39 protein-coding genes and 3 tRNA genes are annotated in these 48,674 nt (G+C 46.6%); 19 read left to right on the top strand and 23 right to left on the bottom strand.

The window, feature by feature from the left end; translation table 11 throughout:
• Positions 1 to 236 precede the first annotated feature (236 nt).
• Positions 237 to 461 (top strand): hypothetical protein, encoded by a 225-nt coding sequence (locus DWX84_RS19375; RefSeq protein ID WP_005865070.1) that lies wholly within the window; start codon positions 237 to 239, stop codon positions 459 to 461.
• A gap of 240 nt (positions 462 to 701) precedes the next feature.
• Here DWX84_RS19375 and DWX84_RS19370 read toward each other — a convergent pair whose 3' ends face one another.
• The 7 genes from DWX84_RS19370 to mltG form a co-directional block, all read right to left on the bottom strand.
• The gene (locus tag DWX84_RS19370; protein ID WP_048928660.1) at positions 702 to 2,432 is read right to left on the bottom strand and encodes a bifunctional UDP-sugar hydrolase/5'-nucleotidase; all 1,731 of its coding nucleotides are present in this window, start codon (positions 2,430 to 2,432) and stop codon (positions 702 to 704) included.
• 18 nt (positions 2,433 to 2,450) lie between these two features.
• Positions 2,451 to 4,877 carry an alpha-L-rhamnosidase N-terminal domain-containing protein gene (locus tag DWX84_RS19365; RefSeq protein WP_121961358.1) on the bottom strand — a complete coding sequence of 809 codons (2,427 nt, stop codon included), beginning with the start codon at positions 4,875 to 4,877 and terminating at the stop codon, positions 2,451 to 2,453.
• Between the two features lie 121 nt (positions 4,878 to 4,998).
• The gene (locus DWX84_RS19360) at positions 4,999 to 5,787 is read right to left on the bottom strand and encodes a 4Fe-4S binding protein (RefSeq protein WP_005865064.1); all 789 of its coding nucleotides are present in this window, start codon (positions 5,785 to 5,787) and stop codon (positions 4,999 to 5,001) included.
• Positions 5,788 to 5,792: 5 nt separating this feature from the next.
• A complete protein-coding gene (locus DWX84_RS19355; protein WP_008778142.1) occupies positions 5,793 to 6,302 on the bottom strand; it encodes a TlpA disulfide reductase family protein in 510 nt (169 codons plus the stop codon).
• Positions 6,303 to 6,557: 255 nt separating this feature from the next.
• Complete coding sequence (locus tag DWX84_RS19350) at positions 6,558 to 7,139, bottom strand: indolepyruvate oxidoreductase subunit beta (RefSeq protein WP_005865060.1); 582 nt, start codon at positions 7,137 to 7,139, stop codon at positions 6,558 to 6,560.
• A complete protein-coding gene (locus DWX84_RS19345; RefSeq protein ID WP_008780255.1) occupies positions 7,136 to 8,737 on the bottom strand; it encodes a thiamine pyrophosphate-dependent enzyme in 1,602 nt (533 codons plus the stop codon). Before DWX84_RS19345 ends, DWX84_RS19350 begins: the two co-directional genes overlap by 4 nt.
• A 104-nt stretch (positions 8,738 to 8,841) precedes the next feature.
• Positions 8,842 to 9,891 (bottom strand): endolytic transglycosylase MltG, encoded by a 1,050-nt coding sequence (gene mltG, locus DWX84_RS19340; protein ID WP_036618006.1) that lies wholly within the window; start codon positions 9,889 to 9,891, stop codon positions 8,842 to 8,844.
• A 139-nt stretch (positions 9,892 to 10,030) separates the two neighbouring features.
• Here mltG and DWX84_RS19335 point away from each other — a divergent pair.
• Both DWX84_RS19335 and DWX84_RS19330 read left to right on the top strand, forming a co-directional pair.
• Positions 10,031 to 10,117 (top strand) — tRNA-Ser (locus DWX84_RS19335).
• A 139-nt stretch (positions 10,118 to 10,256) separates the two neighbouring features.
• Entirely contained in the window at positions 10,257 to 10,871 is a 615-nt protein-coding gene (locus DWX84_RS19330; protein WP_008773311.1) for a recombinase family protein, read from the top strand.
• Positions 10,872 to 10,959: 88 nt separating this feature from the next.
• On the opposite strand, the gene DWX84_RS19325 is transcribed toward DWX84_RS19330, so the two are convergent.
• From DWX84_RS19325 to hypF, 4 genes are all read right to left on the bottom strand, one after another.
• Entirely contained in the window at positions 10,960 to 13,020 is a 2,061-nt protein-coding gene (locus tag DWX84_RS19325; RefSeq protein ID WP_005855031.1) for an acetate--CoA ligase family protein, read from the bottom strand.
• 79 nt (positions 13,021 to 13,099) lie between these two features.
• Positions 13,100 to 13,852, bottom strand: coding sequence for a hydrogenase nickel incorporation protein HypB (hypB, locus tag DWX84_RS19320; RefSeq protein ID WP_048928658.1), 753 nt, complete (start codon positions 13,850 to 13,852; stop codon positions 13,100 to 13,102).
• A gap of 29 nt (positions 13,853 to 13,881) precedes the next feature.
• On the bottom strand, positions 13,882 to 14,229 hold the full coding sequence (gene hypA, locus DWX84_RS19315) for a hydrogenase maturation nickel metallochaperone HypA (RefSeq protein ID WP_048928657.1): 348 nt from the start codon (positions 14,227 to 14,229) through the stop codon (positions 13,882 to 13,884).
• Between the two features lie 12 nt (positions 14,230 to 14,241).
• Positions 14,242 to 16,524, bottom strand: coding sequence for a carbamoyltransferase HypF (hypF, locus tag DWX84_RS19310; RefSeq protein ID WP_122297677.1), 2,283 nt, complete (start codon positions 16,522 to 16,524; stop codon positions 14,242 to 14,244).
• A gap of 159 nt (positions 16,525 to 16,683) precedes the next feature.
• Between hypF and DWX84_RS19305 the strand changes: the two genes are divergently transcribed.
• The 7 genes from DWX84_RS19305 to DWX84_RS19275 are packed head-to-tail and all read left to right on the top strand — an operon-like array spanning position 16,684 to position 23,122.
• Positions 16,684 to 16,917, top strand: a complete 234-nt coding sequence (locus DWX84_RS19305; RefSeq protein ID WP_005865048.1) for a HypC/HybG/HupF family hydrogenase formation chaperone — start codon at positions 16,684 to 16,686, stop codon at positions 16,915 to 16,917.
• On the top strand, positions 16,905 to 17,984 hold the full coding sequence (gene hypD, locus DWX84_RS19300) for a hydrogenase formation protein HypD (protein ID WP_048928655.1): 1,080 nt from the start codon (positions 16,905 to 16,907) through the stop codon (positions 17,982 to 17,984). The genes DWX84_RS19305 and hypD overlap by 13 nt, the downstream gene beginning before the upstream one ends.
• A 6-nt stretch (positions 17,985 to 17,990) precedes the next feature.
• Positions 17,991 to 19,040, top strand: a complete 1,050-nt coding sequence (gene hypE, locus DWX84_RS19295; protein ID WP_048928654.1) for a hydrogenase expression/formation protein HypE — start codon at positions 17,991 to 17,993, stop codon at positions 19,038 to 19,040.
• A gap of 19 nt (positions 19,041 to 19,059) precedes the next feature.
• Positions 19,060 to 20,157 carry a hydrogenase small subunit gene (locus DWX84_RS19290; protein ID WP_005865043.1) on the top strand — a complete coding sequence of 366 codons (1,098 nt, stop codon included), beginning with the start codon at positions 19,060 to 19,062 and terminating at the stop codon, positions 20,155 to 20,157.
• Between the two features lie 15 nt (positions 20,158 to 20,172).
• Positions 20,173 to 21,894, top strand: a complete 1,722-nt coding sequence (locus DWX84_RS19285) for a nickel-dependent hydrogenase large subunit (protein ID WP_048928653.1) — start codon at positions 20,173 to 20,175, stop codon at positions 21,892 to 21,894.
• A 14-nt stretch (positions 21,895 to 21,908) separates the two neighbouring features.
• Positions 21,909 to 22,646, top strand: a complete 738-nt coding sequence (cybH, locus tag DWX84_RS19280) for a Ni/Fe-hydrogenase, b-type cytochrome subunit (RefSeq protein ID WP_008773316.1) — start codon at positions 21,909 to 21,911, stop codon at positions 22,644 to 22,646.
• Positions 22,643 to 23,122 (top strand): HyaD/HybD family hydrogenase maturation endopeptidase, encoded by a 480-nt coding sequence (locus DWX84_RS19275; RefSeq protein WP_005855012.1) that lies wholly within the window; start codon positions 22,643 to 22,645, stop codon positions 23,120 to 23,122. The genes cybH and DWX84_RS19275 overlap by 4 nt, the downstream gene beginning before the upstream one ends.
• Here the strand turns inward: DWX84_RS19275 and DWX84_RS19270 are convergent.
• From DWX84_RS19270 to DWX84_RS19245, 6 genes are all read right to left on the bottom strand, one after another.
• Positions 23,088 to 23,825, bottom strand: coding sequence for an MIP/aquaporin family protein (locus DWX84_RS19270; protein WP_005855011.1), 738 nt, complete (start codon positions 23,823 to 23,825; stop codon positions 23,088 to 23,090). The genes DWX84_RS19275 and DWX84_RS19270 overlap by 35 nt on opposite strands.
• A 56-nt stretch (positions 23,826 to 23,881) precedes the next feature.
• A complete protein-coding gene (gene glpK / locus DWX84_RS19265; protein WP_048928652.1) occupies positions 23,882 to 25,381 on the bottom strand; it encodes a glycerol kinase GlpK in 1,500 nt (499 codons plus the stop codon).
• Positions 25,382 to 25,413: 32 nt separating this feature from the next.
• The gene (locus tag DWX84_RS19260; RefSeq protein WP_048928651.1) at positions 25,414 to 26,979 is read right to left on the bottom strand and encodes a glycerol-3-phosphate dehydrogenase/oxidase; all 1,566 of its coding nucleotides are present in this window, start codon (positions 26,977 to 26,979) and stop codon (positions 25,414 to 25,416) included.
• Between the two features lie 230 nt (positions 26,980 to 27,209).
• Entirely contained in the window at positions 27,210 to 29,555 is a 2,346-nt protein-coding gene (locus DWX84_RS19255) for a transglycosylase domain-containing protein (protein ID WP_005865028.1), read from the bottom strand.
• Positions 29,556 to 29,641: 86 nt separating this feature from the next.
• Positions 29,642 to 30,697, bottom strand: a complete 1,056-nt coding sequence (locus DWX84_RS19250; protein ID WP_048928650.1) for a YeiH family protein — start codon at positions 30,695 to 30,697, stop codon at positions 29,642 to 29,644.
• A gap of 109 nt (positions 30,698 to 30,806) precedes the next feature.
• Positions 30,807 to 31,694, bottom strand: coding sequence for a LysR family transcriptional regulator (locus DWX84_RS19245; RefSeq protein ID WP_005865024.1), 888 nt, complete (start codon positions 31,692 to 31,694; stop codon positions 30,807 to 30,809).
• An 81-nt stretch (positions 31,695 to 31,775) separates the two neighbouring features.
• Between DWX84_RS19245 and DWX84_RS19240 the strand changes: the two genes are divergently transcribed.
• From DWX84_RS19240 to DWX84_RS19210, 7 genes are all read left to right on the top strand, one after another.
• Positions 31,776 to 32,705, top strand: coding sequence for a DUF5106 domain-containing protein (locus tag DWX84_RS19240; protein WP_034530440.1), 930 nt, complete (start codon positions 31,776 to 31,778; stop codon positions 32,703 to 32,705).
• Positions 32,706 to 32,713: 8 nt separating this feature from the next.
• On the top strand, positions 32,714 to 33,511 hold the full coding sequence (locus tag DWX84_RS19235) for a M48 family metallopeptidase (RefSeq protein ID WP_008773322.1): 798 nt from the start codon (positions 32,714 to 32,716) through the stop codon (positions 33,509 to 33,511).
• 237 nt (positions 33,512 to 33,748) lie between these two features.
• Positions 33,749 to 35,749 carry an ATP-binding protein gene (locus DWX84_RS21995; RefSeq protein WP_229103523.1) on the top strand — a complete coding sequence of 667 codons (2,001 nt, stop codon included), beginning with the start codon at positions 33,749 to 33,751 and terminating at the stop codon, positions 35,747 to 35,749.
• A 72-nt stretch (positions 35,750 to 35,821) separates the two neighbouring features.
• On the top strand, positions 35,822 to 36,463 hold the full coding sequence (locus DWX84_RS19225; protein WP_005854990.1) for a bifunctional nuclease family protein: 642 nt from the start codon (positions 35,822 to 35,824) through the stop codon (positions 36,461 to 36,463).
• The gene (locus DWX84_RS19220) at positions 36,460 to 37,776 is read left to right on the top strand and encodes a NupC/NupG family nucleoside CNT transporter (protein ID WP_005865014.1); all 1,317 of its coding nucleotides are present in this window, start codon (positions 36,460 to 36,462) and stop codon (positions 37,774 to 37,776) included. The genes DWX84_RS19225 and DWX84_RS19220 overlap by 4 nt, the downstream gene beginning before the upstream one ends.
• Positions 37,777 to 37,807: 31 nt before the next feature.
• Positions 37,808 to 38,506, top strand: a complete 699-nt coding sequence (locus DWX84_RS19215; protein WP_005865012.1) for a 16S rRNA (uracil(1498)-N(3))-methyltransferase — start codon at positions 37,808 to 37,810, stop codon at positions 38,504 to 38,506.
• A gap of 109 nt (positions 38,507 to 38,615) precedes the next feature.
• Complete coding sequence (locus DWX84_RS19210) at positions 38,616 to 39,353, top strand: DUF1080 domain-containing protein (RefSeq protein WP_005854980.1); 738 nt, start codon at positions 38,616 to 38,618, stop codon at positions 39,351 to 39,353.
• 88 nt (positions 39,354 to 39,441) lie between these two features.
• Here DWX84_RS19210 and guaA (DWX84_RS19205) read toward each other — a convergent pair whose 3' ends face one another.
• The 4 genes from guaA (DWX84_RS19205) to DWX84_RS19185 form a co-directional block, all read right to left on the bottom strand.
• Entirely contained in the window at positions 39,442 to 40,749 is a 1,308-nt protein-coding gene (guaA, locus tag DWX84_RS19205; RefSeq protein WP_005854978.1) for a glutamine-hydrolyzing GMP synthase, read from the bottom strand.
• 51 nt (positions 40,750 to 40,800) lie between these two features.
• Positions 40,801 to 42,321, bottom strand: a complete 1,521-nt coding sequence (gene guaA, locus DWX84_RS19200) for a glutamine-hydrolyzing GMP synthase (RefSeq protein WP_008773325.1) — start codon at positions 42,319 to 42,321, stop codon at positions 40,801 to 40,803.
• Positions 42,322 to 42,712: 391 nt separating this feature from the next.
• A tRNA-Cys gene (locus DWX84_RS19190) sits at positions 42,713 to 42,784 on the bottom strand.
• Positions 42,785 to 42,843: 59 nt separating this feature from the next.
• Positions 42,844 to 42,915: transfer RNA gene (locus DWX84_RS19185), tRNA-Cys, on the bottom strand.
• A 165-nt stretch (positions 42,916 to 43,080) separates the two neighbouring features.
• Here DWX84_RS19185 and rfbC point away from each other — a divergent pair.
• Together rfbC and rfbB are read left to right on the top strand one after the other, a co-directional pair.
• Positions 43,081 to 43,638 (top strand): dTDP-4-dehydrorhamnose 3,5-epimerase, encoded by a 558-nt coding sequence (gene rfbC / locus DWX84_RS19180; RefSeq protein ID WP_121961393.1) that lies wholly within the window; start codon positions 43,081 to 43,083, stop codon positions 43,636 to 43,638.
• A gap of 13 nt (positions 43,639 to 43,651) precedes the next feature.
• Entirely contained in the window at positions 43,652 to 44,791 is a 1,140-nt protein-coding gene (gene rfbB / locus DWX84_RS19175; protein WP_048928649.1) for a dTDP-glucose 4,6-dehydratase, read from the top strand.
• Here the strand turns inward: rfbB and DWX84_RS19170 are convergent.
• Both DWX84_RS19170 and DWX84_RS21990 read right to left on the bottom strand, forming a co-directional pair.
• On the bottom strand, positions 44,783 to 48,082 hold the full coding sequence (locus tag DWX84_RS19170) for an AsmA-like C-terminal region-containing protein (protein WP_121961392.1): 3,300 nt from the start codon (positions 48,080 to 48,082) through the stop codon (positions 44,783 to 44,785). The two genes, rfbB and DWX84_RS19170, sit on opposite strands and share 9 nt — an antisense overlap.
• Before the next feature lie 144 nt (positions 48,083 to 48,226).
• Positions 48,227 to 48,674 (bottom strand): polysaccharide biosynthesis protein (locus DWX84_RS21990; RefSeq protein ID WP_233573967.1); only part of this gene is annotated, 448 nt, incomplete at its 5' end.

Here is a 48,674-nt window from a genome sequence, read left to right as displayed (position 1 = left end):
GGTGCAAAAGTAGTGCTATAAAACATAACCTCCAAACTTTTCCGGTATTATTTTTCAAGTTTTTTTCACGAGGGGGATCGCGTACATTAATAATACGTCGATATCCATTCTCGGCTCACGTGGCCCACCACGTGCACTTAAAACAAGTGCTCCACGAGTACATTTGCACGTATGAAAACGACAAAAACGATCTTGGCCCCGATAGGAAATCACACAGAAAAAACGGCTTTTAGCTCATGAAATCATGCGAAATGCACTTGGTTTTAGTGCTTTCGGATCACGTAAACGTGGGTAAGGACCCATTATATCGCCCCCCAAAGACCCAAAAAGCCGAAGAGGGAAGAACCACACAAACAACTGTATATCCACATGTTAAGGCATCAGGAAAATTCCCCGGCAAAAATCCTAGGGCGCAAAAGGCGCATCTTTACGCTTTCAAAGAAACATTTTTAGAAAAATAATATTTACATCACTCTACAGACAAGAGGGGTATAAACGTTATTTACAGAAAAAGTTTTAGAAACATACGTAAAGATGCGCCCCTTGCGCCCTAACCTATCAGCAACATCCCTAATACGGGATACAAAAAAGTCAATGGGACACGGCCGTAAAGTCATTGAGAAACCATCTCTATTCCATTGACTTTACCACCGTTTCCCATTGAGATACTATCGCAAACCAGACACTTCAAGGACGGAAACTCATTCCCCGAAAAGAAACTTACAATCCCGTTCGGCCGCCGGTCTCGTCCAATCCTGCGGGATCATTTGCCATTGGTTTAAAGGTTGTGGGCTAAGTACGCCCTTTTCCTTTATATATTGAATCATATAATAACGGAGGTCTTTATCGGTCGAATGAATGATACGACTCTTTAACTCGTCTTGGGGAATACCGGCCCCTTTCGTCAATAACTCACCTCCTCCATTACCTCGGTAAGAGTTGAGAGCTACTTTATACGTTTTATTCTCGTCGAAGGGCCTGTTATCCGCCATTTTCAAGATCGTAATCTTCTCACCCTCTGGTTTCGTTACATCCACGGTGTAAATGATACCAGCTGCGGAGTCAAAGTTAAAACTGAAGTTGACGAATGAGACATAATTCTCCTGTCCTTTCTTTCTCTCTTTCAATAATAAGACATGATCGTCCGGAGATTTCATCCGGTTGGTCCACATAGCGTATGATTCCTCCAAGAAACCTTTGATCTCGGCTCCCGTCAAATTCATCGTATAAAGCATATTCTCATATTTGTAAAGACTGAACATATCGCTGATCGTGATATCCCCTTTATCTATTTTTGCGTCAAAGGATAACGGGGCGGCAAAAGAGACGTCCGCACCAGTCAACTCCAATTGTAAAGAGTGAATAAAATCAATAAAAGCGGATGGCCCAAAGTAAGCGGGACGGGTCGCGATACTCTCCGTAAAAGTTCCCACCTTCTCGGAGACAAAATCATTCACCGCTTTGTATTGCGGAGCGAATTTCTCCATAAACTCCTCGCTAGGCTCCAACTTATCCACATCCGTCAAAACACCCGATACTTGTTTATCCAAAACCTTTCCATGCTCCATCTTTAACACGACATCAACGGAACCGACTACACGCCCATTACTTGCCGGATTTATCAGTAACACGGAATCTCCCTCGATATTCGCCACCTTACCACAATACCGGCGATGATCATGCCCCATCATAACCACATCGAAGCCCGGAATGCGCTGGGCAACCTCCATCGACGCATCCTCACGGTACTGGCCGGACATGGTACGAGCCTCATTTCCCGCATGAAAGATACCTACCACAACATCCGGTTTCTCCTTCTCCTGAATGATCTTCATCCATTTACGGGCCGTCTCTTCCATATCGGCGAAATAAAGACCTTGCCACAGAGTCTCCGGCAACCATACAGGAATGGCCGGAGTAATCATCCCCAGTACAACGATCTTCACACCATCACGCTCAAATACCTCATAGGGCTTTAAATAGTTCTCCCGGTCGGAGGTACGGATAATATTGGCACCCAAGATAGGGAAATCACATTGTTTGATCCAACGATCGAAAACGGCATGGCCAGCCTCTACATCATGGTTACCCATATTTCCCGCATTGTACCCCATATAATTCATCATGGCGGAAGCTATATGCGTAGAGACCGTATCCATGAAATTGTAATAATACGCCGAAGGTTGTCCTTGCAAGATATCGCCATTATCCAATAGCAAAAGGTTATCGCCATACGCCCGGCGTTCTTCTTGCACGAACGAATATACCCGTGCCAGACTTCCTCCCCACTCCCGCTGCTCGATAAAATTATACGGGAAGAAGTTTCCATGGATATCACTGGTTTCCACTAATTTCAACTTTACTTCCTTCGTTGTCGCCGACAGACCGAGAGCGACCAGCAGCAATAAGGCAATTGAATAAACTCGTCTCATATCAGGATTTTAGATAGATTAATGACGCGAAGATAACGAAATAACCTGTTCGCCCGGTTTCAACGGGATTTCTTTTCCATCCCAGATAAATATACCCGTAGTACCTTCCGGCAAGACCAAACGGGCGGTTCCCTCACCTCTCTCATCCAATTTATAAGCGGCGGTCACGCTTCCAAGCGGATGTGAGATCGTACCGGAAACCTCCTTCAGTTTTCCCAAAGACGGAGCGATCCGTATCTTCCTAAATCCGGGAGCATCGCTATCTATCCCCAACAAGATCCGGTAAAACTCGATATTCGGACTGGCTCCCCAAGCATGGCAATCAGAACGGGATGGCTCCGGCATCTCTGCCCATGTGGTCAATCCCAACGCCATCTGATCCCGCCATATTTGTAAGTTATCCAAGAACTGATCCCCTAAACCGGAAACTTTCAACGCTTGATTCAAGTAATAACGGAAATAGATCGTACACTGGATCAAGCTCGTATCCGCCAAGGTTTGGTTCATCACCTTTACGGCCTCCTCCCCTTTCGTAACCCCAGTCAAGATCGCCAAGGCGTTCACATGCTGGGAATAGCTGCGATGATCCTGCGTATCGGCGAATAGATTACGGGCAGCGTCCCAATATTTCGGGCGGATCGTCTTACGCATCTCGGTAGCGATCTTCCGGTAATGATCCGCCATGGCAGGGAGGCCGATCGCTTGTTCCATCTCCGCCGCAAACTCCAAGGTCATTATATACATCAAATCTTGGAGCGCCGAGTTTCCCTCTTTCTCCCGTATCGGCTCGCCATAATCAAAACCGGCCGCCCAATCCACGAAGAACCAATGAGGAACGTACGACAAACTATAATCCGGCTTCAACCATTGCTCGTACCACGACAAAACCTGACGGTAAGCGGGAAGCAAGGTCTTCATGTATGCCTCATCCCCACGGTACATCCAATAATCGTGCCCCATACAAATCCACCAGAGAGAGAACGAGGATATAAACTGATGTACGCTAGACGGATATCGGCTCATCGTAATCCCTTCCGCCACCATGGACTGCCGTCCTTGCTCTATGGCATTCTTCACCATATAAGGGTCTGATGTATTATACATGGAAATCATTGCCTGTATGCGTGTATCCCCGAAATATTGCAGTTGCTCGTAATACGGGCAGTCCATATACGTCTCATTGGCGCACAGACGGGCGGTACGCCATCCTATCTCGAGCATACGGCCCAGCTCCTCATGTCCCGGAGCGGAGAAAGTGGTCTCGTTACGGAAAGGATAGGCAGAGAAAGTCCCATACATATCCTCGATCACCAAAGGCTCGGAAGCCGTCTTCACTTTCAACTCCACATATCTCCATGTACGCCACCACAGGGAGGTGAAGAGACGATTATCTCCCCCATCAGCCAGTATCTTATCCCCGTACCCGATAAACTGCTTATCCGTCAACTCGTCCCGATGTCCCTTGCCATTCAACGCATACGATTTAGTGGTCGATTCCTCTTCTTGCTTATAGAGGGCTTCCGAATAACCGATATGGATCTCGGCCTCCTTTCCTTTGCTGAAGGCTAAGGAGAAATAACCCGTCGTCAGGTAATCATTATCCAGAAGCAAGCGGACCTCCGTATTCGCCGGGATCGTCAAAGCTTTTGGCCAGTAAGGAAATCCTTGCGGGCATTCGATCCCTTCCGACCGGCGGAGCTTGGCCAGACGCTCGATCCGGCTGTCCATCGGAGGTATCGGGCTAGGAACCAGCAACCGTCCCGGGTAATCTCTCGATCCTTTCGTGGCACCCTCCATGCCCCGTACGGCCTTCTCCCATTTCCTGTCGTCGTAATCCGGTTGTTCCCAGCCCCAAGGATAAGCGGAGGCTTCCAGTTCCTCGCCCGGGCCAGCCACGTAATACCCCAATACCTGCCATTCGGTCCAAGGAGCATACGCCTTATTACGCAGGCAGACCCAAGTGGTATCCGTATTTACCACCGCCTCATGCCCCGTATTGCCTTGCAGGATAAAACCCGTCTGATCGTAACTGATCTGGGCGACAGGTTTCCGCTCGGCATAATTCCAGACAACGGAGGCCAGCGTATTCTTCCCTTTCTTCAGATAAGGAGCCAGATCCACCGTCTCGAAACTCCAGTTATAGATATCCCCACGGGCCGGGCCCAAGGATACCAATTTCCCGTTTACATATAATTTATACCGGTTATCGGCGGAAACATGGACGATAAACCGGGAAGGAACCACCTCCAGATCGAACGATTTACGAAAATGATAGACCCCATATACATTCGGGGCCTCACCCGGGTAGGAGATCCAACGGGCTTTCCATCGTCCCTCGAAAAGAGAAGGATCGATCTTCTCCTGATTATACCCTTTCAGGCTAATCTGGGAGGAAAGGGAGAAGGCTTGAAACACAAAAAGCAAAAGGAATAAATAGGTTTTCATACAAACACGGTATTATTTGAGATTAACGATCCGAACAAAGGTACAAAAAAAGAGAAAGCGCCAAAAGAACTTTTGCCTTTTGACGCTTTCCCTCACAATATACCGGATGCCCGGTCCTCCATTAGAAGAATATCTCCGGCTCCCTGCGCGCGCTAAAGTTCTTATGGAGCATCGCCGTGTAAGGAGTATCGAAAGTACGTGCGCCCTCGGGACACTCTTTCACGCAGGCGCAACATTTGATACATAGGTTCGGGTCGCTATACATACCCTCGTCTGCCAAGGATATCGCATGCGTAGGACACACATCCACGCAATACTCACATTGCGTACATAAATCGTTATCCGTAACAGGAGCTTGAGGAGTGGAAGGGCCTTTCACCCGATACGGGAAATTACCTTTCACCTCCAAGGCGGACAAGCATTCCACGCAGGAAACCTTCTCCAGCTCCTCGATAATCTTTTTCCCGAATTCCGTAGCCTGATTAAGATCCGACTCGTCCGGACGCCCCTCGGCAATGGGCATCCCCTTGCGGCTGAAAGAATGCTCGCCGATAAACGCTCCGGCAGCCACAGGTACGAACCCCTGCTCCGACACTAAATCACAGAGCTCTTTCAAGGCATCCTCATAATCCCGGTTCCCATACAGTACCACGGGGACTACCGGCGCATGGTGGGCAGAACGGAACATGCGAAAACGTTCCATGGCAGTCTCCGCCACACGGCCACCGTATACAGGAGCGGCTATAATCGTCAGCTCATCATCAATATACTCTTCCATATCCAGACTCTCACAAGTGACATCAGACTCGGACATCGAAGTGGCACCCATTCCTTCCGCTATCGCGTAAACGATCTTGGCGGACGTGTGTGTCGGAGAAAAATAAATTAAATGTATGTTACTATATTTCATGATTCTTATTTTAACGCACCCTCTATTTTAGTCATTAACTCAGCAAATTCCTCATCGGTATAGCCTTTGCTCGTATAAATGATCTTCCCGTCTTTTCCGACCAAATAGCCACGAGGGATCAAGTTCTTGGCGAAAGCGCCGAAAATAGCCCGGTCCTTATCGGGATACAAAGGAAAATCGAAGCCTTTTTTCTCGTTATATTTCTGTAGATCGGCATCGGAATGCTCACGCCCGATCACCAAGAGAACGAAGTCCTTGTTGTTCTTGTATTTCGGCCAGAGGGTTTGTTGGACAGCGGCCAATTCTTTTTGGCAGGGAGGACACCAAGTGGCGAAGAAATTCACGAGGATCACTTTTCCCTTTAACGAAGCGGACTGCAACTTACTCCCGTTGTCGGAAACAATCGTAAATGACGGCATGGTATCACCGACCTTCACGATATCGGAATTATCCTCCTGAGCTTTGCCTACGAAAGCCAATAACGCTAGTAAACTAGCCAATAAATACTTCTTCATAACCTTAATCATTTCTCGTTTAGGATTCAGCGACAAAGATACATTAAAATTCTCATCAAACCGCATAATTCTAAGGCTTACGAAAGTTCTACGATGCCGTACCTACCCCTCGACAGTGCCTACGGAGTTTTTTTGATGCCGTACCTACCCCTCGACAGCTCTTCTAAAAGTTCTAGGGGGTTAGATGTTAAAAAAAACGTACGTGAAACCCGGAGATGTCACGTACGCTGATACCATGCAAACCCGGAGAAAGATTTACCGCAAACTTTGCGCTAAGTCATAACCGGCTTTCAATGCCTTTAGGTTCATATTAACTATATCCTCGCCCTTACGACCGAATATCTGACGGATTCCCGCCTCGATCTTATCATACTCGATCCCGATAAATGGGGTAGCTGCACCCAACATCACGATATTGGCGGCACGGACAGAACCCGCTTCCTTGGCGATCTCCTCCACGTCCAATACGACCTTGTGAGGGAGCTTGTCCAACTCGGCGTTCACTTTCTCGATCTCCGGATAGTTCGGGATGTTCACGAATGGACGGGAGTTCGTCACCAGCCAACCCTCTTTCTTCAGGTAAGGCAGATAACGCAAGCTCTCCATCGGTTCCAAGGAGATGATCAAATCGGCGTGGCCCTTCGGGATCAAGTCCGAGGCGATCGGCTCGTCGGAAAGACGCAGGTTAGACTGCACGTCTCCACCCCGTTGACTCATACCGTGTACTTCCGCTTGCTTCATATACAGACCTTCTTTTAAGGCGGCTTCTCCAATAACGGCGGCGATAGAAAGGATACCCTGTCCTCCTACACCTGATAGTATAATATCTGTTTTCATTTCTTGCTTGCTTTTTTCTTTCTGGTTAATGTCTGGATACACTCACGGCGGGGGATCAATACGGATACGCCCTTGTACTCGATTTCCTCACGGATGATAGACTTCATCTCCTCGAAGTTCTTTTTTAAAGGAACCATCACACGGATGTGAGCCGGGTCCACACCGATACCGGCGCAGATAGACTCCAGACGTCCTGTTCCGGCGGAATCCTGCCCTCCGGTCATGGCCGTTGTCTCATTATCGGAGATAACGATGGTGATATTCGTGTTCTCGTTCACGCAATCCAGCAAACCAGTCATACCGGAATGGGTAAACGTAGAATCGCCGATCACGGAGATAGCCGGGAATACACCCGCGTCGGAAGCGCCCTTCGCCATCGTGATGGAGGCGCCCATATCGATACAAGAATCGATCGCACGGAAAGGAGGCAAAGCTCCCAAGGTATAACAGCCGATATCGCCAAACACCTTAGCCGTACCGTTATACTCGGCGATCACCTCGTTCAAGGCCTCATACATATCCCGGTGTCCACAACCTTGGCACAATGCGGGCGGACGTTGCTCAACCACCTCGGGGATCGCGTAATAGCTCTGGATCTCCTTACCCAAAGCTTTGCCTACCGCATCTGGCGTAAGCTCGCCGTCACGCTGAAGCGTACCGTCCAGACGGCCATGAACCGTCACGCCTTTCGCCAAGAAACCTTTTAATTGCTCTTCAACGACCGGATATCCCTCTTCCAACACCAAGATCTCCTTACACTCGCCAACGATCTTCTCCACTTGCTTTCTCGGAAGCGGATACTGGGAGATCTTCAATACGGGATGCTCGAAACCGTCCGGATAATTCTCGGAAAGATAATTGAAAGCGATACCCGTCGTGATGATACCCAAGTCTTTATTTGGGGCATCGAAATACTTATTATACGCGGAATTCTCGGAAGCTTCCGTGAAAGCCTCTTGAGACGCCAGCAAACTCTTGAAACGTTTACGAGCCAATGCCGGGAGTAAGATAAAACGTTGACGACCGTCTTCCGGACAATTCATCCGGTTCTCCGGCTTCAACGGGCTGGTTACGACACCGGCACGAGAATGCGCCATACGGGTCGTTACACGCAGCAAGATAGGATACCCTAATTTCTCGGATAACTCGAATCCATGATATACCATATCATAAGCCTCTTGCTGGCTGGATGGCTCAAACATCGGGATCATGGCGAAATTGCCATAAATACGGTTGTCTTGCTCATTCTGGGAAGAGTGCATGGATGGGTCGTCGGCCGTAAGGATGATCATACCTCCGTTGATACCGCTCATAGCGGCGTTCATAAAGCAATCGGCGGCTACATTCAAACCCACGTGCTTCATGCAGCAAAGCGCACGTTTACCGGCATAGCACATACCCAAAGCGGCTTCCATGGCGGTTTTCTCATTCGCGCTCCAGCGACAATGGATACCTCTTTCCTTCGTTACCGGAGAACCTTGGATATATTCTGTGATTTCAGTAGAAGGGGTTCCCGGGTATGCGTATACCCCGGAGATTCCAGCGTCTATAGCGGCTTGCGCTATGGCCTCGTCCCCCAAAAATAAATGTTTTTCCATGTGTATCTGTTTTCTTAATATTGACTATTCACACTATTTAGCCGCCAAAGGTAATGAAAAATGTTCAATTTAGAATGAGAGACTTATGATTTATACTAGATCCATTACCGTATCCGGCGCCTATTCAACTCCGCCCGATACCGGTTGGCATTACGGTTATGCTCCGCCAACGTCACGGCGAAATTATGCCGTCCCGAGAAATCCTCCTTAGCGCACATGTATAAGTATTTATGTTTCGTATGATTCAATACGCTATTCAAGCCCTTGATAGTAGGAATCCGTAGAGGACCGGGAGGCAGGCCCGCATATTTATAGGTATTATAGGGAGAATCTATTTCCAAATGCTCAAATAAGATACGTTGCAAAGAAAAATCCCCCACCGCGAACTTTACGGTAGGGTCTGCCTGTAAAGGAATACCAGCATGAAGGCGGTTGATATAAAGGCCCGCCACGATTGGATATTCGTCCGATGCCGCCGTCTCCTCTTCTACGATAGAAGCCAAGATAGATACCTCGACTGGAGTAAGCCTGATCTCCTCTGCCTTTTTCAATCGTTCCGGTGTCCAGAAAGCGTCATATTCACGCTTCATGCGACGTATAAATTTATCCGCGGATATATTCCAATAAATCTCATAGGTATTAGGAATGAAGAGGGCATCGATCGTTTCCGGGGTAAAACCTAAAGAGTCGCAATACACAGAATCATTCAATAGACGCAGGAGATTTTCCTTCCCGAACATCAATTGATCACTTATACGTTCCGCCAAATCTTCCTTGAAACGGATATTATTAAAAGTAACCCGGGCCGCTACTTGATGTCCTCTCCGCAAATCATTCAATAAGGTTAAATTACTCATGCCGGGCTTCACGGCGTATCGACCGGTACGCATGGACGCAGGATACTTCAACAATCCACTCAATTGCTTAAAGCTACCGATACGGAGACAGTTCGCCGAATCCCTCAACTGCCGGCAAAGATCATCAAAATCCTTTTTATCATCTATATAGACATAGACCGTCTTATCCGGCTTAAAATTCGGAGCCCAAGCCAAACGGTACACCCAAAAGCCTCCACCACCTATCAAAACAACGAGAATCGCTATCAAGGCGATAACTATCGGACGCCTCGATAAAATTTGTTTGTTCAAATCCATGAATAATCTATTGAATATCAGAATAAGGCACAAAAGTAGTATCTTTTTTCGAAAAAAATGATGTGCAAAGCCTTGTTTATTTAAAATTATAGTTCTACCTTTGCATCGCAATTCTAAGGAAGAAGCACAGAACACACAAGGAAGTGTGGGTGAGTGGCTGAAACCACCAGTTTGCTAAACTGACGTACTCGTAAGGGTACCGGGGGTTCGAATCCCCCCGCTTCCGCAAAGAGCCAACTAATAAATTTATTAGTTGGTTTTTTTGTTTTTAAGCCAACCGAATTAAAGTGTTTCATATATTTGTCATATTTGAACTTATCGTAAGTCGATCTGTTATTAAAAGGAGATAATTAAATATATACATTATGACAATTGCTTTTATCCGAACATATAATAATAAGCAAAACTCCGAGGTCCAAGAAGCTGTGATCCGGGAATTTGCCGAATCTCAGAAGATAGAGATCGGGAAGTGGGCTAAAGAGGTGGGAAATAGTCCTCGTGCGAACCGCAGACTGGAAAGTATTGTCAAATCTTTAAGTCCCGGGGATGAGATACTTGTGTCCGATATATCCCGTGTGAGCCGTAAGATGATCGAGATCATCCATATCATTTTGCTTTGTATAGAGCGAAAGGTAACGCTTCGTAGCGTAAGCGACGGATATGTGTTCGAGGATAATATCGACAGTAAGACTTTGGCCTTTACCTTCGGTCTGGTCTCCGAGATCGAGCGAAAGCTGGTCTCTATCCGTACGAAGGAAGCCCTTGCCTTGATCAGAAGTAAAGGTGTGGTGCTGGGCCGTCCGAAAGGTAGTCAACAAATGGGACGCTTGGAGCCTTATAAGGAACAAATCGAGAAAGACTTGAAAGACCCGAGCTTGACTTACGCCCAGATAGCGGAGAAATACAATGTATCGCTAAGTAGCTTCAAACGCTTTCTGAAAGAGTATCTTCCCGATAAGAAAAAGAAGAAGAAGAAATAATGATTCAATGTGCCAATATGCCAATGAAATACCAGAAGTGGATAATTTAGATATTAGCATATTCGCATATTGGCACATTGAATCATTATTATTTCTCTATACGGATACGGGCGTCTACAGCGAACAAGCCTCTATCCGTAGCCACCAACGGATTTATATCCATTTCCTTTATCTCGCTGGCAAAACGCAATAAAGTAGAGAGGCGAACGATAATGTCCGCATATTGTTGCTCGTCGATGCCCTTTTGCCCACGCGTACCTTTAATGATCGGATACCCTCTCAAAGAACGAATCATTGAATAAGTCTCATCATATGATAACGGTGCCAAACCATAAGACACATCCTTCAATACCTCCACGAAGATTCCACCCAACCCGCAAAGTACCACATGGCCGAAACGATCCTCATATTTAGCTCCCAAGAATAATTCCTGTCCTTTCAACATCGGTTGTACCATGATGCCCGTAACACCCGGCAGACGCATCATACGTTCATACTCGAACAATAAATGCTCTTCTCCACGGATATTCAAGGCCACACCACCGATATCGCTCTTATGCACAGGCCCTACAACCTTGGCTACCACCGGATATTTCACCTTCTTGGCAAAAGCCAGCAACGCATCCCTATCATCCGAAGCATATTCCTCCACTAACGGGATATTAGCGGCACGCAACAATGTACGCACTTCCTCCGGATTTAAATAACCGCTACCCGGCAACCGATCTATGATACGACGAACTTCCGGTACATCCACGCCATATAGCTGGATATCCGTGCTCATCGGTTTCGGCGTATTGATCACCCGTGAAAGGGCAGTACCCAATGTCACCTCGTCCGAGAAGTTCACATGGCCTTTCTTGACAAAGCTCTTCACTTCCGGTCCGGCCGTTACGATAGACGGTAATATCGGGAAGATCGGCTTCTTGCACTCTTCCATCTTTTTATGAAGTACCTCGTAGGTATCATAAAGTTTTACCAAACCGGGACTACCGAAGATGACCATCATCAAATCCACATTATCGAAACGATTCTCACAGAAATCGATGGCTGTAGCCAAATGTTCCGGTGTCCCCGTACCGATAATATCAATCGGATTACCGACAGCGGCACCCGGATACAGTTTGGATTTCAACTCATCAGCGATAGGGCCTTCCAAACTAGGAACATTCAAACGCCCCTTGGATAAAGCGTCCGCCAGCATTACCGCAGGCCCTCCGGCATGTGTCACGATCGCACAATTCTTCCCTTTCACGTCTTTCAAGGTAAAGATACTCGCCACGGTAGTCAATTCCTCACGGCTAAAACAACGCACGATACCCGCCTTACGGAACAAAGCCTCCACGGCAGAGTCCGAACTAGCGATAGCGCCCGTATGCGAAGAGGCAGCTCGCTTTCCCGACTCCGTACTTCCCGCCTTGATAGCGGCGATCTTGCATCCCTTACGTATCAAGGAAGACGCATGATACAACAATTTATCCGGTTGCTTGATTTGCTCGATATACAACATCTTGATCTTGGAATCCAATACCGGATCAAAGTTCCGATCCATATATTCAAGGATATCCTCTACTCCATTCTGCTTGGAGTTTCCAACCGACCAAACAGAAGAGAAACGCAGCCCTTTTGTCAGCGCCGACTCGATAATGAACAAGGCCGTACCGCCGGAGCTAGAGATGAAATCCACGCCATCGGGATGGAATTCCGGTATCGGTTGCGTAAACACGCCATGATAATTCATATTCATCAACCCGATACAGTTCGGGCCGATCAAGGAAGCTCCCGCCTCATTCACGACATCCAGCATCTGTTGTTCCAAGATACCGCCTTCGTGTGTCTCCTCGCCGAAACCGGCTGAGATCACGATAAAAGCTTTTACCCCCTTTTGCCGGGCCAGCACTTCCATCACCTCGGGGCACGATTTACTCGGAATCGAGATGATCGCCAACTCCGTCTCCGGGATATCATGTACAGAAGGATAAGACTTGACGCCTTGCACGTCTGTCTCCTTGGCGTTTACCACACATAATTCTCCTTTATATTTTCCATCCAACAGGTTTCGCACGATACGACCGCCCGGTTTATGTACGTTGTTGGAACCTCCCACCACTACGATGCTTTGAGGATTAATCAATTCTCGGTTAATCATAACATTTTGATTAGTTAGATTCAATGAATGGGAGCAAATATAGTTTTTTTCTCCATTTATTCATTAAAACCCGTGGTATTTATTTACACTTTGCACTCTCTGTCTGCAACCAGTCACACCATGCATCCATCCCGTCTCCTTTCGTGGCGGATACCTCGAATATCTGGAGATGGTGATTTACCTTCAAGGCGTTTTCCCGAAGCACTTCCACTTTTGTATTCAGATAAGGAGCCAGATCAATCTTGTTGATTACGCAGATATCTGCCTCCTGAAAGATATGTGGGTATTTCAACGGTTTATCATCTCCCTCCGTCGTACTCACGATAACGACTTTCTTGGACTCTCCGAGATCGAACATGGCCGGACAGACCAGATTGCCGACATTCTCTATAAAAAGGATCGCTCCCTCCTTCGGATTCAGATGCTTAACGGCATGATTGACCATGTCGGCTTCCAAATGACAGCCGGTACCGGTATTTACCTGAAACACGGGAATCTCCAACGCCGCTATACGGTCGGCATCGTTTGAGGTTTGTTGATCGCCTTCTATCACATAGATCGGTCGCTTCGCTTTCAAACGGCGGATCGTCTCTTCCAGCAAAGTTGTCTTACCGGATCCGGGCGAACTCATCAAGTTCAGGCAGAACAGGTTCTTAGCCTCGAAATATCCCCGGTTTCGCTCCGCCAATAAGTTGTTACGTTGAAGTATATCTTGTTCCAGATTGATTACGATCCCTTCATCAGGATGGTGATGATGTTCATGGCCATGAGAATGCTCATGCGCATGATCGTGATGGTGATGATGCTCTCCGCATCCGCAAGTTCCGCACATAGTATTTAAGTTTTTATTTCATTAATATATCATTCCTTTTTAATAACAATCGACTTCACCCGAAGTTCCTTCCCTTTAAGGATTTTAACTAAATAGGAGCCACAATGGGGACAAGGGGAAAACAAGGCGTTCATTGGGAAAATGGTCTCACAGTCGCTACACTGTCCTTCCCCCTCAATATAATGACGGATAATCCGGGCCTTTTCCAGCTTGCTACCTTTTATGGCGCTATCCAATGCGAACGCTAAGGTTTGGATCTCTACGCCGGACAAATGTCCTATCTCTAACTCCAACTCTTCGACCACCGAGGCTCCCCGGTTATCCGCTTGTTCCTCGACCAGCTCCACGATGCTACGGGCTATAGACAACTCATGCATATCTGATCTCTTTTAAAAGGGAGTCACCGAGGCGATCGTTAATTGCCCCACGGCTATCCCCCCATCGTTACAAGGTATACGAGACGGAATATAGACGGGGACCCCAGCCATGATGAACTGTCTCCTCATCGACTCCGTCAATAATTTATTCTGGAAACATCCTCCCGAGATAACCACTTGTGTCGCTTTCGTCCGTTTAATCAACAAGCGGGCTTTCTGCACAAACAAGGAAGCCAATGTCGTATGGAAACGGGCGGATATCAAGCTCACCGGGACCTCGTTCGTCTTATCATGCAATAATGCCTCAAACAAAGAATAAAAAGAGATTTCCTCTCCCTCCGCCGAGACTGGATACGCATAAGCGTTCCTCTCTCCCATCGCCGCCTGCTCCAATAAGACCGGAGCCTCCGCTTGGTGGCTGGAGACATCGCAAATCCCCAATAAAGAAGCTACCGCATCAAACAGCCGGCCAGCGCTGGATGTATAGGGTGTATTCACACCTTTCTCCATCATTCGTTCAAGCATAGCGATCCTTTCCGTGCCTATGCGTTCCACGAAATCGGCCGGATAAGGAATACCCGACGGTTCGTCCTTGAAATAATGCCACAAATAGGCGACAACCATTCGCCATGGCTCCTCAGCCGCCTTGTCGCCTCCCGGTAACGGGACATACTCAAAATGGGAAAGGCGACGGTATTTCGCTCGGTCACAAAAGAAGAACTCGCCTCCCCAAACCTTACCATCATCACCCAGACCTGTCCCATCCATCACGATAGCGAGAACCGGCTCATTCAATCCATGCTCCAACATACAAGCAGCGGCATGAGCATGATGATGTTGTACCTTTAATAAAGGTAAGGAAAGAGATTTCGAGATACGTTCCGCCTCTTGGCTGGAAAGATAATCCGGATGCAGGTCACAAACCAATCGCTGGAGATTGAAACGAAACAAATGACGAAACCGCTCCATAGATTCCGTATAGAACCGGAAAGTCTCCCAGTTCTTTAAGTCGCCAATATATTGACTTTGCAGGATCGTCTCTCCTTTTCCCAAAGCGAACGTGTTCACTTTCTCCGCACCGAAAGCCATGATCCCTTCCACATTTGTATCCGTGAAAAAGGGTTCCGGCACATAGCCTCGGGAACGACGGATCAAGCAGGGTTGTCCTCCGCAGACCTGCAACACAGAATCATCTACCCGGTTATGGATCGGGCGATTATGATGCAAGAGGATCGCTACCTTTCCCGCTAATTGCGCCTCCGCATCCTCCGGGGTGATCGCTATTGGCAAATCGCTTAGATTCCCGCTGGTCATTACCAACGCAGGTATCCCTGTACGAGCAAACCAATCGTAATGAATCGGCATATAAGACAACATACATCCTAGCGTATGCATGCCCGGATTGATTCCGGAAGCTAACCGGCTCCGTTGCCTCAGCAGCACGATCGGACGGCGCCAAGAGACGAGGCATCGCTCCTCCATCGGTTCCGTAGCCGTATAGACCTGCAAATGTTCCAAATCACGGAACATAACAGCGAATGGTTTGGTATTCCGCTGCTTTATCTCTCGCAGACGGGCAACCGCTCTCTCGTTCGAGGCATCACAAATCAAATGATAGCCTCCGATTCCTTTAGCCGCAATAACCTCTCCACCAAGCAATAGACGAGAGGTAAGTTTCAATAAGGTCTCATAATCGATATAAGTCTCCTCGTTATAAGTCGCGTAATAAGTCGGGCCACAATGATTGCAAGCGACCGGTTGGGCATGGAAACGGCGATCGATAACATTCGTATATTCTTTCTCACAATCGGGACACATAAGGAAACCGCCCATCGTTGTCTGCGAACGGTCGTAAGGAAGGTCCCGGATAATAGAGAAACGAGGGCCACAATGCGTACAATTAATAAAAGGATATCCGATTCGATGGGGTTGCGTAGTCCGGTCTCGCATACAATCCGCACAAACAGCGATATCCGGGGAGACCTGCGTGACCTCATCCGATTCTGAATGGCTGGGCGTAATCGTAAAATCGTCAAAATCATCTTCATCCATTTCCGTAGATGTATAGGAGATCCGATGGATATAAGCGACACGAGGATGCTCGGTCCGTATACGACTTATCAGCAAATCCCGATCATCCGGAGTAGCGGCAACCAATATACGTACTCCATTATTCATATTCTCCACACAACCTTTCATCCCCAGATCTTTAGCGATCCGGTAGATAAAAGGGCGAAAACCAACCCCTTGAACCAAGCCTTGAATAATCAACGCATATACTTTATTCTTCGCCATAGCACAAATATACAAATAAATGTCTAATCAGACACGAATCGACTATCGTATTTACTAAAGAGATATTATCCATCATCTTATAAATAATATTTATCAATTTTATCTTTCCCTCTTAAACATATTAAGTATCTTTGAGGTTATTAAATAAATTGAAACGATATGTGTTTAGCGGTACCCGGAAAGATTATCTCAATCGATCGAAGCATCCCCGAAATGACCATGGCTAAAGTTGATTTCGGAGGCATCCTAAAGAATATATGTATTGAATGGGTGGATGTGAAACAGGGGGATTATATCCTCGCTCACGCAGGGATCGCTATATCTGTTGTAGATGAGAAAGAAGCGGAGGAAACACTGAAAGACCTTAAAGAATTACAAAAGTGCGTTTCGTAGACGAATATAGAAGCAACGAGAAGGTACAAACTCTTCTGGAGGCCATCCGCAAAAAGGTGACACGACCTTGGTATATCATGGAGATTTGTGGCGGGCAAACACATGCTATCGCCCGTTATCGGCTGGAAGAGATGTTGCCGCCGGATCTTCAACTGCTCCATGGGCCGGGTTGCCCGGTCTGTGTAACACCGGTCGAGACAATCGACTACGCCTTGAAGTTGGCGACACAGCCGAATGTGATCTTAGCCTCTTTCGGGGATATGATGCGAGTTCCGGGAAGTAAGGAGGATTTATTGAGCGTAAAAGCGAGAGGAGCGGATATCCGTATGCTATATACGCCCTTGGATGCCCTATCACTCGCCAAGGAGAACCCGGATAAGGAAATCGTATTCTTCGCGATTGGTTTTGAGACGACCGCACCTGTCCACCTCATGGCTTTGAAAGAGGCCATACGCCGAGGACTTCCGAACTTTTCCATATTGACTTCCTTATTCACGGTACCACCCGCTATCGAGACTATCTTATCAGATCCGGAAAGCAAAGTGAATGGCTTCCTGACAGCCGGACATGTCTGCGCCATCACAGGCAACAGGGCCTATCACCGATTAGCCGCCCACTATAAAATCCCGATGGTCGTCACCGGATTCGAGCCGGTAGATCTATTATATGGTATCTACCGCTGTGTCTCCCAGTTGGAAGCCGGAAGTTATGAGGTAGAGAACGCTTACAAACGGGCCGTTCCCGAGCAAGGGAATGCCGCCGCCCGCCAACTTATAGACGAGATGTTGGAACCTTGCGACCAAGACTGGCGGGGCATCGGAATCATCCCCTCCAGCGGGCTTCAACTTCGATCCGAATATAAAAGATATTCCTCCCGAATGAGATTTCAATTGTGTCCGGAAGAAAACCAGATCGCATCCGAATGCATCGCCGGTCTGATTATGAGAGGTTTGAGACAACCCTCGGACTGTCCCCATTTCGGGAAGGCCTGCCATCCCACCCATCCGCTGGGAGCCCCGATGGTCTCCTCGGAAGGGGTTTGTGCCGCTTATTATAGATATAAATAGAAAGATATGGATATACACTTGAATTGCCCGATTCCTTTTACCGACTCAGACCGTGTGTTACTAGCGCACGGAGGGGGAGGACGCATGACACACCAACTGATCAGCCAAGTATTTTATCCGGCTTTCCGGAACCCATTATTGGAGCAGGATCATGACGGATGCGTGTTCCCTATGGAAGAAGGGCGACTGGCCTACTCTACCGACTCCTTCGTGGTAGACCCGATCTTTTTCCCCGGAGGAGATATCGGTGATCTGGCGATCAACGGGACCGTTAACGATTTGGCTTGTTGTGGTGCCCGTCCTTTGTATCTGACCGCCGGGTTTATACTGGAAGAGGGCTTGCCTCTAGCAGATCTTCAGCGTATCGTACAATCCATGAAACGTGCGGCGGAGCGTGCCGGCGTACAGATCGTAGCAGGAGACACAAAAGTGGTGGAACGGGGCAAATGCGATAAATTGTTTATCAACACCAGTGGGATCGGGATCGTCCCTCCGGGCATACGAATCGCCCCAGACCAAGCGACTCCCGGCGATGTCGTCATTTGTAGCGGCCCGATTGGTCTACATGGTATCACGATCCTTTCCGCACGGGAAAGCTTGGGATTCGAGACGGATCTAAAAAGTGATACCGCTTCGCTAAACATTCTGATTTCTGAGCTGTTACATACTATAGGAGAGGTACATGTCTTACGTGACCCCACCCGAGGTGGCGTAAGCGGAACCCTCAACGAGATCGCCCAAGACGCTGGTGTGGATATCCTGCTGGACGAAGACGCCCTGCCTATTCCGGAAGCGGTACGTGCCGCATCCGAGATGCTAGGATTAGACCCACTTTATATAGCGAACGAAGGATTGGTTCTTGTGATCCTGCCGGAAAGCCTTGCGGAACAAGCGTTACCCCTTATGAGACGTTTTGAGGAGGGCAGGCAAGCGACCGTTATCGGCCGTATCACCAAGCAAAGCGGAGAGCAAGCCCGGGTCAAGATGAAGACATTATACGGTAACTACCGGATCATCGATATGCTAAGCGGGGAGCAACTCCCCCGTATTTGTTAGAATACTTAATTGCTGAGATATGGAAAATAAAAGACCGTCCGTTTACGAAGAGTGCCGTCAGAAAGGCATCTCCCGCCGGGACTTCCTGAAGTTCTGTACCACCATGGCCGCCCTGATGGGATTGGAGGCTTCGGGAGTGGCACAGGTAGTAAATGCCTTGGAGACGAAACCCCGCCTTCCGATCATCTGGCTACACCTACAGGAATGTACCTGTTGTACCGAATCGTTTATCCGTGCCGCCCACCCGATCGTGGCTACCTTGTTGTTAGACAAGATTTCCCTAGACTATACCGAGACGCTGATGGCCGCCGCCGGCGAACAGGCCGAGGCCGCTAAGGAAGAGACCATGAAAAAATATTACGGCAATTATCTGCTGATGATCGAGGGATCGTTACCTACAAAAGACGAGGCTTATTGTTGCGTAGGCGGCAAGAGTGCCTTGCAGATCACCGAAGAGGCCGCCGCAGGAGCTAAAGCGATCATCGCTTGGGGCAACTGCGCTTCCGCCGGTTGCGTGCAAGCGGCGAACCCGAATCCTACCGGCGCTAAAGGTATCCATAAAGTCATCAAAGGTAAACCTATTATTAATGTACAAGGCTGTCCTCCGATCGCCGACGTGATGGCGGGTGTCATTATCTATATGTTGACCTTCGATCGTATGCCACAATTGGATGGATTGGGCCGTCCGAAGATGTTCTACTCCCGCCGGGTACATGATACGTGCTACCGCCGTGCGAATTTCGACGCCGGTTTGTTCGTGGAGAGCTTCGACGATGAGAACGCCAAGCATGGCTACTGCCTGTATAAAGTGGGATGCAAAGGTCCAAGCACCTATAACTCGTGCGGTATCATCAAATGGAACGAGGGCACCAGTTACCCAATCCAAAGCGGTCACCCCTGTTTAGGTTGCAGCGAGGAGAATTTCTGGGACAACAGCCCGTTCTATAAACGTATGCCCGATATACACGGATTCGGTATCGAGGCCACGGCGGATCAGATCGGTCTGGCTCTTGGAGCCGCTACCGCCGCCGGTATCGCCGTACATGCCGTAGCGACTAACATACGGAAAAAAGAGCTTATCGACAATGATGAGCCGGAAAGTAAATCTACGATCTAATAAAACACTACTATCATGTCAGAAAGAATTGTCATAGACCCCATTACCCGTATAGAAGGCCACCTGCGGGTAGAGGCTGAAATAGAAGGTGGCACTATCAAGAACGCCTATAGCTCGGGTACCATGGTGCGGGGCATCGAGAATATCGTAAAAGACCGGGATCCCCGGGATGTATGGGCTTTCGTAGGCCGTGTTTGCGGCGTATGTACTTCCATCCACTCGCTTGCCTCGGTACGGGCGGTCGAGAACGCACGGGGTATCGTGATCCCTCCCAACGCCAGTATGGTTCGTAATATCATGCAAGCCGTATTGTATATGCATGACCATACGGTGCATTTCTATCAATTGCATGCATTGGATTGGGTAGATGTGGTATCCGCCTTAAAAGCCGATCCGAAAGCCGCCGCTTTACTTGCCCAGCAACTTTCTCCATGGGCAAAGAATACCGAGGGGTATTTCACCGCCACACAACAACGGCTAAAGAAGTTCGTTGCCAGCGGGCAGCTTGGTATATTCGCCAATGGGTATTGGGGACATCCGGACTATAAACTTACGCCGGAACAGAACCTTATCGCTACCGTCCATTATCTGGACGCATTGGAATGGCAGAAAGAGGTCGTCAAGGTACACGCCGTGTTCGGGGGCAAGAATCCGCATCCAAACTATATCGTAGGCGGTATGCCTTGCAGCATCGACTTAAATGAGGCCAATGCGATCAACGCAGATCGACTCGCTCTGGTAAAGCAGAAACTAGAGGAGGCGAAAACATTCATCAATCAAGTTTATATCCCGGATTTATTGATGATCGCCAACGTTTATAAAGACAAATGGAGTAAGATTGGCGGAGGAGTACGAAACTATTTGTCTTACGGAGACTATCCGATGTTCGATCTCGGGGAAGTGGAAAGTTATAAGATCCCCAGAGGAATTGTTTTGGATCGTGACCTAAGTAAGGTACATCCCGTAGACGCTAACTCCCCGGAGGAAATCAAGGAGTACATTTATCATTCATGGTATAAATACACGCAAGGAGACAAAGCCGGTTTGCATCCCTACGAGGGAGAGACCCATCTGGAATATACCGGCCCTCGTCCCCCCTATAAGTTATTGGACGTAGAGGATAAATATAGTTGGATCAAGACACCACGGTGGAAACAGGAACCAATGGAAGTGGGTCCGTTAGCCCGTTTGATCGTAGCTTACGCCGCAGGGAAGGAACCCCAAAAGAGTATCGTAGACGAGACTTTACGTCAGCTCGACTTGCCGGTAGATGCTTTATTCTCTACCCTAGGACGCACCGCTGCTCGTGGATTGGAATGTAAAATGGCAGCAGACTGGGCCCTTGAGTTTTTCAACCAATTGATCAAGAACCTAGAGAACGGGGATTCCCGGATGGCAAACAGTGCCGAATGGGAACGGGAGAACTGGCCCGATCATGAGCAAGGCGTAGGATTGGCCGAAGCTCCCCGTGGAGCATTAGCCCATTTCATCGTGATCGACAAGAACCGGGTAAAGAACTACCAGATGGTAGTGCCTACTACTTGGAACGCCTCACCGAGGGATGAGAACGGCGTATTGTCCGCCTACGAGTCCGCTTTGATCGGTACGCCGATATACGATCCGAAGCAACCCTTAGAGATTCTTCGGACGATCCACTCTTTCGATCCTTGTCTGGCTTGTGCCGTGCATCTGTATGACGAGGAAGGAAAATATGTGCACCAAGTTGATACATTCTAAAAAACAATAGAGCCATGAAGAGTCGTAAGAAACGTTTAAGAGAAGTGTATGTATGGGAATTACCCGTACGTATCTATCATTGGGTGAATGCGCTCTGTATCGTCATACTCTGCGTGACAGGCTTTATCATCGCCGATCCTCCCGCGATCATGTCCGCTTCGGAGGCTTATTTCAGCTATTGGTTCGGCGTGGTTCGGTTTATCCATTTCGTAACAGCGTTCGTATTCTTCTTCAATTTCGTATTCCGGCTTTATTGGGGATTCGTCGGGAATCGTTATGCCAGATGGAATAACTTCATCCCTTTAAAGAAATCCCAATGGAAAGAGGTATTGGAGGTGATCAAGGTAGATATCCTGATGATCAAGAACAAACCGGTAGACAGTATCGGGCATAACGCCTTGGCCAGCTTGATCTATTTCGGTACGTTCTGGGCGTTCTTGTTGCAAAGCATCACGGGTTTCGGCCTGTACGCAAAGATGAGCCAGTCCTTCTTCCCGCAACTGTTCGCGTGGACGGTTCCCTTGATGGGTGGGGATTTGATGGCTCGCCAGATTCATCATTTCCTGATGTGGTTCTTCATCCTTTTCGCTATCGTTCATATTTATCTGGTATTTTATCATGACTATATCGAGCAACGTGGCGAGACTTCGTCCATCATCGGTGGCTGGAAGTTTATCGAGGAAGACATAGCGGACAAGGAAGAGGTAACCGAGACTGCCGAGACTATCACTAAGATCGCTAAAAAAGGATGAAAGCGGAGAAGGAAACATTAGTATTAGGAGTAGGCAATTTATTGCTGAAAGACGAAGGTGTAGGCATACACGTTATCAAGGCTTTAGAAAACGAGAAGCTCCCGGCTCACGTCCATTTGATGGACGGGGGCACGGGAGGGCTTCATTTATTAAGTTGGCTGCAAGGATATGACCGTATCATCATGATCGATGCCACGCTGGATAATAACCCTCCGGGCACCGTCCGTCTGATCCAACCTCGTTACGCCACCGACTTTCCCCCGCTCATGAGCGCCCACGAGATCGGTCTAAAAGATATGATCGACGCCATGATCCTAACCGACGATCTCCCGGAAACCCATCTCATTGTCATCTCCGCCCTCAATATCAACGAGGTCGGAATGGATCTGACACCCGAGGTAAAGGCGGCGGTTCCGAAAGTGATCCGGATGATACAAGAGATTATTTCAATACATAATAGAGCATACCGGCAATAGCGGCCCCAGCTATCGGCCCTAAAACAGGTACCCAAGCATACTCCCAATGGCTGCTGCCTTTTCCCTTGATCGGCAAAATAAAGTGTATGAACCGGGGAGCTAAATCACGGGCAGGGTTAATTGCGTAACCGGTAGTTCCACCTAAGGAAAGGCCGATTACCCAGACTGTAAACGCTACCGGAATGGCACCTACCGAACCTAAACCTATCGGCAAGGTACTATTGCTTTCGTAGGTTAGTTCTCCGTCCGTTATAAAAAATACGACAAACATCAAGGCGAACGTACCGATCATCTCACCTAAGAAATTAATTGGATAATCTTTGATAGCAGGACTCGTACAGAATACGCCTAATTCCGCATCCGGATCATCCGTAGCGTTGAAGTGATCCTTATAAACCAGCCAGACCAATAAAGCGCCCAAAGCGGCACCTATCATTTGCCCGGCTATATAAGTACATACATCACACCAAGGGAAAGTCCCTCCGATCGCCAAGCCGATCGATACCGCCGGATTCAAATGTGCGCCACTATAAGGGCCGGCTACCACAACACCGATAAATACGCCTAAAGCCCAAGCGGTCGTTATCGCTATCCAGCCCGCTCCATTGCCTTTTGTTTTCGACAAACAGACATTCGCTACAACTCCTCCTCCCATCAAGATCAAGAGCATAGTCCCTAATAATTCCGCTAAAAATGGAGACATAAGATAATAATTTAAGAATTTGTTAACTTGTTAATCTGCCTATAAGATGATTTTCATTATTCAGCCCAATTCTGAGAACGCCCCACCGCCTTATGCCATTCGTTCAATAATTTACGGGCAGTATCCTCTTTCATTTGTGGGTTAAAGACCTTATCCAAGCACCATTGTTCTTTCAGTTCATCGATATCCTTCCAATAGCCGATCGCCAAGCCCGCCAAATAAGCGGCTCCCAAAGCAGTCGTCTCCAATACATTCGGACGTACGACCGGACAGCGGCAGATATCGGACTGGAATTGCATCAAGAAGTTATTAGCGATAGCACCGCCATCTACCCGAATCTCTTTCGGCTTGGCGTGAATATCGTTTTCCATGGCCATCAATACATCATATACTTGATAACAGATGCCCTCCAAAGCCGCACGGGTTAAATGAGCCGCCGTAGTTCCGCGGGTAATCCCGATAATAGCGCCACGTGCGTATTGATCCCAATACGGCGCACCCAAACCCGTTAACGCCGGCACAAAATAAACACCCCCATTATCACTGACGGATTTCGCCATTTGCTCCGTAATCGAGGCATTCGGAATCAAGCCGATCCCATCCCTCAACCATTGAACGACGGCACCTCCCACAAAGACACTACCTTCCAGCGCATAGGTCGTCTGATCCCCTAATTTCCACGCGATCGTTGTCAATAGGTTATTCTGGGAAAGAACGGGTTCCTTGCCGGTATTCAGGATCATAAAGCAGCCGGTTCCGTAGGTTGTCTTGATCATACCATCCTCTACGCAGAGCTGACCGAACAGAGCCGCCTGTTGGTCGCCGGCCATACCGGATACCGGGATGCCTTTCTTAAAAATAGGGGTTGATGTCTCGCAGTAAACCTCGCTACAGGCTTTCACTTGCGGTAACATCGAGGCAGGTATCGTAAACAAGTCCAATAACTCTTGGTCCCATCTCAAAGTACGGATATTGAAAAGCATGGTACGGGAAGCGTTCGTCACATCCGTAATGAATTGAGCGCCCCGGGTAAGTTTCCAAACCAGCCAAGTATCTACCGTACCGAAGCATAGCTCTCCCCGCTCCGCACGCTCCCGGATACCCTTTACGTTATCCAATATCCATTTTATCTTCGTGGCGGAGAAATAAGCGTCGATCACCAATCCGGTCTTCTGCTGGATACGTTCCGCCCAGCCTTGCGATTTAAGTTCCTCGCAATAATCCGCCGTACGGCGATCCTGCCATACGATCGCGTTGTATACGGGAAAGCCAGTCTCCCGGTCCCAGATGATGGTAGTCTCCCGTTGGTTAGCGATTCCGATACAGGCGATATGGCTATCCGTGACATCCGCTTTTGCCATCGCCTCCTTGATGACAGACGATTGGGTGTACCAAATCTCATTCGGGTCGTGCTCTACCCAGCCCGGTTTCGGGAAATACTGTTGGAATGGCTTCTGAGCCAACGTAATAATAGTTCCTTGATGATTAAACAGGATAGCCCGGGAGCTAGTGGTTCCCTGATCGATCGCCAACACATATTTATTTCGAAAATTCATATCCTTCTATATTAGTATCGTTTATCAATTTGTCAATTCAGTATATAATTCGAGGCAACCTCATTAAACGCCTTTACCTGAGCAGAGGTCCAAGTCTCGTCCTTCCCCCATTCCGTAGCCAGAATCCCCGCTACTTTAGGAGCCATCGCCATCGCCGCCCGTGCGTCTAAGAATAAGATACGCAAACGGCGTGCCAATACATCCTCCAAAGTACGAGGCATCTCATTACGGACCAGCCAAGTTACCTCTCCTACCGTATAGGCATAGTCCGGATGCAACTTCTCCGCCATGGCGGGGGAAGAGGCCACTAAGTTACGGATTTCGTCGGCATCCGTACCATATACGTATAAAGGATCGGAGAAATCCGGATTCTTCCGGCTACCATGGATTTGGTAACGCTCGGTAATACAGTCTTTTGTAGGAATATGCATGTAACGTATCGCTAGGTCTAGGGTATCTTGAGCCATTTTCCGGTAGGTTGTCCATTTGCCTCCGATAATGGTGATCAAGCCGGATTTCTCCCGGATCAATTTATGGCTACGTGATATCTCTTTTGTCTTTTTACCTTCGCTACGGGGAGCGGCGAGCGGACGAAGCCCCGCGAACACGGATAAGACATCGCTTCGCTTGGGTGGCCGGGTCAAATAGTTAGCGGCCGTATCGAGTATAAATTGGATTTCTTTCTCTAAGGCTACCGGCTCTTTTTCCGGCGATTCCATCAAGGTATCCGTTGTCCCTACCACGACTTTATCATGCCAAGGTACGGCGAACAACACACGTCCATCCGATGTCTTAGGAATCATAATGGCGCAATCACTTTGCAAGAAAGAGGAATCCAATACCAAATGGACTCCTTGGCTGGGGCGAACGGTCGGGCGTTTACCCGGCTCGTCCATTTGCAAGATCTCATCAGCGAAGACACCGGTAGCGTTGATCACGCAACGGGATCTTACTTGATAAACCGTACCGGTCTCCTCATCTCGAACCGTAACGCCGGATACTTTGCGGTCGCCGTCCTTCAGAAGCCCTATGACTTTCGCGTAGTTCAAGATACAAGCACCAGCGTCGATAGAGCTGCGGACCATATTAATCGCAAGACGGGAATCATCGAACTGGCCGTCATGATAAAGCACCCCGGCGGTCATCCCTTTCGATCGGAGCATCGGAATGGTACGGAGCGCCCGTTTCGGACCGATACAAACCGAACGTCCCAGACCTAATTTTCCGGCCATCACATCATATAGGATCAGGCCTATCGTATAAAACGGGCCTTCCCACCAACGATAACAAGGGATTAAGAAGGTTTGATCTTTTACCAAATGGGGAGCGTTCTGGCGTAGCAGGCCTCGTTCCCGCAAGGCTTCCAGAACCAAGGAGACATCTCCTTGCGCCAAATAACGGACACCGCCATGGACCAACTTCGTACTACGGCTGGAAGTTCCTTTCGTAAAGTCCGATTGTTCGAATAAGGCGACTCTATATCCTCTTGTCGAAGCATCCAGAGCGATACCTATACCGGTAGCCCCTCCTCCGATCACAAGAAAATCAAAGACTTCAGACGGGTCTTCCAACTGAGAAATCATTTTACTACGGTCCATATAGCTCCTCCTTTCTTAAGATTAACAGTTACAAATCTAACCATTAATTCTTAGTATAACAAAGGATTTGGGAAAAAGGATCAGTAGCGCTTTCTGTTTTCCATAAAGATAACTGCAGTTTCTATTGGAAGAAACAAAAGTTTCCTGCTGAAGAAACTTTTGTTTTGCTATAGGGAAACAAAAGTTTTCCTTACGGGGAATTAAAAAAAACTGTAATAGTCTGATTATTATCACTCAAACATCTTATCGATGCCTCCCGTATCCGGTGGGGTCGTGGGGCTATCTTCCTCCCCTCCTTCGCTACATGGGTTCGCATATTTCTCGGGGATCTCGAAAGTCTCGTCTTCCGAGTAGCCTAACGTTTTATCTTTATAAACCTTTTGCATATAAAGGGCGTAAATCGGTAACGCCATACTCGCTCCCTGCCCTTCCGCCAAGCGGTCGAAATGGATGGAACGGTCCTCGCCGCCTACCCAGCAGCCGGAAACCAAGCTAGGCGTAAATCCCATGAACCAACCGTCGGAGTTATTCTGGGTCGTTCCGGTCTTACCACCCATCTCCGCCTTGATACCGTAGCGGAAACGTACACGTCCTCCGGTACCACCGTCGATTACGCTTTTCAACATATGTAGCATCTTATAGGAAGCATCTTCCGTCAGCACCTCACTCATCTGTGGGGTAAAGTTCGCGATTGTATTTCCATATGAATCTTCTATACGGGTCACGAATAAAGGTTCTACCCGGATGCCCTTGTTGGCAAATACCGTATAGGCTCCGACCATCTCACCCACCGATACATCCGGAGTACCCAGACAGACCGAGATAACCGGATCGATATGATTCTTCAAACCGAAAGAATGAAGCAAACGAACAAACGTATAAGGTGAGAGCTGGCTCATCAGATAAGCGGTTACCCAGTTATCCGAGTTCTGTAATCCCCACTTGATCGTAACCATCTCGCCGATTCGCTTCGCGCTGGCGTTACGGGGAACCCACAAACGGCCGTTCTCGTCCATCAACTGCTGCTGCACATGTAGCATCTGGTCGCAAGGACTGATCCCCTCGATCATCGCCAACGAATAAAGGAACGGTTTCATGGTAGAACCGATCTGACGGCGACCGCCATTCACCATATCATATTGGAAGTCATTATAGTCAATACCACCTACATATGCCTTGACCTGCCCGGTGCGAGGGTCCATCGACATAAACGCCGTACGCAAGAAACTCTTATGATAACGAATCGAATCCAAAGGAGACATGATCGTATCGATCGGACCATCCCAACTAAACACACGCATATCGACAGGCTTCTCAAACTCCTCGCGCATATCGGCCTCAGCCATTCCACTCTTTTTCATCGCCCGGTAGCGATCTGTCTGGTGCATCGCACGCATCAACATCGTGTCTACTTGACCGACACTTACGTCTCTTGAGAACGGAGCATAGCTACGTCCCTTCTTTTCCCGGAAGAAAGCCGGTTGAAGATCTTTACTCATATGTTCACGGACAGCGTCTTCCGCATATTTCTGCATACGGGAATCGATACTCGTATAGATTTTCAAGCCATCCGTATAAAGATTATAGTATTCTCCGTCGGCTTTTTTATTTTTGTTACACCATCCATATAATGGATTCGTCGCCCAAGATAATGAGTCCTCACTGAATTTCTGAGATTGCCAAGAGGCGTAATCCTTACGCTCCGGTTTCTTCGCGGTCATTGTCAGACGAAGGTATTCACGGAAGTAAGGAGCCAAACCGTCTTTATGGTCCATACGGGTAAAATGTACGACCAAGGGTAAAGCCTTCAACGAATCACATTCCGCCTTGGTTATGTACCCGGCCTTTTCCATCTGCTCCAAAACCGTATTACGACGGCCGATGGTACGCTTGTTATGGCGAACCGGATTGAAATAAGAAGGGTTCTTGCACATGCCTACCAACGTGGCGGCTTCCTCGATCTTCAAGGTTTTAGGGGTCTTTCCAAAATACACACGAGACGCGGATTGGATTCCCACGGCATTGTACAAGAAGTCAAACTTATTCAGATACATATTTATAATCTCTTCCTTTGTGTAATAACGTTCCAATTGAACCGCGATCACCCATTCGATCGGTTTCTGGAAAAGACGTTCCATCATATTATCGGCACTCGGCGAGAATAATTGCTTCGCTAATTGCTGGGTAATGGTACTACCGCCACCACCGCTTTTTTGCATCAAGATACCCCGCTTCACGATGGCACGAAACAAACCCTGCGCGTCGATACCGCTATGTTCGGCGAACCGGATATCCTCGGTAGCGATCAAGGCTTTCACCAAATCCGGAGAAAGATCCTCATAATTCACGTAAATACGATTGTCTTTGCTATGCGCATAGGCTCCCAACGCCTTTCCGTCCGAGGAGATAACTTGGGAAGCATATTTATCAATCGGGTTCTCCAATTGTTCCACCGGAGGCATATAACCAATTGAACCATTCGCTATCGCCATAAACACCATTACCACCGCCCCTAATATAGCGAGGTATACTATCCAACAAGAAATAAGGATACCTTTTGTAATCTTTGATGCCATCTTTTTATATTTCACGGTATGGATAAAAGACTCATCTTATCCACAACGACCTATTTAAGATCACAAAAATAGAGGAAAATACGATCTTATGCAAGTTGAGGCACATATTTCGCCAACAAATAACCACCAGCTAGTAACCAAACATATAAAATAGCGGCCAAAACAAAGGGCTTAGCGCCAGCTTTCTTAAATTTCTCGATACTAGTCTCCGTACCAAGAGCAGTCATGGCCATTGTCAGCATGAATGTATCTACCTGATTGATCCCATCTACAACCGCATGAGGAAGCAAGTCGAACGAATTGAAACCAATCACGGCCAAGAAACCAAACGCAAACCAAGGAATAGTGATCTTACCACGAGAAGGGGCAACGCCTCCGCCATTCCTCCCCCCGTTAACCACGGACTTCACGGCGGTTCGAGCCAACATGAAACTCATGACCACTAGCACAGGAGCTAACATCATCACACGAATCATTTTCACGATAATAGCCGCATCCGAAATTTCCTTTCCCATAGCGTTACCGGCTCCTACCACATGAGCTACCTCATGCAAGGTCGCACCCGTATAAAGTCCCATTTGCTCCGGGTCTAAATCAAGAATACCCGCACGGTACATCACCGGATAAATAAACATAGAAAGCGTACCGAAAATCACGACTGTCGATACGGCAACCGCCGTCTTATGAGCCTCGCACTTCACGACCGGTTCAGCGCCCAATACCGCGGCAGCCCCGCAAATAGCGCTACCCGTGGCGGTCAGTAAAGCAAGGTCTTTATCCATTTTCATCAATCGCCCCACCCAAACACCGATCAAGATGGTAAGCACCACGATCACCATATCGATCAGGATTGCCGGAAGGCCGATCGCAATCACGCTCTGGAAGGTCAGCTTAAACCCATATAGTACGATACCCGCACGAAGCACTTGCTTAGTACAAAACAGGATACCCGGAACCCACGTCTCCGGCAAATGGTTTCTCAGGCTGTTGGCGTACAACATACCTAAAATAATGCCGACAATCAGCGGACTGAATGACAATTGTTTAATAAACTGGAACTCCGCGATATAGAATGCGGAACAAGAGAAAAGAGCTATCAGCAAGACACCATGTAATACGTTACCTCGTTTTTCACTAAACATAATTATTGATTTATTTAGTACAACATATCATTATTTGATTTCGTTCGCGAAAGTACATATTTTCATCCGATCCCTTACTTCACAAGTTTTTATAGCGAATAACCTAAAGTTATTGCCAATGTTGACTGGCAAAACGCATGAAACTTTCTTCCATACCGCTGTTCTGCCCCTGCGGCTCCACAAAGGAGAAAGTCCGTTCGGCCTTAAAGCCCTCAATTTCTATCACTTTCAAACGTCCTGCCATCAGCTCACGTGTCACCGCCCGAATAGAAAGAATTCCCAAAGCATCGGAATTTTCCAAGAATAATTTGATACTCTCCGTACTACCTAGCTGCAATAATACGTTCAATTGCGACAGTTTGATCTGGTGTTTTGCCAAGGTCCCCTCCAAGACCTCAAGCGTACCGGAGCCGTTTTCACGAAGTACTACGGGCAAAGCACAAAGTTGTTCCAACGTCAGTTCGTCATAAGCAGCCAACTTAGACCCTACATGAGTGACAACCACTAACTCATCCTTCATAAAAGGTATATAATGCATCGTATTTTGACGGGTAGTCCCTTCCACCAATCCTAACGTTATTTTTCCATCTCGCAAAGCCAACTCTATATCCCGGCTATTCCCATTCAATACAGATACATGTATATCCGGAAACATCTTAATGAATAAAGCAAGCACGGGCGGAAGAACATATTGGGATATTGTCGTACTGGCACCTAAATGTAAATCCCCCAGAAAATTATTTGTCAACAGATTCATCTCGAAATCCAATTGACGATACGAAGCCAATAAGGAATGGGTATGCGAAAACAACAACTCGCCCGCACGAGTTAAACGGATCTGGCTACCTGTTCGTTCAAAGAGAGGCGTCTTATACTGAACCTCCAACTCATGGATATGCTTGCTAATAGCGGGTTGGCTAATGAACAATTCCCGGGACGCTTTCGTGAAGCTTAAGTTACAAGCTACGCTATGAAATACTTTTAATCGAAAATCCATGATATTCTATCTTTTGCCGTTTTAATTTAACAAAGATAAAAATAATACTATATATTTGTGGATTGAAACATAAATATATGAATGAATATGAAATATCTATATGTTTTATTGTTGACGTTGACCGTCAATGCATGCAGTGGTCAACGCAATCAAAAAACGGAAGAATCCAATGTAGCGCCACCCACCTTTGAAATGGTCTCAGTCCCCACCCTAATCACAGACCCGGTGGAAAGGGCCGAATATTTAGTGAAACATTATTGGGATAAATTCGACTTCAAGGATACGACCTATATCCATGAACCTCAAGTGACCGAGCAGGCATTATCCAACTATATAGATTTGATGAACTATGTCTCGCCTGCGGCTATGTCTTCTTCCGTAAAAGCGATGATGAAACAAACAGAACAAGACAGTGCCATGTTTCAGTACTTTTCCGAGATGATGGAGAAATATCTATACGATCCGAACTCCCCCCTAAGGAATGAGGAAATGTATATAGCGGTATTGGAATATCTTACCGAATCCTCGTCATTAAGCGATGTGGAAAAGATACGTCCCGCCCATTTGCTAGAGCTCGCATTAAAAAACAGAATCGGGACGCCTGCGACCGATTTCACGTACACATTAGCGAACGGAAAAACCGGGAAATTATACAATATAAAAGCGGATTATCTATTATTATTTTTCTATAATCCGGACTGCCATGCTTGTCAAGAAATAACCAGACAAATGGAATCGTCCTTCTTGATCAATGAATTTTCAAAAAGCAACAAACTAAAGATCTTAGCCGTTTATCCGGACGAGGATCTGGACGCATGGAAAGAGCATGTTTCCGTCATGCCTAAAGATTGGATCAACTCATACGACAAAAGTGTTTCGCTTAAAAACGACGAGATCTACGACTTAAAAGCGATACCCACATTATATCTATTAAACAAAGAGAAAAAAGTATTGTTGAAAGACGCTACTTTTCAACAGATCGAAAATTATTTATCACAAACAACTAACTAATTTAAAACATGAAAAAAATCTTATTGTCCTTGGCTTTCTTAGCAGGAGTGAGCCTAACGGTTTCCGCCCAATTCAAGATTGGCGGCAAGACCATTAATACGAAAAAAGTGATTAATGCCGCAACTGATGTAGCGCATGCCGCTACTCTATCCGACGAGGATGTAGCCAAAATGGCAAAAGAGTACATCCAATGGATGGACACTCATAACGAGGTAGCAGGTCCGGATACGGAAATGGGACAACGCTTGGAACGCTTGACCGCCAATGTAAAGAAAGTTTCCGGCCTAGACTTAAACTTTAAAGTATATAATGTAGTAGATGTAAACGCTTTCGCCTGTGGAGACGGAAGTGTACGCGTATGTGGCGGATTGATGAAAATCATGGACGATGACGAGGTATTCGCCGTTATCGGTCATGAGATCGGGCACGTCGTTCATTCCGACTCTAAAGACGCCATGAAAAACGCTTACTTGACCTCCGCCGCTAAAAACGCCGCCGGAGCTGTAAGTGGAACCGTATCCAAACTGACCGACTCTCAACTGGGAGACATGGCACAGGCCTTGGCCGGCGCTCAATATTCCCAGAAACAAGAGTATGAGGCGGACGAATTCGGTTTCCAGTTTTGTATAGATAACGGGCGAGATCCGTACGGAATGTCTAACTCATTAAATAAATTGTTACAACTGAGTGAGTCGGAAGCTAAATCGTCCAAGTTTATGCAGATGTTCTCAAGCCATCCCGAGACTCAAAAACGTGCCGATCGGGTAAAAGAGAAGGCCGATGAGTACGTGAAAAGCAAGCAATAACTGTTAACGGTCCTTTAGCAGGACGGACTATTATTAAAATAAAGCTAACGTATCAAGGATTTACGCCACGAAATCATGCTGTACAACATAAAATACTATATATTTGCACCGTGTTTTTCATGGTATTAGATTTAAGGTTAGCAATGAAGATTGGTCGTCCGTGACGGATAACCATTTTTTTTGCTTTGATAATCAAAAAAACTTCTACCTTTGCAAAAGATCTATCTATTAAGAATCATGAAACACACACATAAATATTTAATTTTTGCCATATTCATATTTCTTGTCTCTTTGTTAACCCTAGGTTGCCAAGAAAAAGAAGAAAAGAAAGTTGTGCTTATCCATTCTTTTGAGCAAAAGAAAGATACCTACCCGATTTTTAATGAAGTGCTGGAACGAACATTCAATAAGCAAAAAATAAACCCGAAGATTCATACATTCTATCTAGATTGCGAGCAATATCTGGATAGTGCCGAAATAGCCCGAATGTATAATTATATTGACTCGATCAAAGAGATTAAACCCGATATCATATTAGTAAACGATGATCAAGCTTGCTACTCTTTATTAGCTTGCGGACACCCGTATCTAAAAGAAATACCGATTGTTTTCGCCGGCGTAAATTATCCGAATTGGTCGCTTTTAAAGAAGTACCCCAATCTTACCGGACTACACGACAAACAAGACTTCATCAAGAATATAGAATTTATACATAAATTATTCGGAGTATTGCAAATCCAGATTCCTTGCGACCGGACAATCCTTGGAAGAAAATCCTTTAATGACTTTTGGCAACAAATACAAGGACACCCGGAAATAGAAATAATCCGCCTTAAAATCCGGGGGCTAGAGTTAGATAAAATCGGAACAAATGACAGTCTATTTGTAAAGAGGCTCATAGACCTTACCCAAAATGGCACTCAGATACGGTCGCTACCGGGAAAAAACTGTATAGCAAAAATAAATACCCTTCCATACCGAGTTTTACCGGGATCTTCTTTGCTCTTTAATTTGTCCGGCACTCTGGATCAAAGCACTTATCTAGATATAAAATACGATCATACCTCCGAAGCTTTTTATCAATTAGTCAATTATCCCAGCTTCTCCGCTCATTACGAACCGATTCAATATCATCCGGCTAAAAGACGGAATCGATACATCGGAGGTTATTTCACATCCGTAGAAATACAAGCACGAGAACAGGCGGAAATGGCTTCGTTAGTGTTGAAAGGGACCCCTGTCGCAGAAATTCCGATCAAAGAAAGCAGTAAGGAATATATTCTCGTATGGCATACCATAAAAGCATGGGGAATACCTATCGAGAAGATCCCTTCTTATGCCCGTTTAGTCAATATCCCTTTTTATGAGCTATACAAGAAACAGCTGATCGCTTTCATTTGCGTAGCGTTCATCTTTATCAATATCGTTGCCACGGGATTATGGAAGCTATATTCCAGAGAACAGAAATATAAGAAATTAGCGCAAGCCAATTTGGTAAAACAGAACAAGGAACTGGAAGTAGCCTTAGAGAAGGCTAAAGAGTCCGACCAAATGAAATCGGCATTTTTAGCGAATATGAGCCATGAGATACGGACTCCATTGAACGCTATTGTCGGATTCTCGAATCTTATGAACACAGACATCGAGCTTAGTAAGGAAGAACGGGAAAACTTTACCGAGTTAATCAATACGAACAGCGATCTGTTATTGAACCTTATCAATGATATCTTAGATCTTTCCCGTATCGAATCGGGCCGTATGTCATTCTCTTTCCAGCAATATTCTCTAAATGAATTAATAAGCACGATTTACCAGACTTTCCAAGTTTTAATGCCGGAGAACGTAGAACTTCGTATGCAAATACCGGAAAAAAGCATATCCATTCCCACGGATAAGTTTCGGTTGACACAAGTGATTACCAACTTTCTTAGCAACGCTATTAAATTCACGCAAAAGGGATATATATTGATTGGTTATGAATACCGAGAGGAAGAGCGGCATGTACATATTTTCGTAGAAGATACCGGCATTGGTATCCCGAAAGAAAAGCAAGACGCCGTTTTCAATCGTTTCACGAAACTGGATGAATTCGCCAAAGGTACCGGCTTGGGACTATCCATTTGCAAAGTGATAGCCGAACGTTTCGATGGGTATATCGCCGTAGAGTCCGAAATAGGAAAAGGAAGCCGTTTTTCCATTATCCTTCCCCTTAACCCCAAACACACTGAAAGTGATTAATCACATTTATTCGCGATAATCCCGAAAATAATATTACTTTTGCTTTTGTATACAATTTTAAATTTCAGATCTGTGAGTACAAGAATAAAATTAAGGGTTCAAGGATTAGCGAACAGCCAAATTCAATCCGGGGCCTATGCGTTAATTTTGGCAGAGGAAAATGGTCCACGGCGAATTCCAATCATCGTAGGAACCGCTGAAGCACAGTCTATAGCGATCGCTTTGGAGCATATCGTACCTCCTCGTCCATTAACACACGACTTATTCGCCACTTTTGCGCAAGCCTTCAACGTCATTCTTAAGGAAGTCTACATATACAAATTCGAAGATGGTGTGTTTTACTCAGAATTAGAGTTTAGCGACGGTGAGCGCTCGATAAAGCTGGACTCTCGTACTTCCGACGCGATTGCCATAGCGCTTCGCGTAAATTGCGACATCTTTACTTCCGAGGAGATTGTAAAGGAATGCGGTGTCGTACTGGAAGACACCCTGTCCATCCCCGCTGACGAACCGGAGGAGGATGACAATTTATTAGAATTAGAACCGGATGAGATTAAGGACGAAGCCCAGTTAAAGAAATGGTTAAGCCTATTGGATATCCAAGAAATAAACGAGCGATTGGAAGACGCTATAGCGGACGAAAATTACGAATACGCGAAAATGTATAAAGACGAGTTGCGCCGTCGAGAAGAAGAGGAGGACACAAACAAATGATTGGAGAACAAGGAGGATTCGGACTGGTCTCACTTTTAAGAGGTCTGCTTGGGATCATTACGATTTTAGGTATCGCCTATGCGATGAGTTATGACCGTAAACGGATCGATTGGAAATTAGTAGGTGGAGGTTTGTTCATGCAGATCGTATTCGCCTTGGCGGTTTTATATGTGCCGTTCGTCGGAATCCTATTGGAAGGATGTGGCAAGATATTTGTTAAGTTGATGGACTTCACGGATGCCGGTCTTACTTTCTTATTAGGCCCGTATGCCTCTAAAGCGGCAGGATTCAGTTTCTTGCTTCATTCGCTACCGATTGTTATTTTCTTCTCCGCCTTGGTTTCCATGTTTTACCATTGGGGGATTATCCAGAAAGTAGTCGGTGCCTTTGCGTGGGTATTGCGTAAATTCATGAATATATCCGGCTCGGAGGGATTAGTGGCCGCCGGTAATATTTTTATGGGAATGACAGAATCTCCTGTGTTGATCAAGAATTACCTGCCGACGATGAATCGTTCGGAGATATTTTTGGTCATGGTATCCGGAATGGGTACGATCGCCGGTTCCGTAATGGGTACTTACATAGGTATGTTGGGAGGAACAGACCCGGCGGCGAAGGTTTTATTCGCCACTCACTTGCTCTCGGCTTCCGTAATGGCAGTACCGGGTTCAATCGTTTTAGCGAAAATGCTTTGTCCGCAGACGGAAGAAGCCACGGACCATGTAGCTATCTCCGGTAAGGAAAAAGAGAACTCGAATATTCTAGATGCCATCTCATCGGGTACGGTTACCGGCGTAAAGTTGATGACGAATATTGCCGCGATGTTATTGGTATTCATATCCCTTGTAGCGTTAGCGAATTATATTACGGAAGGTGTGATAGGACGTTATACCGGACTGAACGACTGGATTGTAAAGATTACGGACGGTAAGGCGCAGGGCTTGACCTTCCAGTTTATACTGGGTGTAATCACCTCTCCTTTCATGTGGTTGATCGGGGTTCCCAGCCAAGACATCATGTTAGTTGGTTCTTTATTGGGACAAAAGACCATATTGAACGAATTTGTCGCCTATTTCCAATTGCAGCAATGGAAAGATGCCGGATTATTCATGTATGAGAAATCGATCTTGATGTCTACTTATATCCTTTGCGGATTCGCTAATATATCGTCTATCGGTATCTTATTAGGCGGATTGGGCGTATTAGCCCCGGAAAAACGAGGATTAATTTCACGTATCGGCCTACCGGCCATGATCGGCGGAGCCCTGGTCTCTGTGCTATCGGCTACTATAATTGGTATGATCCTTGGGTAATTGAGAATTGAGAATTGAAAATTAGATGGTCATGCAGATTTTTTATACACCAGATATAACTATCAAGCCGGAATTACCGGAAGAAGAAGCAGGACATTGTATACGGGTACTTCGTCTAGGTGAAGGCGATGAGATAGTATTGACGGATGGGCAAGGCTCTTTTTATAAAGCGGCTATTAGCCGGGCGCATCCCAAACATTGTGAGGTGACCCTCTTAGAGAGTTGGAAACAACCCGATCTCTGGAACTTCAATCTCCATATAGCCATAGCTCCTACCAAAAACATGGACCGGATGGAGTGGTTCGTGGAGAAAGCGACGGAAATAGGGATCAATGCGATCACCTGTTTGAATTGTCGTTTCTCAGAGCGTAAAGAGATCAAGCCGATTCGATTGGAGAAGATATTGGTCAGTGCCATGAAGCAATCCCAGAAAGCGACTTTGCCGGCGTTAGAAGGAATGACAGATTTCAAGAAGTTTGTCGCCACTCCCTTTGACGGGCGTAAGTTTATCGCCCATTGCGAGGAAGGCGAGAAGCCACTATTAAAACATACGTATCAGCCGGGAGAGAATGCCTTAATCCTCATCGGACCGGAAGGTGATTTTAGCCCGGAAGAAATCAAGCTGGCTCAAGAGAATGGCTTCGAGCCGATCTCTTTAGGAGAGAGCCGGCTGCGTACGGAAACGGCTGCGCTAGTAGCTTGCCATACGATTCATGTGTTAAATCAATAGAATAATCCTATTTCCATTAAAAATACGTTAATCCTCATAAGGGTTATTAAGCAAATTGCTACATTTGTAATGATATTAACAAATCTAATCTAATAACAATTTAAGTAACATGAAAAAGTTGTTCAAATCATTCTTGATTCTTTCGGCCATAGCTATGGCTATCCCCTGTTTCGCTCAAACTCCGAATACATTGACTAAGAAGGAAAAAAAAGCTGGCTGGGAATTATTATTCAACGGAAAAGACTTCTCTGGATGGCGCCAATGTAACGGTACCGCTATGCCCGCAAACTGGGTTATAGAAGACAATGCCATGAAAGTATTTACCGGCGAAGGTAAGAAACCGGGACAAGGCGCTAATGGCGATATCCTTTACCAGAACAAGAAATTCAAAAACTTCGAGCTCTCGGTAGACTGGAAAGCGAGCAAGATGGGAAACTCCGGTATCTTCTATTATGTACGCGAAGTACCCGGTAAACCTATTTATTATGCGGCTCCCGAAGTACAGGTACTAGATAACGTGGACGCAACCGACAACAAATTAGCGAACCACTTAGCAGGTTCTCTATATGACATGCTTCCCGCAGATCCGAAAACAGTTAATCCTGCCGGCGAGTGGAATACGATCGTAATCCGTGTAAAAGATGGAAAAGTAACGCATACCCAAAATGGTAAGAAAGTTGTTGAGTATACTTTATGGAGCAAAGAGTGGGATGATTTGGTAGCTAACAGTAAATTCAAGAACTTCCCGGGCTTTACCGAAGGTATTTCTAAAGAAGGTTATATCGGTCTGCAAGATCATGGCTATCCGATCTGGTTCCGTAATATCAAGATCCGTGAACTAAAATAGTTCTTCGAATCTATCGTATATAAATAAAAAGCCCGGGATTCAGATAAATCACCGGGCCTTTTTATATCTGTTTAATAAGTAAGCCTAATTACTCCCACTCAATTGTCGCATTCGGTTTCGGAGACATATCGTAGCATACACGGTTCACGTTCTTCACCTCTTTCAAAATACGATCCGTAATCTTCATCAAGATAGGCCAATCAACCGGCTCGATCGTAGCGGTCATGGCATCTACCGTATTGACGGCACGGATAATCACGGGCCATTCGAAAGAACGGGCGTTATCACGTACGCCAACCGACTTAAAGTCGGGTACTACCGTAAAGTATTGCCATACCTTTTTATCCAATCCGGCGTTCTTGAACTCCTCCCGTAAGATCGCATCCGACTCACGTACCGCTTCCAGTCTATCACGAGTGATAGCGCCCAAGCAACGTACGCCCAAACCCGGTCCGGGGAACGGCTGGCGATAAACCATGTCATAAGGCAAACCTAACTCTACGCCACAAGCACGAACCTCGTCCTTGAATAATTGACGCAAAGGCTCAACCAACTCAAATTGCAAATCTTCCGGCAGACCGCCTACGTTATGATGGGATTTCACCATCTTAGCCGTCTTCGTTCCACTCTCCACGATATCCGGATAGATCGTTCCTTGAGCCAAGAAATCGATTCCATCTAATTTGCGAGCTTCTTCCTCAAATACACGGATAAACTCACCACCGATAATCTTACGCTTTTGCTCCGGATCTTCCACGTCAGCTAGCTTGTTCAAGAAACGATCTGTAGCGTCTACATACACCAAATTGGCATTCAACTGGTTCTTGAAGACCTCAACGACATCCTCGGACTCGCCCTTACGCATCAAACCATGGTTCACATGCACGCAAACCAATTTATCACCGATCGCTTTCAAAAGTAAAGCGGCTACTACAGAGCTATCGACACCTCCAGACAAGGCCAGCAGAACTTTCTTATCCCCTACCTGACGCTTCACCAACTCAATCTGGTCATTGACAAAATTCGTCATATTCCAGTTTGCCTCAGCCTTGCAAGTATCGAACACGAAAGACTTGACAGCGCCCTTGATCGCCTCGACATCATCCGTAAACTCCGGCAATTTAACCTCGCACAACGCCTTATCGTGACCTGCGGCCATTACAGGAGTGCCCATCTCGTAAATACCCGGATTCACGTCGATAGCTACACCGTCGATAACATTGTTTGGACCACCATTGATAATGATACCTTTCACGTTTGGCAAGGCTTTTAATTCCTCAACCGTGATGTCATGCGGATAAATCTCACTATAAACGCCTAACGCACGAATAGCACGAGCCAACACCGTATTCTCATGACTACCTAAATCCAAGATAACAATCATATCTTGCTTCATGTGACTTTTAAATTTTATTGATTTTACACTTTGTTATACCTAAGACAAATGTCACTCCCACTCGATGGTTGCAGGCGGCTTCGAGCTGATGTCGTACACGACTCTATTTACGCCTTTCACCTTATTGATAATCTCGTTGGAAACTTTGGCGAGGAACTCGTACGGAAGCTGCGCCCAATCGGCGGTCATAGCGTCCGTGGAAGTTACCGCACGTAAAGCTACCGTATTCTCATAGGTACGCTCATCGCCCATTACACCTACGGATTGAATCGGAAGTAAGATTACCCCAGCTTGCCAAATCTTATCGTAAAGTCCCCACTCACGCATCAATGACATATAGATATCGTCAGCGTCTTGCAGGATACGTACCTTTTCCGGCGTGATATCACCCAAGATACGGATACCCAATCCCGGTCCCGGGAACGGATGGCGCTTGATCAAATGCGGTTGCATACCCAACTCCATACCGACACGGCGAACCTCATCCTTGAAAAGAAGACGAAGCGGCTCGACGAGTTTCAAGTTCATCGTATCCGGAAGTCCGCCCACATTATGATGGCTCTTGATAACCGTACCTGTGATAGACAGCGACTCGATCACATCCGGATAAATCGTACCTTGCCCCAGCCACTTGATATCTTTCAGCTTATGCGCCTCCTCATCGAAGACATCGATAAATCCTTTGCCGATGATCTTACGTTTCTTCTCCGGTTCCGTAACGCCCGCTAGTTCTTTATAGAACTTATCTTTTGCGTTTACGCCAATCACGTTCAATCCTAAATGCTCATAATCCCTCATTACGTTCTCGAACTCATTCTTGCGCAGCAAACCATGATCCACGAAAATGCAAGTCAAGTTCTTACCGATCGCCTTATTCAGCAATACGGCCGTAACAGATGAATCCACACCGCCGGAAAGAGCCAAGATCACCTTGTCATCTCCCAATTGCTCCTTCAACTCAGCTACGGTAGATTCGATAAAGGAAGCCGGTGTCCAATCCTTGGCGCATCCGCAAATATTCAAGAAGTTATCCAGCAACTTCGTACCGTCTGTCGAATGGAATACTTCCGGATGAAACTGAACGCCCCACGTTTTCTCACCTTCCACATGGTAAGCGGCAGCCCTCACGTCGTCCGTGCTGGCGATCACCTTGAATTTATCCGGCAATACGGTAATCGTATCTCCATGAGACATCCATATCTGCGAACCCACATGAATCCCTTTCAGTAATTCATCCTCACCATCAATGTGCGACAAATTAGCACGTCCATACTCACGTGAATTAGCCGGTTCCACATTACCTCCGGATGTATAAGCTAGAAACTGCGCTCCATAACAAATACCTAAGACAGGATACTTCCCCCGTATCTCGGTCAAATCAGCCTTAAAGGCATTCTCGTCGTATACGGAATAAGGACTTCCGGAAAGGATCACACCTTTCACATCGGTAGCGTCATGCGGGAATTTGTTATAAGGAACGATCTCACAATACATATTCAACTCTCTGACCCTACGGCCGATAAGCTGGGTTGTTTGCGAGCCGAAATCAAGAATAATAAGTTTCTCGTGCATGCAATTATGATTATTTAATTGAGTGGCGCAAAGGTAGTAATAAATTCGGGAAGCATAAACACACTGGGCAAATATTCTTCCTTATCACGATACTTTTAAAGGATCTTCCCTTGTCCTATTACGCCTTTCTTCCTGAGACATTCATTATCCACCATCCGTTGCACGATCGTCCACCAACTGTTGCATGATCATGCAACGGATGGTGGACAATCATGCAACAGCCATTAGAAGATAAATACCTCAAGAGGAAAACCACAAATCCCCCTAAGGATCCGGCCAAGGGAAGCCATGAAAACAGCGAACCGCCCGACAACCCGACGAGGGTTCCGGACGGACAAAACAAAAAAAGCCTCGAAGCGTTCATTACAAACAACTTCGAGGCTTTCCTCCGAGGTTCCTGGCGGATTCGAACCGCCGTACATGGTTTTGCAGACCACTGACTAAGCCACTCATCCAAGGAACCGAATCAATCAAAAATAAAAGTAATTTTCAATTCTTAATACTGAATTTTCAATTACCAAGAGGTTCCTGGCGGATTCGAACCGCCGTACACGGTTTTGCAGACCGCTGACTAAGCCACTCATCCAAGGAACCATAACTTCAACACAAAACAACTACTTTTGTTTTGCGAGTGCAAAGAAAGAGAATAATATTGGAATTACCAAACTTTTCCTTTCTTTTTTATTTTTCCCTCCGAATATTATAGAAGTAGAGAAAATGAGCTTACCTTTGCCTATCAAATAGATAAATAACGAAAAAATGACTTATACAGAAACTGTAATACCGGGCGTATGGATCATTGAGCCAAAGGTATTGAAAGATGCGCGCGGATACTTTATGGAAGCTTTTAAGCAAGCGGAATTCGAGGCGCATATCGGAAAAATCCAGTTCGTGCAAGACAACGAATCTTGCTCCTCTAAAGGCGTATTACGAGGATTACACTATCAGCTAGCGCCCTATTCTCAATCTAAATTAGTCAGGGTGATCAAAGGACGGGTATTGGATGTAGCCGTAGATGTACGTGAAGGCTCGCCCACATTCGGCAAATATGTAGCTGTAGAGTTATCGGACGAGAATAAACGCCAGTTATTCATTCCACAGGGATTCGCCCACGGATTCCATGTATTAAGTGACGAGGCTATCTTTACCTATAAAGTAGATAATCCATATACTCCGACACATGAACGGGGAATCCGCTATGACGATCCCACGGTCCATGTAGATTGGAGCATCACAGATCCGGAATCGATCAACCTATCCGAGAAAGACACCAAGGCTCCATCGCTGAAAGACGCTGAGCTTAATTTCAAATACTAAACACTGTACAGATATGAAAACTTACCTAGTTACCGGTGCCGCCGGTTTTATCGGTGCCAATTTTATCAAACATATGCTGGCGAAATATGACGATATCAAGATCGTTGTCCTAGACTTGCTGACTTACGCAGGTAATTTAGGCACCATCGCCGAGGATATCGATGGAGTACGTTGCGAGTTCGTGAAAGGCGATATTTGCGACCGTGCCTTGGCCAACCAGCTATTCGAGAAATACAACTTCGATTATGTCGTGAACTTCGCCGCTGAAAGTCATGTAGACCGAAGCATCGAAAATCCCCAGCTATTCCTGCAAACCAACATCCTCGGTACACAAAACCTATTGGACGCCGCACGAAAAGCATGGGTTACCGGTAAGGCCGAGACAGGTTATCCGGTATGGCGTGAAGGTGTACGTTTCCATCAAGTCTCTACCGATGAGGTCTATGGAAGCCTAGGTGCCGAAGGGTATTTCCACGAGACCACGCCTTTAGATCCCCGAAGCCCGTACAGCGCCTCCAAGACAAGCGCGGACTTATTCGTAAAGGCTTATCACGAGACATATAAGATGCCGGTATCTATTACCCGTTGTTCCAACAACTACGGACCTTACCATTTCCCGGAAAAATTGATTCCCTTAATCATAAAGAACATATTGGAAGGTAAATCCCTACCTGTATATGGTGACGGCACAAACGTACGCGACTGGTTATATGTAGAGGATCATTGCAAGGCGATCGACGCCGTAATCCACCACGGGCGTGTGGGAGAGGTTTACAACGTAGGCGGTCATAACGAGAAGCAGAACATCGAGATCGTGAAACTCACGATCCGGACGATCCATCAACTAATGACCGAACAACCGGAATATCGCCAAGTATTAAAGAAAAAAGAGATCGGTGCCAATGGACAAATCTCTATCGACTGGATCAACGACAGTTTGATTACATTCGTAAAAGACCGTCTGGGCCATGATCAACGATACGCCATCGACCCGACGAAGATTACCAACGAATTAGGCTGGACACCAGAGACCTGCTTCGAGGTCGGTATCGTAAAAACCATCCGTTGGTATCTTGAGAACCAAAAATGGGTAGAGGATATCACCGGTGGAGATTACATGAAATATTACGAGCAAATGTATGGATCACGTTGATTCCTCAACGTGACCGTGTGTATGTGGATGAATCTCAGAGAGGCTGTTTCCTAATTCGGGAGCGGCCTCTCTTATTTGTTTCCGGATCGTCTCGCGTATCTCCTCACGCACATTCCTGCGGGTACTATCCAGTTCCGCTTGCTTGGCAGGTTTCAAGAAATCTTTATATTTACATTTCACTATCTTGAACTTGAAATCATCCAGATTCCCTTTTATATCGATACCCAACTTAAACGGTACCGGCGATTTTAAAACCGAGAGATGGTAATCGAACGTCATATCCAAATTATGCGTTCCTCCTACGGCTACTTTATACCGGTCCATCTCCACCAAGAATGGGAATACCTCGATCTTGTTATCATGGATCGCTAAATCTACCGCTATACTATCGATCATATTCCGTTTTTTATTCTTGAACATCAGCGTCTTCGATATCTCGGTAAATGTCTCACCATCCAGCAGCACCATATTCTTTCCGCTCAGGTAGCAAGAGGCATTTACAGACGGCAGCAACACGGACATCGTAGAATCCGCCTTGCAAGTCGCCGTCATCTGGCAATCTACCATGCCTTCGAACGAACGAAGCATAGGTACCAATGTATCGATATCCGGGAACAAACTGATTAACCGTTCCACTAAAATATCATTTAAGGACAACTCAAATCCCATAGTCGCCTCTTGATCTGTTTTGGTCGTATAAATCATCGTCAAATCTCCGGAACCGATATTCGAACTCATACATAAATCGCTCAGATTGATACTTTGATCCCGGATTACAACCTCACCTTTCACATCCTCCAACTTCAGATCCTTAAAATCTATTTTTTTAGCATTTGTATGAAGCGTCAGATCCAAGAATTTCGGAACGACAAATAGTTGAGAGATCGAATCCGTAGCGACACTATCCACGGTATTCGCTAATAGATGATCCGTCTCCAGTACGGAGATACTGTCTTCCGAGAAGGCCCTAACCGAGTTGGATGCCAATTGATCAGAAAACTGCAAACCTTTACCTATAGCTAGCATCAACTGGTTACAATCGATCAGATCGGATTCCAACTCGAAATTCGCTTTCAGCTTTCCTCCCCGTAGCATGGCCCGCCGGATGCCGCTAAGCTCTCCGCTCAAAGTAAGATCGCTCTTTCCTAAATGCAGGCGGGCACCACTCAACGTCATATTGTTAGTATTGAAATTCACGCTTGTCTCATCAATATACATCGGAATGGGGAATAAGCGGCTAAAGCCCCTCAATTGCTTAAACCTCACTTGTCCCCGAGCCTCCCATTGGCGTAAGACACTGTTTGAGGAAGCGACCGAATCCACTTGCGACCGCTGTCTATTCGCCCTTCGGGTGGTCTGCGTGCGCCTGCGCAAGGTATCACCGGCGGCGATACGGCGTTCACGTTGTTGACGAATCGCTTGCCGATAAGGTAATGCTTCCAAAGAGAACTGGCTTTCCGTCAGAACCATACCCGTCCGTAAAGGGATAAGAATATATTTTAAGGTGTCCACCGAGATCGTAGCTCCCGCCATAGGGATCCGCTTATCTGTAGAAGAAGCCTTGATGCCCCCTTTCAACACGGTCTTACCGGCCACCATCCAGGTAGAATCCGGCAACTTGGTGCGCAAATGATCAAATTCCAACCCTGCAGTCATAGGGATAACAGCCGTTGTATCAATAACCGGCGTCGTATTGGCTACCATCTTCAATCCACCGATATTCGTACTGATCTCATCCTTATACTTTATATTCAAGGTATCCACCGATAGATTAGCGCTCAACAATCCTTTCGCATTCAGATATTTACTTTCATTTTCCGTAGATCCTACAAACAGATTCGCCCCAGCGATATACATATCCACGCCTAACGGCTTACTAAACGCCTTGAAGCGATCAACCGTCAAATTGCCGGATGATTTGACCTTGGCGAAGCGGCTATTCACGATATCATCCACCTTAAACACCGTAGATAAATCAGCCATCACGGTACCCTCCAGCAGCAGTGTGTCGGGATTCAAGAACTCTTTAGCCAAACGGGTAAAATCGACCTGCCCTTTCATCTCCGCCCGAATCGCGGGATTCCTCCAGATATCCCTAACCTCGCCACTCATGGTCAGCGAGGTATTCAACCCGATCAATGTCAGCTCCTCCAAAGAGACATACGAAGAATCCGGGTAAGCGCCATTCAAATGTAAATCCACGTCCATGCGCAAGGTATCAATCCCCTGTTCAATACCTTTTACATGATAAGAACCATCCTCTATCTTGCAGCATAAGTTCACGGTCGGAACGATACTATCCCCTAATTCTCCACGGATATCCCCTTCCAAAATAATACGTCCCTCAGCAAGTGTTTTATCCCGATCCTTAAAATATTCATCCGGAATAAAATGTAAGAGATCATTCATATCGGAAACCTTCAACCCGAAAGTCATATCGATCCGTGACGGATTATCCTCGGTAGCCGGCACCATAAAGCCATCCGCCGTAAAAGGCAGGTTATTCACCAGCAACTCCGCGTCCCTCAACCCAATCCGGTGAAGTCCGTCAGCCAACAACAAACGTCCCTTGAAGCGTAACGCTAACTTATTCGCCAAAGAATAAGACGGGCTACGGAATACGATCGAGGAAGAACCGGTCTCCACATCCAACTTATTTCCTCGTTGGGTCAAAAGGCCGTCTATATGTAAAAAGAAACCATCGATCGCCGTATATAAATCCTGCTGCCGGTCATCATAGACAAAATGCCCATTCGTAATATGCACTTGCTGCAAATCTATTTTAGGCAATGGAGATGACGATGATTCATCTACCGAATCCATCTCACTTTGATAAATCTCCCAATTCGCCTTTCCCTCCTCATTCACATAACCATAAAAACGGATACTATCCATGATAACCCGAGGAATCGTCACTTTCCCGCTAAACAGATAATCCGTAGGGTTAAATACGACGATCGCTTTTTTGAAAGACAGCAAAGAATCCGAAGGAATCATCAAATCCTCCTGATGTTCTATAGAATCCTCAGCCTGATGTGAGATCAAACGCCCATTTGTCAACTTCACTCCCAGATAAGGATACGTCTCGAAATAAGTCAACTCCACCCGCTCACATTCCAAGTGCGCCTCTATGAATTCGTTTGTTTTTTCTACGACCAGCGGTGTCAGCTTCTCCGGAGGTAAGACCGCCCATTTCAGTATACCAACCCCGATCAAGGGAAGTATGAAAAAGATCCCGACCAACGCAGACACAACAACCAGCAATATCTTTCTTATTCGTACCATACTCATTCCTTCATCTTATCACAAACAACACTAATTAAATTGTATGAGCAAAAATACGAAATACTATCCCAAAGACAACGCTTATATCATAAAAAAAGGCCCCCCGCAATGAGAGACCTTCTTTTTACATCTTATTTATTTTTCTACAATTTATTTATCCAGAACCTCGTATTTAGAATGCTGGCTCTTGAACTCAGGAACAATCTCCTTCATCCGCTTCACGATCTGCATATCCCCCTCCACGGCACACGCCTGCACCAAGGCATCGATCCGCAGATTGGCGTCAGCGTAGTCATACGCACGGACTTGGGCGATCTTGATTTTCGGATGAAAAGTAGGCTTGGTAGTCTCCTCCTCATTGAGTACCTCCTCATACAACTTCTCCCCGTCCCGCAATCCCGTGAACCGGATCTCGATTCCCTTCACGCCGCTCAGACGGATCATACGCTCAGCCAGATCCACGATCCGTACAGGTTTACCCATATCGAACACGAAGATCTCGCCCCCATTACCCATCGTACCGGCCTCAAGGACTAGCTTACAAGCCTCCGGTATCAACATGAAGAAACGAATGATATCCTTGTGCGTCACCGTCACC

Origin of the sequence: Parabacteroides sp. AF21-43 (assembly GCF_003635435.1) — a bacterium.
Taxonomy (GTDB): Bacteria; Bacteroidota; Bacteroidia; order Bacteroidales; family Tannerellaceae; genus Parabacteroides; species Parabacteroides distasonis.
The sequence above is the reverse complement of the archived record's forward strand: the minus strand, read 5'-3'. Positions and strand labels throughout refer to the sequence as shown.

Coding starts and splice junctions, on each gene's coding strand:
- DWX84_RS19170 (WP_121961392.1), bottom strand. CDS start 48,082: ATGAGTATGGTACGAATAAGAAAGATATTGCTGGTTGTTGTGTCTGCG.
- mltG (WP_036618006.1), bottom strand. CDS start 9,891: ATGGATTTGAACAAACAAATTTTATCGAGGCGTCCGATAGTTATCGCC.
- DWX84_RS19375 (WP_005865070.1), top strand. CDS start 237: ATGAAATCATGCGAAATGCACTTGGTTTTAGTGCTTTCGGATCACGTA.
- hypB (WP_048928658.1), bottom strand. CDS start 13,852: ATGTGCGGAACTTGCGGATGCGGAGAGCATCATCACCATCACGATCAT.
- DWX84_RS19290 (WP_005865043.1), top strand. CDS start 19,060: ATGGAAAATAAAAGACCGTCCGTTTACGAAGAGTGCCGTCAGAAAGGC.
- DWX84_RS19270 (WP_005855011.1), bottom strand. CDS start 23,825: ATGTCTCCATTTTTAGCGGAATTATTAGGGACTATGCTCTTGATCTTG.
- DWX84_RS19275 (WP_005855012.1), top strand. CDS start 22,643: ATGAAAGCGGAGAAGGAAACATTAGTATTAGGAGTAGGCAATTTATTG.
- guaA (WP_005854978.1), bottom strand. CDS start 40,749: ATGAAGCAAGATATGATTGTTATCTTGGATTTAGGTAGTCATGAGAAT.
- DWX84_RS19345 (WP_008780255.1), bottom strand. CDS start 8,737: ATGGAAAAACATTTATTTTTGGGGGACGAGGCCATAGCGCAAGCCGCT.
- DWX84_RS19370 (WP_048928660.1), bottom strand. CDS start 2,432: ATGAGACGAGTTTATTCAATTGCCTTATTGCTGCTGGTCGCTCTCGGT.
- DWX84_RS19220 (WP_005865014.1), top strand. CDS start 36,460: ATGATTGGAGAACAAGGAGGATTCGGACTGGTCTCACTTTTAAGAGGT.
- DWX84_RS19235 (WP_008773322.1), top strand. CDS start 32,714: ATGAAAAAAATCTTATTGTCCTTGGCTTTCTTAGCAGGAGTGAGCCTA.
- DWX84_RS19305 (WP_005865048.1), top strand. CDS start 16,684: ATGTGTTTAGCGGTACCCGGAAAGATTATCTCAATCGATCGAAGCATC.
- DWX84_RS19365 (WP_121961358.1), bottom strand. CDS start 4,877: ATGAAAACCTATTTATTCCTTTTGCTTTTTGTGTTTCAAGCCTTCTCC.
- hypA (WP_048928657.1), bottom strand. CDS start 14,229: ATGCATGAGTTGTCTATAGCCCGTAGCATCGTGGAGCTGGTCGAGGAA.
- DWX84_RS19255 (WP_005865028.1), bottom strand. CDS start 29,555: ATGGCATCAAAGATTACAAAAGGTATCCTTATTTCTTGTTGGATAGTA.
- guaA (WP_008773325.1), bottom strand. CDS start 42,321: ATGCACGAGAAACTTATTATTCTTGATTTCGGCTCGCAAACAACCCAG.
- DWX84_RS19215 (WP_005865012.1), top strand. CDS start 37,808: ATGCAGATTTTTTATACACCAGATATAACTATCAAGCCGGAATTACCG.
- DWX84_RS19360 (WP_005865064.1), bottom strand. CDS start 5,787: ATGAAATATAGTAACATACATTTAATTTATTTTTCTCCGACACACACG.
- hypF (WP_122297677.1), bottom strand. CDS start 16,524: ATGGCGAAGAATAAAGTATATGCGTTGATTATTCAAGGCTTGGTTCAA.
- DWX84_RS19350 (WP_005865060.1), bottom strand. CDS start 7,139: ATGAAAACAGATATTATACTATCAGGTGTAGGAGGACAGGGTATCCTT.
- DWX84_RS19240 (WP_034530440.1), top strand. CDS start 31,776: ATGAATATGAAATATCTATATGTTTTATTGTTGACGTTGACCGTCAAT.
- DWX84_RS19355 (WP_008778142.1), bottom strand. CDS start 6,302: ATGAAGAAGTATTTATTGGCTAGTTTACTAGCGTTATTGGCTTTCGTA.
- DWX84_RS19245 (WP_005865024.1), bottom strand. CDS start 31,694: ATGGATTTTCGATTAAAAGTATTTCATAGCGTAGCTTGTAACTTAAGC.
- DWX84_RS19330 (WP_008773311.1), top strand. CDS start 10,257: ATGACAATTGCTTTTATCCGAACATATAATAATAAGCAAAACTCCGAG.
- DWX84_RS19250 (WP_048928650.1), bottom strand. CDS start 30,697: ATGTTTAGTGAAAAACGAGGTAACGTATTACATGGTGTCTTGCTGATA.
- hypE (WP_048928654.1), top strand. CDS start 17,991: ATGGATATACACTTGAATTGCCCGATTCCTTTTACCGACTCAGACCGT.
- rfbB (WP_048928649.1), top strand. CDS start 43,652: ATGAAAACTTACCTAGTTACCGGTGCCGCCGGTTTTATCGGTGCCAAT.
- rfbC (WP_121961393.1), top strand. CDS start 43,081: ATGACTTATACAGAAACTGTAATACCGGGCGTATGGATCATTGAGCCA.
- DWX84_RS19260 (WP_048928651.1), bottom strand. CDS start 26,979: ATGGACCGTAGTAAAATGATTTCTCAGTTGGAAGACCCGTCTGAAGTC.
- DWX84_RS19210 (WP_005854980.1), top strand. CDS start 38,616: ATGAAAAAGTTGTTCAAATCATTCTTGATTCTTTCGGCCATAGCTATG.
- DWX84_RS19285 (WP_048928653.1), top strand. CDS start 20,173: ATGTCAGAAAGAATTGTCATAGACCCCATTACCCGTATAGAAGGCCAC.
- DWX84_RS19325 (WP_005855031.1), bottom strand. CDS start 13,020: ATGATTAACCGAGAATTGATTAATCCTCAAAGCATCGTAGTGGTGGGA.
- DWX84_RS21995 (WP_229103523.1), top strand. CDS start 33,749: ATGAAACACACACATAAATATTTAATTTTTGCCATATTCATATTTCTT.
- cybH (WP_008773316.1), top strand. CDS start 21,909: ATGAAGAGTCGTAAGAAACGTTTAAGAGAAGTGTATGTATGGGAATTA.
- glpK (WP_048928652.1), bottom strand. CDS start 25,381: ATGAATTTTCGAAATAAATATGTGTTGGCGATCGATCAGGGAACCACT.